This is a genomic window from Marinobacter sp. LQ44, from assembly GCF_001447155.2.
Taxonomy (GTDB): domain Bacteria; phylum Pseudomonadota; class Gammaproteobacteria; order Pseudomonadales; family Oleiphilaceae; genus Marinobacter.
The window spans coordinates 173015-227677 of the sequence record NZ_CP014754.1; the positions used below are offsets into that span (position 1 = coordinate 173015).

The 54663-nt window shown below is 56.6% G+C and carries 58 protein-coding genes, 1 tRNA gene and 1 pseudogene (2 of these 60 only partly in view); 20 read left to right on the forward strand and 40 right to left on the reverse strand.

The annotated features are described in order from the left end of the window. From ASQ50_RS00755 to gloB, 4 genes are all read right to left on the reverse strand, one after another. Nucleotides 1-363, reverse strand: partial view of a microcin C ABC transporter permease YejB gene (locus ASQ50_RS00755; RefSeq protein WP_058089732.1) — the 5' portion only. The gene continues 723 nt to the left of window position 1, outside the view; the window shows 363 of its 1086 coding nt (coding positions 1-363); it begins with the start codon at nucleotides 361-363; the stop codon falls past the left edge of the window. A 46-nt stretch (nucleotides 364-409) separates the two neighbouring features. Further along, nucleotides 410-2245, reverse strand: a complete 1836-nt coding sequence (locus tag ASQ50_RS00760) for an extracellular solute-binding protein (RefSeq protein WP_058089733.1) — start codon at nucleotides 2243-2245, stop codon at nucleotides 410-412. Nucleotides 2246-2257: 12 nt separating this feature from the next. Next, entirely contained in the window at nucleotides 2258-4000 is a 1743-nt protein-coding gene (locus ASQ50_RS00765; RefSeq protein WP_058089734.1) for a LysM peptidoglycan-binding domain-containing protein, read from the reverse strand. A gap of 163 nt (nucleotides 4001-4163) precedes the next feature. Then, a complete protein-coding gene (gene gloB / locus ASQ50_RS00770) occupies nucleotides 4164-4958 on the reverse strand; it encodes a hydroxyacylglutathione hydrolase (protein WP_058089735.1) in 795 nt (264 codons plus the stop codon). Between the two features lie 112 nt (nucleotides 4959-5070). On the opposite strand from gloB, the gene ASQ50_RS00775 reads away from it, so the two are divergent. From ASQ50_RS00775 to ASQ50_RS00790, 4 genes and pseudogenes are all read left to right on the forward strand, one after another. Beyond that, nucleotides 5071-5874, forward strand: a complete 804-nt coding sequence (locus tag ASQ50_RS00775; RefSeq protein WP_058089736.1) for a class I SAM-dependent methyltransferase — start codon at nucleotides 5071-5073, stop codon at nucleotides 5872-5874. A gap of 16 nt (nucleotides 5875-5890) precedes the next feature. After that, nucleotides 5891-6334: a ribonuclease HI gene (gene rnhA / locus ASQ50_RS00780; protein ID WP_058089737.1), complete on the forward strand. Its 444-nt coding sequence runs from the start codon at nucleotides 5891-5893 to the stop codon at nucleotides 6332-6334. A gap of 25 nt (nucleotides 6335-6359) precedes the next feature. Then, nucleotides 6360-7091 (forward strand): annotated as a pseudogene (dnaQ, locus tag ASQ50_RS00785) (DNA polymerase III subunit epsilon); the annotation flags it as partial. 211 nt (nucleotides 7092-7302) lie between these two features. Continuing rightward, nucleotides 7303-9009, forward strand: coding sequence for a hypothetical protein (locus tag ASQ50_RS00790; RefSeq protein WP_058089739.1), 1707 nt, complete (start codon nucleotides 7303-7305; stop codon nucleotides 9007-9009). Nucleotides 9010-9085: 76 nt separating this feature from the next. On the opposite strand, the gene ASQ50_RS00795 is transcribed toward ASQ50_RS00790, so the two are convergent. Further along, a complete protein-coding gene (locus ASQ50_RS00795; protein ID WP_058089740.1) occupies nucleotides 9086-9400 on the reverse strand; it encodes an SCP2 sterol-binding domain-containing protein in 315 nt (104 codons plus the stop codon). Nucleotides 9401-9629: 229 nt separating this feature from the next. Between ASQ50_RS00795 and sohB the strand changes: the two genes are divergently transcribed. Then, nucleotides 9630-10691 (forward strand): protease SohB, encoded by a 1062-nt coding sequence (gene sohB / locus ASQ50_RS00800; protein ID WP_058089741.1) that lies wholly within the window; start codon nucleotides 9630-9632, stop codon nucleotides 10689-10691. 50 nt (nucleotides 10692-10741) lie between these two features. Here the strand turns inward: sohB and ASQ50_RS00805 are convergent, their stop codons facing one another. The 4 genes from ASQ50_RS00805 to metH form a co-directional block, all read right to left on the reverse strand. Continuing rightward, nucleotides 10742-11248 carry a DUF934 domain-containing protein gene (locus ASQ50_RS00805; RefSeq protein WP_058089742.1) on the reverse strand — a complete coding sequence of 169 codons (507 nt, stop codon included), beginning with the start codon at nucleotides 11246-11248 and terminating at the stop codon, nucleotides 10742-10744. Continuing rightward, on the reverse strand, nucleotides 11241-12893 hold the full coding sequence (locus tag ASQ50_RS00810; protein WP_058089743.1) for a nitrite/sulfite reductase: 1653 nt from the start codon (nucleotides 12891-12893) through the stop codon (nucleotides 11241-11243). The genes ASQ50_RS00805 and ASQ50_RS00810 overlap by 8 nt, the downstream gene beginning before the upstream one ends. A gap of 364 nt (nucleotides 12894-13257) precedes the next feature. Continuing rightward, nucleotides 13258-13494: a DUF2970 domain-containing protein gene (locus tag ASQ50_RS00815; protein WP_058089744.1), complete on the reverse strand. Its 237-nt coding sequence runs from the start codon at nucleotides 13492-13494 to the stop codon at nucleotides 13258-13260. 13 nt (nucleotides 13495-13507) lie between these two features. Beyond that, nucleotides 13508-17206, reverse strand: a complete 3699-nt coding sequence (metH, locus tag ASQ50_RS00820; protein ID WP_058089745.1) for a methionine synthase — start codon at nucleotides 17204-17206, stop codon at nucleotides 13508-13510. Between the two features lie 241 nt (nucleotides 17207-17447). Here metH and nfuA point away from each other — a divergent pair, with 241 nt between their 5' ends. From nfuA to ASQ50_RS00835, 3 genes are all read left to right on the forward strand, one after another. Beyond that, nucleotides 17448-18035, forward strand: coding sequence for a Fe-S biogenesis protein NfuA (gene nfuA / locus ASQ50_RS00825; RefSeq protein ID WP_058089746.1), 588 nt, complete (start codon nucleotides 17448-17450; stop codon nucleotides 18033-18035). A gap of 207 nt (nucleotides 18036-18242) precedes the next feature. Further along, on the forward strand, nucleotides 18243-19457 hold the full coding sequence (locus tag ASQ50_RS00830) for a DUF445 domain-containing protein (protein WP_197492712.1): 1215 nt from the start codon (nucleotides 18243-18245) through the stop codon (nucleotides 19455-19457). Between the two features lie 15 nt (nucleotides 19458-19472). Next, nucleotides 19473-19841 carry a hypothetical protein gene (locus ASQ50_RS00835; protein WP_058089747.1) on the forward strand — a complete coding sequence of 123 codons (369 nt, stop codon included), beginning with the start codon at nucleotides 19473-19475 and terminating at the stop codon, nucleotides 19839-19841. Here the strand turns inward: ASQ50_RS00835 and ASQ50_RS00840 are convergent, their stop codons facing one another. The 5 genes from ASQ50_RS00840 to ASQ50_RS00860 all read right to left on the reverse strand — a co-directional run bounded on the left by ASQ50_RS00840 (nucleotide 19842) and on the right by ASQ50_RS00860 (nucleotide 22033). Next, nucleotides 19842-20162 (reverse strand): TusE/DsrC/DsvC family sulfur relay protein, encoded by a 321-nt coding sequence (locus ASQ50_RS00840; RefSeq protein WP_058089748.1) that lies wholly within the window; start codon nucleotides 20160-20162, stop codon nucleotides 19842-19844. It abuts the gene before it with no gap. A 4-nt stretch (nucleotides 20163-20166) separates the two neighbouring features. Beyond that, on the reverse strand, nucleotides 20167-20457 hold the full coding sequence (tusB, locus tag ASQ50_RS00845; protein ID WP_068351318.1) for a sulfurtransferase complex subunit TusB: 291 nt from the start codon (nucleotides 20455-20457) through the stop codon (nucleotides 20167-20169). 10 nt (nucleotides 20458-20467) lie between these two features. Beyond that, nucleotides 20468-20818, reverse strand: coding sequence for a DsrE family protein (locus ASQ50_RS00850; protein WP_058089750.1), 351 nt, complete (start codon nucleotides 20816-20818; stop codon nucleotides 20468-20470). 1 nt (nucleotide 20819) lies between these two features. After that, entirely contained in the window at nucleotides 20820-21230 is a 411-nt protein-coding gene (gene tusD, locus ASQ50_RS00855) for a sulfurtransferase complex subunit TusD (RefSeq protein ID WP_058089751.1), read from the reverse strand. A gap of 101 nt (nucleotides 21231-21331) precedes the next feature. Beyond that, nucleotides 21332-22033 (reverse strand): Bax inhibitor-1/YccA family protein, encoded by a 702-nt coding sequence (locus ASQ50_RS00860; RefSeq protein ID WP_058089752.1) that lies wholly within the window; start codon nucleotides 22031-22033, stop codon nucleotides 21332-21334. 259 nt (nucleotides 22034-22292) lie between these two features. Between ASQ50_RS00860 and ASQ50_RS00865 the strand changes: the two genes are divergently transcribed. The 3 genes from ASQ50_RS00865 to ASQ50_RS20910 all read left to right on the forward strand — a co-directional run bounded on the left by ASQ50_RS00865 (nucleotide 22293) and on the right by ASQ50_RS20910 (nucleotide 23055). Continuing rightward, a tRNA-Ser gene (locus ASQ50_RS00865) sits at nucleotides 22293-22383 on the forward strand. Between the two features lie 129 nt (nucleotides 22384-22512). After that, nucleotides 22513-22710 carry a hypothetical protein gene (locus ASQ50_RS00870; protein ID WP_058089753.1) on the forward strand — a complete coding sequence of 66 codons (198 nt, stop codon included), beginning with the start codon at nucleotides 22513-22515 and terminating at the stop codon, nucleotides 22708-22710. Between the two features lie 123 nt (nucleotides 22711-22833). Continuing rightward, entirely contained in the window at nucleotides 22834-23055 is a 222-nt protein-coding gene (locus tag ASQ50_RS20910) for a hypothetical protein (RefSeq protein WP_156509966.1), read from the forward strand. Nucleotide 23056: 1 nt separating this feature from the next. Here ASQ50_RS20910 and ASQ50_RS00880 read toward each other — a convergent pair whose 3' ends face one another. From ASQ50_RS00880 to ASQ50_RS00945, 14 genes are all read right to left on the reverse strand, one after another. Continuing rightward, nucleotides 23057-23737, reverse strand: a complete 681-nt coding sequence (locus tag ASQ50_RS00880; protein WP_058089755.1) for a hypothetical protein — start codon at nucleotides 23735-23737, stop codon at nucleotides 23057-23059. A 12-nt stretch (nucleotides 23738-23749) separates the two neighbouring features. After that, complete coding sequence (locus ASQ50_RS00885) at nucleotides 23750-25189, reverse strand: phage terminase large subunit (RefSeq protein WP_058089756.1); 1440 nt, start codon at nucleotides 25187-25189, stop codon at nucleotides 23750-23752. Beyond that, a complete protein-coding gene (locus ASQ50_RS00890) occupies nucleotides 25176-25583 on the reverse strand; it encodes a hypothetical protein (RefSeq protein WP_058089757.1) in 408 nt (135 codons plus the stop codon). Before ASQ50_RS00890 ends, ASQ50_RS00885 begins: the two co-directional genes overlap by 14 nt. A 424-nt stretch (nucleotides 25584-26007) precedes the next feature. Continuing rightward, nucleotides 26008-28353: a DUF3987 domain-containing protein gene (locus ASQ50_RS20720; RefSeq protein WP_197492713.1), complete on the reverse strand. Its 2346-nt coding sequence runs from the start codon at nucleotides 28351-28353 to the stop codon at nucleotides 26008-26010. A gap of 95 nt (nucleotides 28354-28448) precedes the next feature. After that, a complete protein-coding gene (locus ASQ50_RS00900; RefSeq protein ID WP_058089759.1) occupies nucleotides 28449-28649 on the reverse strand; it encodes a hypothetical protein in 201 nt (66 codons plus the stop codon). Beyond that, a complete protein-coding gene (locus ASQ50_RS00905; protein ID WP_058089760.1) occupies nucleotides 28646-28831 on the reverse strand; it encodes a helix-turn-helix transcriptional regulator in 186 nt (61 codons plus the stop codon). The genes ASQ50_RS00900 and ASQ50_RS00905 overlap by 4 nt, the downstream gene beginning before the upstream one ends. Before the next feature lie 262 nt (nucleotides 28832-29093). Further along, entirely contained in the window at nucleotides 29094-30392 is a 1299-nt protein-coding gene (locus tag ASQ50_RS00910; protein WP_058089761.1) for a tyrosine-type recombinase/integrase, read from the reverse strand. Between the two features lie 543 nt (nucleotides 30393-30935). Further along, nucleotides 30936-31889, reverse strand: a complete 954-nt coding sequence (locus ASQ50_RS00915) for a biotin-dependent carboxyltransferase family protein (protein WP_058089762.1) — start codon at nucleotides 31887-31889, stop codon at nucleotides 30936-30938. Next, on the reverse strand, nucleotides 31886-32569 hold the full coding sequence (gene pxpB, locus ASQ50_RS00920; protein WP_058089763.1) for a 5-oxoprolinase subunit PxpB: 684 nt from the start codon (nucleotides 32567-32569) through the stop codon (nucleotides 31886-31888). The genes ASQ50_RS00915 and pxpB overlap by 4 nt, the downstream gene beginning before the upstream one ends. Continuing rightward, the gene (locus tag ASQ50_RS00925) at nucleotides 32566-33306 is read right to left on the reverse strand and encodes a 5-oxoprolinase subunit PxpA (protein ID WP_058089764.1); all 741 of its coding nucleotides are present in this window, start codon (nucleotides 33304-33306) and stop codon (nucleotides 32566-32568) included. The genes pxpB and ASQ50_RS00925 overlap by 4 nt, the downstream gene beginning before the upstream one ends. A 15-nt stretch (nucleotides 33307-33321) precedes the next feature. Next, the gene (gene hemH / locus ASQ50_RS00930) at nucleotides 33322-34434 is read right to left on the reverse strand and encodes a ferrochelatase (protein WP_058089765.1); all 1113 of its coding nucleotides are present in this window, start codon (nucleotides 34432-34434) and stop codon (nucleotides 33322-33324) included. Nucleotides 34435-34457: 23 nt separating this feature from the next. Further along, entirely contained in the window at nucleotides 34458-34886 is a 429-nt protein-coding gene (locus ASQ50_RS00935) for a TIGR01244 family sulfur transferase (protein ID WP_058089766.1), read from the reverse strand. Between the two features lie 90 nt (nucleotides 34887-34976). Next, nucleotides 34977-35414 (reverse strand): YeeE/YedE family protein, encoded by a 438-nt coding sequence (locus tag ASQ50_RS00940; RefSeq protein WP_058089767.1) that lies wholly within the window; start codon nucleotides 35412-35414, stop codon nucleotides 34977-34979. Between the two features lie 4 nt (nucleotides 35415-35418). Further along, nucleotides 35419-35856: a YeeE/YedE family protein gene (locus ASQ50_RS00945; protein ID WP_058089768.1), complete on the reverse strand. Its 438-nt coding sequence runs from the start codon at nucleotides 35854-35856 to the stop codon at nucleotides 35419-35421. A 353-nt stretch (nucleotides 35857-36209) separates the two neighbouring features. Between ASQ50_RS00945 and ASQ50_RS00950 the strand changes: the two genes are divergently transcribed. Further along, nucleotides 36210-36629 carry a phasin family protein gene (locus ASQ50_RS00950; protein ID WP_058089769.1) on the forward strand — a complete coding sequence of 140 codons (420 nt, stop codon included), beginning with the start codon at nucleotides 36210-36212 and terminating at the stop codon, nucleotides 36627-36629. A gap of 3 nt (nucleotides 36630-36632) precedes the next feature. Here ASQ50_RS00950 and ASQ50_RS00955 read toward each other — a convergent pair whose 3' ends face one another. The 10 genes from ASQ50_RS00955 to ASQ50_RS01000 all read right to left on the reverse strand — a co-directional run bounded on the left by ASQ50_RS00955 (nucleotide 36633) and on the right by ASQ50_RS01000 (nucleotide 45077). Next, nucleotides 36633-37262: a TetR/AcrR family transcriptional regulator gene (locus ASQ50_RS00955; RefSeq protein ID WP_058089770.1), complete on the reverse strand. Its 630-nt coding sequence runs from the start codon at nucleotides 37260-37262 to the stop codon at nucleotides 36633-36635. 18 nt (nucleotides 37263-37280) lie between these two features. After that, nucleotides 37281-38093, reverse strand: a complete 813-nt coding sequence (gene xthA, locus ASQ50_RS00960; RefSeq protein ID WP_058089771.1) for an exodeoxyribonuclease III — start codon at nucleotides 38091-38093, stop codon at nucleotides 37281-37283. A gap of 79 nt (nucleotides 38094-38172) precedes the next feature. Then, on the reverse strand, nucleotides 38173-38910 hold the full coding sequence (locus ASQ50_RS00965; protein WP_058089772.1) for a hypothetical protein: 738 nt from the start codon (nucleotides 38908-38910) through the stop codon (nucleotides 38173-38175). Beyond that, nucleotides 38907-39431, reverse strand: coding sequence for a DUF2878 domain-containing protein (locus ASQ50_RS00970; protein ID WP_058089773.1), 525 nt, complete (start codon nucleotides 39429-39431; stop codon nucleotides 38907-38909). The genes ASQ50_RS00965 and ASQ50_RS00970 overlap by 4 nt, the downstream gene beginning before the upstream one ends. Further along, on the reverse strand, nucleotides 39428-40696 hold the full coding sequence (locus tag ASQ50_RS00975; RefSeq protein ID WP_058089774.1) for an SAM-dependent methyltransferase: 1269 nt from the start codon (nucleotides 40694-40696) through the stop codon (nucleotides 39428-39430). The genes ASQ50_RS00970 and ASQ50_RS00975 overlap by 4 nt, the downstream gene beginning before the upstream one ends. After that, complete coding sequence (locus ASQ50_RS00980) at nucleotides 40684-41583, reverse strand: DUF1365 domain-containing protein (RefSeq protein ID WP_058089775.1); 900 nt, start codon at nucleotides 41581-41583, stop codon at nucleotides 40684-40686. Before ASQ50_RS00980 ends, ASQ50_RS00975 begins: the two co-directional genes overlap by 13 nt. Nucleotides 41584-41585: 2 nt before the next feature. Next, nucleotides 41586-42851, reverse strand: a complete 1266-nt coding sequence (locus ASQ50_RS00985; protein ID WP_058089776.1) for an NAD(P)/FAD-dependent oxidoreductase — start codon at nucleotides 42849-42851, stop codon at nucleotides 41586-41588. 26 nt (nucleotides 42852-42877) lie between these two features. Beyond that, the gene (locus ASQ50_RS00990) at nucleotides 42878-43660 is read right to left on the reverse strand and encodes an SDR family NAD(P)-dependent oxidoreductase (RefSeq protein ID WP_058089777.1); all 783 of its coding nucleotides are present in this window, start codon (nucleotides 43658-43660) and stop codon (nucleotides 42878-42880) included. After that, the gene (locus ASQ50_RS00995) at nucleotides 43657-44124 is read right to left on the reverse strand and encodes a nuclear transport factor 2 family protein (protein WP_058089778.1); all 468 of its coding nucleotides are present in this window, start codon (nucleotides 44122-44124) and stop codon (nucleotides 43657-43659) included. Before ASQ50_RS00995 ends, ASQ50_RS00990 begins: the two co-directional genes overlap by 4 nt. Beyond that, on the reverse strand, nucleotides 44121-45077 hold the full coding sequence (locus ASQ50_RS01000) for an acyl-CoA desaturase (protein ID WP_058089779.1): 957 nt from the start codon (nucleotides 45075-45077) through the stop codon (nucleotides 44121-44123). Before ASQ50_RS01000 ends, ASQ50_RS00995 begins: the two co-directional genes overlap by 4 nt. Before the next feature lie 8 nt (nucleotides 45078-45085). Between ASQ50_RS01000 and ASQ50_RS01005 the strand changes: the two genes are divergently transcribed. Continuing rightward, nucleotides 45086-46096, forward strand: a complete 1011-nt coding sequence (locus ASQ50_RS01005; protein ID WP_058089780.1) for an NAD(P)/FAD-dependent oxidoreductase — start codon at nucleotides 45086-45088, stop codon at nucleotides 46094-46096. A 13-nt stretch (nucleotides 46097-46109) separates the two neighbouring features. On the opposite strand, the gene ASQ50_RS01010 is transcribed toward ASQ50_RS01005, so the two are convergent. Continuing rightward, on the reverse strand, nucleotides 46110-47594 hold the full coding sequence (locus ASQ50_RS01010) for an HD domain-containing protein (protein ID WP_058089781.1): 1485 nt from the start codon (nucleotides 47592-47594) through the stop codon (nucleotides 46110-46112). Nucleotides 47595-47708: 114 nt separating this feature from the next. Here ASQ50_RS01010 and ASQ50_RS01015 point away from each other — a divergent pair, with 114 nt between their 5' ends. The 7 genes from ASQ50_RS01015 to ASQ50_RS01045 all read left to right on the forward strand — a co-directional run bounded on the left by ASQ50_RS01015 (nucleotide 47709) and on the right by ASQ50_RS01045 (nucleotide 53201). Beyond that, on the forward strand, nucleotides 47709-48917 hold the full coding sequence (locus tag ASQ50_RS01015; RefSeq protein ID WP_058089782.1) for a PP2C family protein-serine/threonine phosphatase: 1209 nt from the start codon (nucleotides 47709-47711) through the stop codon (nucleotides 48915-48917). A gap of 13 nt (nucleotides 48918-48930) precedes the next feature. Then, complete coding sequence (locus ASQ50_RS01020; protein ID WP_058089783.1) at nucleotides 48931-49422, forward strand: STAS domain-containing protein; 492 nt, start codon at nucleotides 48931-48933, stop codon at nucleotides 49420-49422. 55 nt (nucleotides 49423-49477) lie between these two features. Beyond that, nucleotides 49478-50539 (forward strand): NAD(P)H-dependent glycerol-3-phosphate dehydrogenase, encoded by a 1062-nt coding sequence (locus tag ASQ50_RS01025; RefSeq protein WP_058089784.1) that lies wholly within the window; start codon nucleotides 49478-49480, stop codon nucleotides 50537-50539. Between the two features lie 26 nt (nucleotides 50540-50565). Further along, a complete protein-coding gene (locus ASQ50_RS01030) occupies nucleotides 50566-51015 on the forward strand; it encodes a SixA phosphatase family protein (protein ID WP_058089785.1) in 450 nt (149 codons plus the stop codon). A gap of 42 nt (nucleotides 51016-51057) precedes the next feature. Beyond that, nucleotides 51058-51954: a radical SAM protein gene (locus tag ASQ50_RS01035; RefSeq protein ID WP_058089786.1), complete on the forward strand. Its 897-nt coding sequence runs from the start codon at nucleotides 51058-51060 to the stop codon at nucleotides 51952-51954. A gap of 17 nt (nucleotides 51955-51971) precedes the next feature. After that, a complete protein-coding gene (locus ASQ50_RS01040; RefSeq protein ID WP_058089787.1) occupies nucleotides 51972-52538 on the forward strand; it encodes a DUF1285 domain-containing protein in 567 nt (188 codons plus the stop codon). Nucleotides 52539-52739: 201 nt separating this feature from the next. Continuing rightward, entirely contained in the window at nucleotides 52740-53201 is a 462-nt protein-coding gene (locus ASQ50_RS01045; protein ID WP_058089788.1) for an FKBP-type peptidyl-prolyl cis-trans isomerase, read from the forward strand. Between the two features lie 117 nt (nucleotides 53202-53318). On the opposite strand, the gene ASQ50_RS01050 is transcribed toward ASQ50_RS01045, so the two are convergent. After that, a protein-coding gene (locus tag ASQ50_RS01050; protein WP_058089789.1) for an electron transfer flavoprotein-ubiquinone oxidoreductase crosses the window boundary here: on the reverse strand, nucleotides 53319-54663 show its 3' portion. 308 nt of this gene lie beyond the right edge of the window; only the last 1345 of its 1653 coding nucleotides appear in the window; the start codon falls outside the window, past its right edge; its stop codon occupies nucleotides 53319-53321.

Consider the following 54663-nt stretch of genomic DNA (forward strand, 5'->3'; position numbering starts at 1 on the left):
CTCAACGACGGTACGGTCCCGGAAAAAGGATTCGCCGAAATTGAACGTGGCGTAGTCCTTGAGCATCTTAAGGAAACGTTCATGGGCGGGCTTATCGAAACCGTACATCACCTCGATTTCTTTCAGCAGCTCCGGTGGCAGGCCCCGCGAACCCCGGCTGTCGCCGGAGCTGGTGACGACTTCACCGCCGGTATCTCCACCGCCCGCCCGTGCCAGGGCACTGCTGCCATGACCTTCCATCTGGGCAATAAGCTGCTCAACCGGACCGCCCGGTGCGGCCTGAACAATGATGAAATTGAGGAGCATAATCCCCACCAGCGTGGGGATGATCAGAGCAAGCCGCCGGAGAATGTAGATGCCCATTTAGGGGAGGAATCCTTTCATTACAGCGTTGGTGACAGTCGGTGGATCAGCGGTTGATCCACCAGTTGTTCAGGTCGATACCATATTTCGGTGTGACCTCAGGTCGCTGTAAATGGTTCCAGTAGGCTACCCGGTCTTTGGTCAGGTGCCAGTGCGGAATCACATAGTGACTGTGCAGCAGTACCCGGTCGAGGGCGCGCACACGGTGCATCAGTTGTTCCCGATCCGGTGCCTGGATCACCATGTCGACTAACTGGTCTACCACGGGGTCGTTAACACCCATGAAGTTTCGGGAGCCGGATACGTCCGCGGTGCTGGAGTGCCAGTATTCCCTCTGCTCGTTGCCCGGGGAGTCGGATTGCGGAAGCACCTGGGTGATCATGTCGAAGTCAAAGCTGCGTACTCGCTGGATGTACTGGTTGCTGTCAACAAGCCGCACGGTGACGTCTATGCCCAGACGTTCCAGGTTGCGGGTAAAGGGCAGTACCACGCGTTCAAAACTCTTCTGGAACAGCAGCACTTCAAAGCTCAGTTGCTTGCCGCTTTCCTCGTGCACCATTTTACCGCCACGGATGCTGTAGCCGGCCTCGTTCAGCAGTTCCATGGCTGCCCGCAGATTGTCGCGCATGGACCGGCTGTCGCTGGTGTCAGGCGGAGTGTATTCGCGGGTAAAGACCTCCGGGTTCAGCTGATCGCGGAAGCGTTCAAGGATGTCCAGTTCAGGGCCTTGAGGTAGACCGGATGAGGCCAGTTCACTGTTTTCGAAATAGCTGGTGGTGCGGGTGTACTGGTCAAAGAACAAGTTACGGTTAGCCCACTGGAAGTCAAAGCCGTAAGCCAGGGCCTGGCGGACTTTCGGATCGCTGAATACCGGCTTTCGGGTGTTGAAGATAAAACCCTGCATACCGCTGGGGCGTTGATGAGGGATGGCCTCGCGAACGATTCTGCCATCTTCGAAACGGCGGCCGGTGTAGGCGGTTGCCCAGTTCTTCGCAGAGGTTTCCTGGCGGAAGTCGAAATTGCCTGCTTTGAAGGCTTCCAGCGCTACCGTATCATCGTTGTAGTATTCATACTGAATGCGCTGGAAATTGAAACGTCCTACACGTACGGGCAGGTCTTTTGCCCAGTAGTCTTCAATCAGCTCATAGGTAACAGAGCGCCCAGCATCGAAAGAACCAATACGATAGGGTCCGCTGCCCACAGGAATGTCCAGACCGTTCCGTGCGAACTCCCTCTCTTCCCAGTAATGGGCCGGGAGGATGGGCATCTGCCCCAGGATAAGAGGCAGCTCACGGTTTTCGGTGTCACCGAAATCGAACCGGATACGATGGCTATCTTCAACCGTGACCTTGCTCACGTCCGCATAGTAGTTGCGGTAGAAGGGGTGCCCTTCAGTGGTCAGGATACGGTGCGAGAATTCGACGTCTTTGGCGGTGATCGGGGTGCCGTCCTGAAATCTCGCTTCTTCCCGCAAATTGAATATGACGTACCGGCGGTCTTCGGGAAACTCAACGCTCTCGGCAATCAACCCATACTCGGAGAATGGCTCGTCAGAAGACGATTCCATCAGTGTGTCATAGACGTAAGTGCTGACGCCGGCAGCTGCTACGCCGCGAATCACAAACGGGTTGAAGCTGTCGAACCCGTTGGATACCACGGACAGCTTCAGAGTGCCGCCTTTGGGCGCCTCGGGATTAACGTAATCGAAGTGGCTGAAGCCTTCCGGGTATTTCAACTCACCATGCATGGCGATCCCATGAACGGGCGCTGGCCCGTTTTCATGGTGATCGTCAGCAGCGGAAAAAAGTGGAGTGGCCATCAAGGCCAAGGACGTGATCAGTCCCGGCAGGGTCAGATGAGGTGCTTTCCGTGTTTTTGTCATGGTTCTCGCACGTTATGGGCTGTTTCTTATGTCCACGTAGAGTACCAGACTTTGGCCGGGTTGCAGATAACGGTTGGTATTAAGATCGTTCCATGATGCGATATCCCGCACATTCACCGAGAAGCGGCTTGCAATGGCAGACAGCGAGTCACCCTGGCGCACGCGATATCCCACCTTGCGAACCATGGCGCTGTCCCGCTGGCTACTGGCAACATTCTTGGTGGGTTGTGCGGTTTTAGACCAGATCACCAGTTGTTTGCCTGGGATCAGCGGGTCACCCGGCGCCATACCGTTCCAGGCCGCCACTTCCCGTACCGAAACCCGATGTTCCCGGGCGATGTCCCAGAAGGTATCGCCACGGCGGACCGTGTAGTTAACCTTGTTGCCATCCCGTTGCCGCTCCTGTGTGCGTTGAAGCCGCTGGTTCTGGCTCAAGGCGTAGGTTTCCGAACCCTTGGTGGCCGAGGGGATCAGTAGCTGCTGGCCGATGCGGATGAGATCGCTGTTCAGCTTGTTAACCTGCTGGATGACGGACGGTGTTGTCGAAAACTTCCGGGCAATGGTGTTCAGGCTATCGCCTTTCTGCACCCGGTAGTTTTGCCAGGACACCCGCTGTTCGTTTGGGAACCCGGCAAGTGCGGTCCGGAAGCCGTCGGCTTTCTCAACCGGAACCAGCAACCGATGAGGCCCATCCGGGTTGGTGGCCCAGCGATTGTAAGAGGGGTTCAGCAGATAGATTTCGTTGATTTCGATACCGGCAAGCTCGGCCGCCTGGGCGAGGTCGAGCTGAGAGCCGGTGTCGACGACCTCGAAAAATGGCTCGTTCTTCAGGGGCGGCAGTTCAATGCCATAGGCTTGAGGGTCGTCAAAGATCTTCGCCAGCGCGATCAGTTTGGGTACGTAGTGCCGGGTCTCGGTGGGCAGGCTGAGCGACCAGTAGTCGGTGGACTTACCGGCGTTGCGGTTACGGCGAATGGCGCTGGATACTGTGCCGCCACCTGCGTTGTAGGCAGCCAGGGCCAGGGTGTAGTCGCCATCAAACCGGTTGGCGAGGCGGTCAAGGTAGGTAAGGGCTGCATCGGTTGCCGCAATCACGTCCCGGCGGTCATCGTGCCACCAGCTTTGAGTCAACCCGAAATACTTGCCGGTTGACGGGATGAATTGCCACAAGCCCGCAGCCCGCCCGTGTGAATAGGCGAAGGGGTCAAAGGCACTTTCAACAATGGGTAGCAGTGCAAGTTCGTTGGGTAGACCCCGCTTTTCGGTTTCTTCAAGAATGTGGAAGAGGTATCGGGAGCCACGTTCAACCACCCGGTCAATGTAGCGGGGGTGGCGGGCATACCAGTCCAGCTGTGCCTGAACCCGGGCGTTGTCAACGGAATGGTCCATCTGGAATCCGGCTCGAAGCCGGTCCCATAAATCGGATTCCGAAGTGGCAACGTCCTGGCTGTTACGGGGGTTATCCAGTTTCTCCCGCGCTTCCCTGGCTTGCTTGCGCAGTTCGGGGGCGATGGCGTTGTCCAGCGGTGCGTCGCTGGCCTGATCACCGTTTCCGGACGCAACCGATTTCTTAAGGCCCTCGTCGCCCTGCGCAACCATGACTTCGTCAGAATCCAGGGGGTTGCTGTCTGCGGTGTTATTGTCTTCACCAAACCAGGCTGACGGTGTGTGCCAGTTTTCAAGAACCTGACTGGTGCTGCAGCCTGAGAGGAGGGTGCTGGCAATCAGCACATAAGACAATCGTTTCACCGACATAAACACAGCTTCCGGGTATTGGCCGGGTATGGACAGAAACCCGGCACATTAATGAGTTACGGTAACAAACAGGCTTGGATTCTATGGGAGCCCTTTTCCGGGGGTCAATACAGCTGATGTTACGGCTGTGAGAAGAAATGTTAAGAACTCAACCATTAACGGCTTAGAAATGGTCCTTGCCGTGTCGAATGGCCGCGAACACCGAATCCGCTGAATCGCATGGCAGACCCTGCCTTGCAGCATATTGACGGGCACTTTCGATCACTTCCGGCTGGTCCCAGCGCATAAACGGGTTGAGGGTTTTTTCTGTGCCAATACTGGAGGGTACGGTTGGCTCGCCACGGTCTCTCATGGCCTGACAGTCCTGCTCAAACTGCTCGAGGGCCTTGTCGTCTGGCAACCAGCTGCGGGCAAACCGGAGATTGGCCAGGGTGTATTCGTGGGCACAGTAAACCCCGGTCTGATCGGGCAGGGCGCGCAACGACTCCAGGGACTGTCGCATCTGCTCGGGTTTGCCCTCGAACAGCCTCCCGCAGCCGCAAACGAACAACGTGTCGCCGCAGAACAGCACAGGGCGATCATCAATCTCAGTTTCCGAGTAGTAGGCAACATGGTCGAGAGTGTGGCCCGGTACCGCCATGACGTTGAAGGTCAGGCCTTGCCAGACCACTTCGTCACCGGGATGGATCGGGTTGGTGGTGCCCTTGAAGGGGGAATCCTCCGGACCCGTTATGCGTACATTCGGAAAGGTCTTTGCCAGGCCGGCGATGCCGCCCGTGTGGTCGGGGTGGTGGTGGGTGACCAGTATGGTATCCAGAACCAGCTGCTGACTTTCCAGGTAGTCTTCCACCGGCTGGGCCTGCCCCGGGTCTACCACCAGCGCTTTGCCGGATGACCGGTCGCAGAGGCACCAGATATAGTTATCGGAAAACGCAGGAATGGCCTGGATATCGAACATGCATGACCCCATGTGCTCTTTGGATGTGGCTGTTATGATAGTCCAACGTCGTTTCTATCCCAAGGGTCGTTCGTGAGCCGGGAACAAAAGGCGGTGCAGGGGGATCCGGTTAATGCAGAGATTCAGATTGGGCGCCTCAGGGGCGGTGGACTACTCACAAAGGCATGAGAGTTTCGAACGCTGGTTCCAGACTCCGCTTGGCAGATCGTTGCTGGCCAGCCAGCGCCGGGTACTTGATCATGCATTCGAAGACCTGGCCGGGGCCCGGCAACTGCAGGTGGGGCTAAGCCACAGGCTGCCGCTTGCCAGTGGCGCTGATTTCGTACAGAAAATCATAACCACGCCTGGCTGGCACCCGCAGATGCCGGATGGAGTAGCGGTTTGTGATGCTGACGAACTGCCGTTTCCTGGGGGCTCCATGGACCTGGTGATACTGCACCACACAGCGGATTTCTCCCCGGATCCCCACGAGGTATTGCGGGAATCGGCCCGGGTGCTGAGGGGCGAGGGACGTATTGCGCTGATTGGATTCAATCCAATGAGCCTTTGGGGTGTCAGGCGTCTGCTTTCAAGGCACCATCAAGGGCCCTGGGGAGGACGCTTCCTGATGCGATCACGGATGGAGGATTGGCTCCGGTTGCTCGGCTTTGAACTTGAGAGTTCCTGCACTCATTTTTGCACCCTGCCGGTTCAGAGAAAGGAAGGCTATTCCACCAGGAATCACCGTACCCTGAATGAGAACGGGCATTTCCTGCCGGTAGGTGCATATTACTGTATCCTTGCCCGCAAGCGTGTGTACGCCCCCATCCGCAGGCGGGCGCCCTGGCGCAAGAGCAAAGTGATCTCGATGCCCGGCACGGTGGGTGCCTCGCGGGGGTGTTCAAGCCAGAGCGCTGGCGCGACAGAGAATCAATGAATAATTGGGAGAGTAAATGGCTGGCAAGGTGGTGATGTACACCGATGGTGCCTGTAAAGGCAATCCTGGTCCCGGTGGGTGGGGTGTGGTTTTGCGATACGGAGATGCCTGCAAGACCCTGCATGGTGGTGAGCGCCAGACCACGAACAACCGTATGGAGCTTATGGCCGCTATTCGCGGTTTGAGGGCCCTGAACCGTGCATGTGAGGTTGAGCTGTATACAGACTCCCAGTATGTCCGTAAGGGCATCACGGAATGGATGGCAGGCTGGAAGCGAAACGGCTGGAAGAATTCGGCGAAGAAACCGGTGAAGAATGCCGACTTATGGCAAGAGTTGGACGCCGAAACGGCACGACACAAGGTGAACTGGCACTGGGTCAAGGGCCATTCCGGTAACCCCGACAACGAGCTTGCGGATGAACTGGCCAACCGTGGCGTTGACGAACTGACCAGCGCCTGACGCGGCCTGTGGCGCGGGCGACGACGGAAACAGAGAGCACAGAGACATGAGACAGATCGTACTGGATACTGAAACCACGGGTATCGACCCGAACGACGGACACCGCATTATCGAGATTGGCTGCGTTGAAGTTATTGAGCGTGAGCTGACGGGCCGCAATTACCACGTCTACATCAATCCAGAACGGGAAGTCGAGGCCGAAGCTATCACCGTTCACGGCATCACCAACGAGTTCCTGGCCGACAAGCCCAGGTTTGCTGAAATCGCCGACGAATTTTTCGAGTTTATCAAGGGTGCGGAGCTGGTTATCCATAACGCGGCTTTTGACGTTGGCTTCATGGATGCTGAGTTTGCGCGCCTCAAGCCGGTCCGGAAAACCGCTGACCACTGCGGCATCGTCGACTCGCTGGCCATCGCCCGGGCCAAGCATCCGGGTCAGAAGAACAACCTGGATGCCCTGTGCAAACGCTACGGGGTAGATAACAGTAACCGGGAACTGCACGGCGCGTTGCTGGATGCGGAGATTCTGGCGGACGTTTATCTGTTGATGACCGGCGGGCAAACAGCGTTATCCCTGGATGCCGGGGCTGGCGATGATGGATCTGCCGGTGGCATCCGCCGCCTGACTGGCAGCCGACCGGCTTTGACGGTGATCCGTGCTGATGACGCCGAGGCCTCGGCCCATGAAGAATTTCTGGCGATGATGGAGAAGCAGGCCGGCCACACCGTCTGGAGCAAATTACAGCAATCGGAATGAGAACCACGTCAGGGTGTACCATTTGTTACATTCCGCCTTTCTTGAGGTACTTGAGTTTTATGTTATAAGTAATGATAAGTTCGCCAGTTTTCTGCGAGCTGAATGTTGGCCGGCAGGGTGCATGGCCCAATAACAAACGCCGGCCCCCATGTCCCCGGCATTAGTTCACGAACAGGATGCGGTAGTCTCCGCAAAGTAACAGGAAGCGTTTATGGTTCAATCGTCTCTGGCGACGAAATCGCAGTCGTTTGATTTGGTCAAAAGCGAAATCGAACAGACCATCAAACAGGCAGAATCCAGCCTTGAGCGCTTTCAGGAAAATCGTGAGAGTGGGGAAGACCTGCAGAACTGTGTTGATTATCTCAATCAGTTGCGGGGCATCTTCATTCTGGTGGAATTGCGTGGTGGAACCCTGCTGTGTCAGGAGGCAGTAAACCTGGCCAACGATGTGCCCGTTGGCGCCAATGACGACAAGAACATTCTGCTGACGACCCTCAACAGCGCCCTGTTTATCTTGCGTCGCTACGTTGAATATTACCACCAGCAACGGGAAGATCATCCGGAACTGCTGCTGCCGGTGATCAATGATCTGCGCGAGGCGCGGCGCGAGAAACCCTATCCCGAATCCTGTTTCTTTGATGTGGATGTGAAAGAGCGTCCGGATTTCTGCTCCGGGCTCTCGCTTCAGCCGCTTGAAGGCGGCGATGCCGAATACGAAATTCTCGCCAGGCGTATGCGCCTGACCCTACAGGTCGCTCTGCTTGGCATTCTTCGTGAGCGTAATGAGGTAGTCAGCAAAAAGCTGGTGGCCAGAGCTTCCCGTGGCTTTGCCAGGCTTTGTCGGGGCGCGCCAATGGGACAGATGTGGTGTTTGCTGTCTGTGGTTGCAGACACCATGCTGGACCGGGCCATGGGCTTCAATAAAGCCCGCAAACGTCTGCTTATGCGAATAGAGAAGTATGCCCGCGAAGTGGTGTACGTTGGCAAAGTGGCCACCACCAAAGATGCCCCTGACTCGGTCATCAAAGACCTTGTCTACCTTTTGTACCGCAGCGGGTCCGCTAATCCCGAGGTGGCGAGCGTTCTTTCCGCCTACCGGCTGGCGCCCTCTGAGTTTCCCGATGCTATCCTTGAAGCCCACTCGCGCCGGCTGTACGGCCCGGGTTCGGATGTACTGAAATCCTTGTCGGAAGCGCTGCAGGAAGAGCTCAACCAACTGAAGGATAAGCTGGATATCATCGAACGGGGTATTGAGCCGGACCTGGCCGAGCTGGCGTCCATCGCTGACGCCCTCGAGCGCCTGGCGAACACCCTGGTGATGCTCGATCTCAATCGCCTGGCCGGTATTGCCCGTGAGGAAGCGACGAAACTCCGTCAGTGGGAGGAGGAGAAGCGCCTGCCGGCAGAGGAAGAACTCTATCGCCTGGCCGATTCGGTGCTGGGGGTGGAGGATGCCGTCATGCAGATCGTCATTCGAGGTATTACCTCGGAGACCGATGCGTTGGCAGGCAGTGAGCGCAAGCGGGATGAGTCGGTCTACCTGCAGGAAGCCATTTGGGTGGTAGCAGACGAGGCGCGTAGCGCCCTGACCCTGGCCAAGCGGGCCATTACCGCGTTTATCGAATCCGACTACGACAAGTTGCACCTGGCCAACTTGCCGGGCACTCTGCGCAGTATCTGGGGTGGTTTGCAGATGGTGAACGACCCCCATGCTGCCAGTGTCATTGCGCGCGTGGCGGCATCCATTCAGGTGCAGTTGCTGGATGCCAGGGAACCGCCGGCACCTCAGGTACTGGAGGCGCTGGCGGACGCGCTTACGTCGCTGGAGTACTACATTGAAAGCATTGGCCGCCGCGAAGAGAGCAACAGCGACCTGCTGAAGCTGGCGGAATCGTCGTTGGGTGACGTCGGGCTGTAATAACGGCTTCGGTGTCATTGTAGCGACCAAAAAAACCTGCGACTTGCGCAGGTTTTTTTGGTCTGTTAAGCGGGGCTTAGCCCATGTTGAACAGTTCACCCAGCTTGGTTGCCAGCATCATGTCGCCTTCGGCGCGCAGCTGACCAGCCATGAATGCCTGCATGCCGTCGGTCTCGCCGGAAACGATACCCTGCAGGGTGTCGGAGTTCATGATCAGGGTAACGGAAGGATCGTCGTTCGCGCCTTCGTGCAGCTTGCAAGTGCCGTCGTTGATCACCAGGTGGTAGGTTTTGTCATCTTCGATGTCGAACTGGAACACCAGATCCAGGCCTTGTGCCGCGTCTGCGTTGAAATTCTGTTCGAGTTTTTCAAATACCTGAGCTACAGACATTGTTTTACCCTTTTGAGTGGTTGTCTTGTCATGGTGACGGCTTGGATTCCCTGGCCTCAGAAGCCTGTGTGATAGCCCGGGTAGCGCCGACCTCGCCATCCGACTTTATGGTTAGAACACGGTTGTGTCAAGCTTGATCGAACGCTTGTTTTAATTTTCTTTTGGACTTATCACGCCCCCTGTGAGGGGTTACACTCATGGCTTTGCAACGACGTCTGGAGACTGCATTTTGGAATTTCTGACCGAATACGGACTTTTCCTCGCTAAAGTGGTGACCTTCGTGGTGGCCGCCATCATTCTGGCCTCGGTAATATTCTCCGCCACCCAGCGGGACCGGAGTGATCATGAAGCAGAGGGTGAGCTCAAAATTCGCAAACTGAACGACCAGTACCGGAAACTGAAAGAATCCATCCAGTCCCGGTTGATGTCAGACGCCGAACACAAGGCCTGGCAGAAACAAAAGAAAAAAGAAGAGAAAGCCGAAAAAAAATCGGCCAAACAGGATAAAACCGCTGAGGATGAAAAGGCCTCCAAACCACGCATCTATGTCATCGACTTCGATGGCGACATCAAGGCCAGCGATACCGACACGCTCAGGCGGTCGGTATCTGCGGTGCTCAGTGTAGCCAACCCGGAGACAGACGAGGTGGTTGTACGCCTGGAAAGCGGTGGAGGCCTCGTGCACGCCTATGGTCTGGCAGCCGCACAGCTTGACCGGATTCGCAGTAAAGGGGTTCCCCTGACGGCCTGCGTAGACAAGGTGGCGGCCAGCGGTGGTTACATGATGGCCTGCGTTGCCGACAAGATCATTGCATCCCCTTTTGCAGTTCTGGGTTCGATTGGTGTGGTCGCCCAGCTACCGAACTTCCATCGTTTCCTGCAGAAGAACGATGTGGATTTTGAAGTCCTGACCGCCGGTGAGCACAAGCGTACGCTGACCGTGTTCGGAGAGAACACCGAAAAGGGCCGGCAGAAATTTCTTGCGGACCTTGAAGATACCCACGGCCTGTTCAAGGAATACGTCAGTGAGCGGCGCCCTGCGCTGGATATCCAGGCGGTGGCCAATGGCGACATCTGGTTCGGCAAGCGTGCCCTTGAGGTCAAGCTCATTGACGATATCAAGACGTCGGATGAATACCTGATAGAGGCCTGCGATCGGGGTGACGTGGTCTCGGTGTCATTCCAGCGTAAGAGAACCCTGCCGGAACGGCTTGGCCTGGCCACCAGTGCGGCGCTTGAACATACCGTTTGGCGGGTACTCAGTGCTTTCCGTAATCAGAAGATTCAGTAGGTCAGGGCGGGGCGCAGAGAGTTTAAAGCTCTGCGCCCACCCGTGATTGCTCAGGACGCCCTGCGACGGAACAGGGGCTGGTCGGTATCGGTGGCGGCCTGGTAGGCCTGGCTGAAGAAGTTCAGGCAGCGAGCTGCCTTGTTGATGTCCTTGTCGGCCCGCAGCACGTAGGAATCGAAGCCGCACCGCTTCATGAACTGCAACTGGTCCAGAAGTACATCTCCGATGGCTCTCAGCTCTCCCTGGTAGCCAAACCTTTCCCGCAGCAGGCGGGCAATACTGTAACCTCGGCCATCCACAAAGCGTGGAAAGTTCACCGCAATCAACGGTAATTCCTTAACCTTTTCCCCGAGCATTTCGGGCTCGTCATGGCTGTCGAACCAGACTCCGATATCATCCCGACCTGTATAGTGCTCGTAGCCTGCAAGCCACAGATCCGCGGGAATCAGCGCAGGCTGGCCTGCGGCTACATTGAGGGATTCACCCTCGGCAGGGCGCTCTACGACCACCCAGCTGTCGTTACGGATGCTGCCGTCAGCAGCGATTACATCAGGCATAGACCCGCTCCTTGAATGGTTCAATACCAACACGGCGATAGGTATCCAGGAAGGTTTCTTCCTCGCTCCGTTTGTCGACATATACATCAATGATCTTGGCGATCACTTCGGGCATTTGGTCCCTTGCGAACGAGGGCCCCAGGATCTTGCCAATGGCGGCGTCATGATGGGAGTCGCCACCGAGACTGATCTGGTAGAACTCTTCGCCTTTCTTGTCAACGCCCAGCACGCCAATGTTTCCAACGTGGTGGTGGCCACAGGCATTCATGCAGCCGGAGATGTTGAGGTCGATGGGGCCGAGGTCGTACAGGTAGTCCAGATCATCAAAGCGACGCTGGATAGCCTCTGCAACGGGAATCGACTTGGCGTTGGCCAGGGCGCAGAAATCGCCGCCCGGGCAGCAGATGACGTCGGTCAGCGTGTTCAGGTTGGCAGTGGCAAAGCCCAGGGGTACGAGGCGATGCCAGAGCTCGAGCAGCTGATCCTGGCGAACATCGGCCAGAACCACATTCTGCTCGTGTGTCGCGCGGGCCTCACCAAAGCTGAACTGATCTGCCAGGTCAGCAATCTGCTCAAGCTGATAATCGGTCACGTCACCCGGCGGGGTCCCGGTTTTTTTCAGGGTCAGGGTGACACTGGCGTAGCCGGGCTTCTTGTGCTCGCTGACGTTGTGAGTCAGCCACTTATCGAACTCGCGGTTCTCAAACCGTTGCTCACTCAGCAGGGCAGTGGCGTTTTCCAGTGTCTCGTAGTCAGGCTCGGTGAAATAGCCCTGGAATTTGCGGATCGCTTCCGGGGTCAGGCGAGTCGGGGAGTCTTTGATGTGTGCCCATTCAGCTTCGACTTTCTCGGCGAAACCTTTCGGGGTAAGTGCCTTTACCAGAATCTTGATGCGTGCCTTGAACTTGTTGTCGCGCCGGCCGTAACGGTTATAGACCCGCAGGACCGCCTCCAGGTAAGTCAGCAGGTCGAGTTCCGGCAGGAATTCCCGAATAACTGGCCCCACCATGGGCGTGCGGCCCAGGCCGCCACCGACGTGTACGCGGAAGCCCAGCTCACCCTGATCATTCCGGACCAGTTGCAGGCCGATGTCGTGCACCTGAATGGCCGCCCGGTCTGTCTTCTCGGAGGCATTTACCGCCACCTTGAATTTGCGGGGCAGGAAAGCAAACTCCGGGTGGAAGGTAGACCATTGCCGGATAATCTCGCAGTAAGGGCGAGGGTCGGCGATTTCATCGGCCTGAACACCGGAGAACTGGTCTGTGGTGGTGTTACGGATGCAGTTACCGCTGGTCTGGTTGGCATGCATTTCCACTTCGGCCAGTTCGGCCAGGATATCCGGAACGTCTTCCAGGTTTGGCCAGTTCAGCTGGATGTTGGTACGGGTTGTAAAATGCGCATAACCCTTGTCGTAATCACGGGTGATGCGGGCCAGGCGGCGGATCTGGTCTGAACGCAGCATGCCATAGGGCACACAGATACGAAGCATGGGTGCAAGACGCTGAACGTAGAGACCGTTCTGCAGACGAAGTGGAAGAAACTCTTCTTCCGCCAGCTCGCCCGCCAGGGCCCGCTCGGTTTGGTCCCGAAACTGTGCGACACGTTCCGCGGCGATTTGCCGGTCGTGCTCATCATAAACGTACATAGGGTAACGTCCTGCCTGGTAACTTCTGAAATGCGGTTGGTGAATGGCGCCAAAATGATATTGGGCCTTATTCCTGAAGCGGAGGATAACACTGGGTTTTTATTCTTAAAATGATTATTTCAAAATATCATTATCGATTCAGGTGATAAGCAGCAAAATCAGCTGCGACGGGCAGGACTGGACGAATATCAATTTCCTGCTTTAATAAGAGCCGGGTACTGAAACAATAACAAGACTGAATAACCGAGGAGTAAGCTATGAAAAAGACAGCGGATTCAGATAGCCAGGCCGATGCCGTTGCAGCAGTGTTACTGGTGTTGCTGGCTGTTGCCTTTGCAGTAGTGTGGGTTGCCGGCCAGTAGCACTACTGGCCTGCCAGCACCACCTTTACCACCAGTATCAGCCCGCCCACAAACGCAGCGCCAAACAGCAGCCCGGCAATGATATAGGGCACCGGGCTGTGGCTGGCGAAATCCTCTTGTCGGCGTTTTTCAGACTGCACCCCCAAAGCGCCGGCAAGGATGCTTTGCATGATTTTAAGAACACCCGGCGAACCGGGCTTTTTCTTGCTGCTGTTATTGTTGTTAGCCATATCGTTCATTAAGTCACCTGATTTATTCGGCCGGATCGTAGGCAAGGCTGGGCATCAGCCAGCGCTCAGCTTCGGCTTTGGACAGCCCTTTGCGTTCAGCATAGTCTTCAACCTGGTCTACGCCAATTTTGCCTACGGCAAAGTACTTGGATTCCGGGTGGGCAAAGTACCAGCCAGAGACCGCTGCCGTTGGGTACATGGCAAAGTGTTCGGTCAGCTGGAGGCTGGTGTTGGCTGTTGCATCCAGCAGTTTGAACAGGGTGGCTTTCTCTGTGTGATCAGGGCAAGCGGGGTAGCCGGGGGCCGGGCGGATGCCCTGGTACCGTTCCTTGATCAGGTCATCGTTGGCCAGCTGTTCATCGGTTGCATAGCCCCAGAATTCTTTGCGAACCCGTTCGTGCATACGCTCGGCAAAGGCTTCTGCAAGCCGGTCTGCCAGAGCCTGGACCATAATGGCGCTGTAATCGTCGTGGGCATCCTTGAACTCTTTGGTCAGTTCGTCCACCCCAATACCGGTGGTTACGGCAAAGCCGCCGACATAGTCACCCACGTGGGAGTCTTCAGGGGCCACAAAATCAGACAGGGCCATCATGGGTTTGCCGGGCGCTTTTTCGTCCTGCTGGCGAAGGTGGTGCAGGGTAGTCAGCTCCTCGGTGCGGGACTCGTCTGTGTAAACGACAATGTCGTCTCCGCGACGATTGGCCGGCCAGAAGCCAATCACGCCTCTGGCGGTGATGCGTTTATCTTCGATCATCTTCTTGAGCAGTTTCTGGGCGTCGTCGAACAGGGTTCGTGCAGCTTCGCCCCGCTTCGGATCGTCGAAGATTGCCGGGTACTTGCCGGCAATGTCCCAGGAAATGAAAAACGGCGTCCAATCGATGTAGTCCACCAGTTCGTTCAGGTCGTAATCGTCGAACGCCCGCACCCCGGTGAAGACCGGTTTCGGTGGCTGGTAGTTCTCGAAATCGAGTTCCGGTGCCCGTGCCCGTGCCTCTGACATCGACACCAGCTTTGTACGGTCGCCACGGTTCTTGCGGCGCTCACGAATCTCGTCGTACTCGGTACGGGCGGCTTCCACGAACGTGGGCTTTGCGGTCTTGCTCAGTAGCTGAGAGGCCACGTTTACGCACCGGGAGGCATCAGATACATACAGGGCAATGTCGTTTTTGTACTGGGGCTCGATCTTTACCGCGGTGTGGGCTTTGGAGGTGGTGGCACCGCCAATCATCAGCGGGATATTGAAATCCAGCCGCTGCATTTCCCGGGCAACATGGACCATTTCATCCAGCGAGGGTGTGATCAGCCCGCTCAGGCCAATGATGTCGACATTCTCTTTCTTTGCGACGTCCAGAATCTTCTCGCAGGGCACCATCACGCCGAGGTCGATCACTTCGTAGTTATTGCACTGCAGGACCACGCCCACGATGTTCTTGCCAATGTCGTGTACGTCGCCCTTCACGGTGGCCATCAGAATCTTGCCCTTGGCCTGCTGGTCTTCTGTTTTCTCAGCCTCGATGAATGGTATCAAGTGGGCGACGGCCTGCTTCATTACCCGGGCGCTCTTGACCACCTGGGGCAGGAACATCTTACCATCACCGAACAGGTCGCCGACCACATTCATACCCGCCATCAACGGGCCTTCGATCACTTCGATGGGGTGATTGGCGTTCTGCCGGCAGGCTTCGGTGTCGTCAATAATGTAACTGGTGATGCCTTTCACCAGGGCATGCTCAAGACGCTTCTCGACGGGCCATTCACGCCAGGCAAGGTCTTCTTCTTTGGTCTGGCCGCCTTTGCCTTTGAACTTTTCGGCCGCCTCAAGCAGGCGGTCTGTTGAGTCGTCGCGGCGGTTCAGGACGACGTCTTCCACCAGTTCCTTCAGGTCTGGTTCGATCTCATCGTAGATCACCAACTGGCCAGGGTTCACTATGCCCATGTTCATGCCGGCCTTGATCGCGTGATACAGGAAAACGGAGTGAATGGCCTCACGCACCGCATCGTTACCGCGGAAAGAGAACGAGACGTTACTCACGCCACCGGAAATGGACGCGTGGGGCAGGTTTTCCCTGATCCAGCGGGTGGCATTGATGAAGTCCACCGCATAGTTGTTGTGCTCTTCGATGCCGGTGGCGATGGCGAAGATGTTCGGATCAAAAATAATGTCGGCCGGGTTAAAGCCGATGCCGGTCAGCACATCATAGGAGCGTTTGCAGATCTCGGTTTTGCGCTCGAAGGTGTCGGCCTGGCCATCTTCGTCAAAGGCCATGACCACAACGGCCGCACCGTAACGCATGCAGTCTTTTGCCCGCTTGATGAATTCGTCCTCGCCTTCCTTGAGGCTGATGGAGTTTACGACCGCCTTACCCTGAATGCACCGAAGACCGGCCTCGATCACGTCCCACTTGGAAGAATCGATCATGATCGGCACGCGGGAAATGTCAGGCTCGGATGCCACCAGTTTCAGGAAGGTCTCCATAACCTCCCTGGAATCCAGCATGCCCTCGTCCATGTTGATGTCGATGATCTGGGCGCCGTTTTCCACCTGATCCCGGGCCACGCTCAGGGCTTCCTCGTACTGTTCTTCCTTGATCAGTCTCAGAAAGCGCTTGGAGCCGGTCACGTTGGTGCGTTCGCCCACGTTAATGAACAGCGTGTTTTCGTCACCGGTAAAGGGCTCGAGGCCTGACAGGCGCAGTGCCTTGGGGCGGTCGGGAATCTTCCGGGGCGGATACTTGGATACCGCCTTGGCGATGGCTTCGATGTGATCCGGCCGTGAACCGCAACAACCCCCGATGATGTTCAGGAACCCGTCCTTGGCGAAGCCCTCAATGATGTCGGCCATTTCTTCGGGGGTCTGGTCGTATTCGCCAAATTCGTTGGGCAGCCCGGCGTTGGGGTGGGCCGACACATAGGTTTCTGCCTTGTTGGCCAGCTCTTCCACATAGGGGCGCAACGCATCCGCGCCCAGGGCGCAGTTAAGACCCACTGAGATGGGTTTTGCATGGGCAATGGAGTTGTAGAAGGCCTCGGTGGTCTGGCCAGACAGAGTTCTGCCGGAAGCATCGGTAATGGTGCCGGAGATCATGATCGGCAGTTCGAAACCGTTGTCCTCAAAGAACTGCTGGGTCGCGTAAATGGCGGCCTTGGCGTTCAGGGTGTCGAAAATGGTTTCGATAAGGATCAGATCGGAGCCGCCTTCCACCAGCCCGGAGACCGCTTCATAGTAGTTATCCACCAGGGTCTGGAAGTCCACGTTCCGGTAACCCGGGTTGTTGACGTCTGGTGAGATGGAGGCGGTGCGCGAGGTAGGGCCCACGGCGCCGGCAACAAACCGGGGTTTGTCCGGATTGCGGGCGGTGAACTCATCAGCGATTTCCCGGGCGATCCTGGCCGCTTCCACGTTCAGTTCACGGGCCAGATCTTCCATGCCGTAGTCCGCCTGGGAAAGGCGGGTGGAATTGAACGTGTTGGTTTCGATGATGTCTGCGCCGGCATCCAGGTAGTCTGCGTGGATGTTGCGGAGCAGGGCCGGCTGGGTCAGGTTGAGGAGATCGTTGTTGCCCTGAACGTCCCGGTCGAAATCCTTGAATCGGTCGCCCCGGAATGCGGCTTCGTCCAGCTTCTGGTTCTGGATCATGGTGCCCATGCCACCATCGAGGATGATGATGCGTTCCTTGAGGGCCTTATGAAGCTGTTCCAGGCGGGTAGTACGATCGGTCATAGGGAATTCTTCCGGGGTCATTAATAACGTCGTGTTTGTTCGGACGGCGCGGGATCATAGCAAAATTGTACGTATACGTCTTAATACAGATGATCATTATCAAGCACTGACCACAAAGTTCCTGGCGGGAGGTTATACGTGCAATTCATTATCCTGTTAAAGCCCGACTATTTTACTTGGTCTTTTAAGTTCCTGCGAACTCTCCTAAAATAGAGACTACATTTGAAAACAGGTAGGAAGCATGGCTTTGGTAACTGTCACTGATTCCGCAAGGGACTATCTTGCGCAACTGATTGAAAAGCAGGATGTCGAGGGTATGGGCGTTCGTATTTTCGTCACCCAGCCGGGTACCCGCAATGCCGAGACCTGTCTGGCCTATTGCCCGCCAAACGAAGTCGTCCCTACAGACGAGCAGGTTGATCTGCAGAAATTCACCCTGTTCCTGGACCATAACTCGGTACCTTTTCTGGAAGACGCCTACGTGGACTACTCCAAAGACCAGATGGGCGGCCAGTTGACCATCAAGGCGCCGAACGCCAAAGTGCCTCAGGTGTCTGATGATGCGCCCCTTCCTGAGCGGGTGAACTACGTGCTGGCGTCTGAGATCAACCCCAATCTGGCGGCCCACGGAGGTGATGTATCGCTGGTTGAGATCGTTGAGGAGTCGGTGGCAGTGCTGCGTTTCGGTGGCGGGTGCCAGGGCTGTTCCGCCGTCAGTCTGACCCTTAAGCAGGGTGTTGAGAAAACCCTCAAGGAGCGGGTTCCGGAGATCACTGCGGTTCGTGATGTGACCGACCACTCGAACACTGAAAACGCCTACTATCAGTAATTTCTGCATTACCTCTGCCAAGCCGCCGTTCACTTCGGCGGCTGCCGCAGACGCCTGTCTTTCGTGGCTACACGGCCAATGTCCTGATATCTGCAATACTCCATCATCCTGTTGACTAACAGAACCGTGCACGGTTGCTGTACCGTGCCATAAAGAACAGTGATATCAGCGGCTCCATCGCCGCCAGACTTGAAACCGGGGTAACACTTGCTCGACCTTGCTCTCTTATCCGTACCTGTGATGGCTGCTGTCGTCGGCTGGTTTACCAACTGGCTTGCGATACAGATGTCATTCCACCCGGTGCGCTTTATCGGCATTGGCGTTATTGGTTGGCAGGGTGTTATCCCCCGTAAAGCCGAGAAGATGGCGCACATCTGTATCGACCGGACGCTGCAGCAGTTTGGTGATCTGAATACCGTCTATCAGAAGCTGGAGCCCCAGCGCATTGTTCAGCAGGTGGTGGCCCAGGTTTCACCGCGGATGGATGAATACATCGACGAAGTTATGTACGAAGTGCAGCCGGTGTTGTGGGATAACCTGCCACTGTTTGTTCGCGCCAGAATCTACCAGTGGGCCAGGCAGCAGCTGCCGGACAGGATTGAAGAGCTGGTTGAGGATTTCGGTGACGACCTGAATGAGCTGGTGGATCTCAAAGCACTGCTCAGCCGTGAACTGCAGAATCATCCTGATCTGATGAATCGCATCTTCCGGGAAGCCGGTTCCGTTGAATTGCAATCGGTCATTAACCGTGGCGCCATCATTGGCGGTTTGCTGGGTGCTATCCTGGCGCCGCTGTGGCTGGCCTATCCGGAGCCATGGTTGCTGCCGGTCGGTGGTTTTGCCGTAGGCTTTATCACCAACTGGATCGCCATTAATCTGATTTTTGCACCGCTTCGCCCTCGCCGGGTTCTGTTTTGGCGGATTCAGGGGTTGTTTCTACGCCGTCAGGAGCAGATCAGTGATACCTGGGCACGTCTGGTGGCCGAGGAACTGATCACCGTTGAGAAGGTGGCAGACGCCATGATCAACGGCCAGCATGGAGCGAGAACCCGAGCCATTATCCAGAAACACCTGCGGCCGATGCTGGATAACTCCATGGTTATGAAGCTGGCGGCACAGGTGACGGTTGGTATGACCGGCTACACTGACCTCAAGCGGGTGATGAACCAGAAGGCGGTGATTGCCACCCGGGATGTGTTCAACGACCCCGCCTTTAACAGGGAGCGGGCGCCCATCGTGGCAGGTGTGCTGGCGGGCCAGATGAAATCGCTCCGTCCGGAGGAGTTCCAGGACATATTGCGGCCGGCGTTCAGAGAAGAGGAGCTCCAGCTTATGTTTGTTGGAGGTTTGTTCGGCGCAGTGGCGGGCCTGATTCAGTTTATCGCGATGAATCAGCTGCCGATGCCGCCACTGGGTGGCTAACAAGGGAGGCAGATAATGTCTGTGTGGGCTTTGATGATTGTTCAGGTGCTGTTGACCGCCGGTACGGTGGCAGCGGTTCTGTTTGCGTTCTGGTACCTCGTGGTTCGGCCCTGGCTGGCTGAACGCATGCGGGAGTTAGTGGAAGCCGCTGACCAGATCGAGCCCAAGGTGGCCAAGGGCGTCAATAAAGGCGTCGCCGATGCCGTCCGGCAGCTCCCGCAAAATGCATGGGAAGGCGCGACCAAGGAGTCGACCAAGCAATTCCTGAAGTTTGGCTCCAATCTGTTCGAGAACGGGCTCAGCAGCTTTCTGGGCTCGACTGCCGAAATGCAGAAATCCCAATCCAGCAGCGGTAGCCGGCCACCCGGGCAGGGCGATCGCTGATCAAAGGCAGTTGGTTGGCCTGGGTAGCCCGGCAATCCGGCAGGCGGTTTTGGCGGGTGTGCCTGGGAACAACTGCATCAGGTAGATACTGTTGCCCTTGTCGTCCCCGAACGCTTCTTTCACCGCCTTCACAAATAACCGGTTTGACGGTGGAGACATTTCATGTTGTTTGTAGAATTCCCTCAGGAAATCTATGATCTCCCAGTGATTTTCATTTAGCTGTATGCTGTCCTCCGCGGCAATTTCTTCCGCTACCTCAGGGGTCCAGCTATCCGCGTCTTCCAGAAAACCCTCGTTATTGCGCAACGGCAAAGTTGTCATTGTATTACCAGCTCACGGTGCGTGAATGTTCGGCGGTCAGGCGCACCAGCTCCCCGTAGCTGATGATTTGTACCTTGGGGGTGCCTGCCAGGCCTCTGGCCTCAAGGTCTGCGCCAATGGCAACACAGTTCCGGGGCAGGCTAGTGATGCTGTCTGTTACTGCCAGTACCGCATTTTCCGCCAGTGCCAGCGTGTCTCCCTCGTGAAGGGTTGCCAGACAGGTTACGAACCTTGGGTGACCGGGTGATTTGTTCAGGATATGAAGTGTCGGCTGCAACGTTTGTTCCTGTGTCATTTCGTGGTCCTCAGCCTGCAAAAACGATGTGTTCAAAGCGATCAAGGGCGTCTCTGACCGATGGAATCAGTACCACGCCACTCAGCCTGTCTTCCTCACCAAGCCGAAAACGCTCGCAGGCGGATTGTTCCGCGAGAATCTGTTCGACTCCAAACACCGGTGCGGCGGCAAGGTTCTTTTCGACCGTTTTCTGGCCGATGCCTCCGGCAGCCTGGGATTTGCGCAGCCAGTTAACACCGGTGCCGATAAAGAGCAATGTCGCCGGTTGATCGAAGGCTGCCAGGGAAAACGCCATATCCAGCGCTTCGCGACCGGTCCAGGAGCCATACGGAGCCTGATCAATCACTATCAATGTGGTCACGTTACTGGCTCCCATGGAAATAGATCACGCGGTCAGACTTCAGGTTGCCGTCCACCCATTCGCCCAAGCCCGCTATCTGGTACGGCTGGCGAAGGTTGTTGGCGCTGAGTTCATACCTTGCTTGTTCGCCCTGGTCGACGATTCCCCGGCGCAATGCCGAGGCAATGCAGGCGACGCCTGGCGTCTGGCTTTCGGCAAGGAAATCTGCCCACTGGCCGGGCCAGTCGGGTTCATCGGAGGGTGGTGTACTCAGGGCTGATGCAAGGTGCACGCCCTCGCCATAAAGAAACACCCGGTCTATGTGGTGGCCGGCTGCAATCAGCGCCTGTGCGAATGCCAGTGCTGTCTGTGGTGCCTGGCTGGACCAGGGAGCGCCGGTAATAACCAGGGTGTAGGAAAGGCCAGGAGACATGACAATAGGTCACCGGTCAGGAATGGATCGGGTTTCAGTTTACCGAAAGCAAGAACCCCGGCAAAGGCCGGGGTTCCTGTTTAACGCTTTGCTTTGGCGAATCAATCGTCGCCGCTGAATGCCGCCAGCAGGTGCAGCAGGCTGACAAACAGGTTGTAGATGGCCACGTACAGACCAACGGTTGCGATCACGTAGTTACGCTCACCACCTTTGATGATCCGGCTGGTTTCAAACAGGATCATGATGGAAGCGAAAATGGTGAAGCCAGCAGATACCGCCAGGTGCAGGGCAGAGCTCTGCATGAAGAAGGCCAGCAGCATGGCACCGATCAGCACGAACGCACCGGCCGTCAGGAAGCTGGACATGAAGCTGAAGTCTTTCTTGGTGATCAGCGCGGTGGCTGACAGGCCAACAAAGGCAACGGCGGTCAGGGTCAGTGCCTGGGCGACAATCTGAGAGGCACCCGCGGCCACGAACGCGCCGATGATCGGGCCCAGGGTGTACCCCATGAAGCCGGTCAGGGCGAAAGTGGTTACAATACCCCAGGGGCTGTTCTTGAGCTTATAGGTTGCGAACAGCAGGCCAATATAGCCAACGATGGTGATCAGGAAGCCCGGATGCGTGCCGTTCATGTTCAGGAACGCAGTCAGGGCCGAGAAGGCCAGGGTCATGCCCAGCAGCATGTAGGTGTTGCGCAGTACCTTCAGCGCATCTTCATCAATGCCCGCTGTTACGCCTGTGGCTTGACCGGACTGCGGGTAGGCAGCCTGGTTGTTCTGAACGCCGAAACGTCTGTCTTCCATTGTCATCTCCGTTTATTGCAACTGGATACTGAGTCCCATGATAATGTCGAATCCGCAACTTTCAATCATTTACGACAGAAAATGCCCTAATGGATTCCATTAAACTGGCGTAATGTTGCTCGCGCTGTGACCAGAACCAGTGGAATTTCCAACGTTTTTTCTTCAAGGCGTTGACAGTAATGGCAAATCCGGTATCATTCCACCCGCTGTCGCAACGGCAGCAACGAAAAGGCACCTTCCGGTGTTTTTTCGGTAAGACGGTGGGCTGGCAGAGTGGCTGAATGCAGCGGTCTTGAAAACCGCCGACGGTTAATAGCCGTCCCGGGGTTCGAATCCCTGGCCCACCGCCATTTTTCTATATAAATCAAGTGGTTACCTCCCAGAAAATATTTTACCCTACCTCCTACCTATCAACGCAGAAATGGTGAATATTTGCTCATTTCGGCTACAATTTGAGCAACCGAGGTAGTGAGGTGTATATGAGCCGTCTTGAAGAGTTGCAGGCAAAGGCCGATAAGTTGGAGCGGGATCTTTTTACTGCGAGGGGTGAAGCGGATGCGTGGAACTCTGGCAAGTACAAGGGCCACTCAAACGCCACGCTTTCAAAACGGCTTGTCGAAAGTATGGAAAAGCAACTAAGCGAAACTCTCGAGGAAATCCGCCAGCTCGAGCAATGAGCTGATCATCCCATCATCGGATGAATAGGGCGGCCATCCACCGGCAACTCGATAGCTCGTCGAATTATGCCACCGGCTTCAGGCCATAGACTCACACCACCGGATAAACCCCTCCGATAGCCAATGCGGATCAAGGCCACACATCCCGCAACACCGGCGCATCATTGGGCCAACCTTGCATACATCATCAAACGCCCGTTCCATCGTGACGCTGTTGGGGCCTGCTCCACGGTGAGCCTTCTGGAGCCAATACGCTTGCGCATCCTCAATCAGAGCGGCCACCACAGCGCCCCACAACTTGCGCTCGGGCTGGTTATCCAGCGCCCCCGAAAGGGCGCCATCTAACTCATGCGTCAAAGGCACGGTCGAAGCCTTGCGCGGCCTCGGCGTGACGCTGTTCAGCTTCGCGGATCTCTTTTAGCCTCGCTGGGTCAAAGCCCTTATCGACGGCGCTATTGACGGATCGCAAAGCGGCAACGGCTTCATCATAGCTTTCGTTGATTGCCTGGCGTTCCTCCACCAGATCCCCGGCTTTCTGTTTCTCCAGGGCTTCGGCTTGGCGAGCGGCCATGTCTTTCGGAATACCGGACAGCATAGACGGTGCCTCTGCGACCGCTGCAATCAATTCACCGTCGCCATCTTTTAGCGCCTGATTGAACGCTGCAAACCGTTCCTTTTCCGGAAGTAGGCGCATGGCGTGCCGAATCTCGGCGGCATATTCCGCACGGCAGACAAGCCCGGACTTTTCTTTAATCCGGTTGTTCAGCTCACCCAGTCGAGACAGAAGGGCATTCGATAGCCGATCATGGGCGCGGGTTGATTCGTTCTTCAGCCGGTCAGCAGAGCGGGCAATTCTCGCGGTGTGTGCCTCCTCCGTTACCATCGGGTCACGGTTAGCGGACAGGGTTTCCAGAGACTCCACGCCCCGGTGAATCCGCCGGATCTCATCCAGAAACGGGCTGGGCTTGTCGTTGGCTCGTTCGGTCAGGCGTTTAACGTGCTGTTCAATGATTTTGCTGTAGCGCATGGGGCTATCTCCTCAATGGCTGAAATGCACTGTGATTTGCGGGTATTCGTGTTCGGTTAGTGCGTAGCGGCATGAATCGGCGGCATGGTCAGCAGCAGAGCTGTCTACGTCCTCCGGATTTCTGGGGTCTCGCGGCAAGCTCGGGACGGTCTGCCACCAGATGGAACAATTGCGGGACACATACAGGCCAGGCATATCTGGCTTTCCAGCGTCCGCCAGTAGTCGGCGCATCTTCTGCCAGCCTGCAAGGCGACTGCCTTTCCCGGCACGGCGGAAATTTACCCCGGTTCTGCGAAATTCCTCTGCAATGCTTCCGCTCTCTGAGCCCGTACGGTTGAAAATGGCGTCATCCGCCACGCCGTCAGCAGGGACGCCCCACCGATGGCACATTGCCTTAATGCGGTCGGCCTGATCTGGGACGGTGAGCCCCATACCGGCATTCAAGTCGTCTGGGTGTGTGGTGGTTTCCTCGTCCACCAGGATGATCGAGCCACGCGGGTAGAAATATCCGTCCGGGCCTTCACCGCCAGGACTTTTAACGCACAGATACGTGACAGACGGCGCGGCTACCCCGAAATCGTGGGACAGGAAGACGCTCCACTTGTCGCGGATCTGGCCAGCGGTGCCCCGGTAGCCTTTCGCATTGCTCGGGATCTCTGATTGATCTCTGCCGGGGAGGTAGGCCCACGGCTCCACCATGACGCGGTGTTCTTCAATGACGTTGGAGAAGTACGCACCACGCAGGATTGACCAGTCACCATCAAGCCATGCCTTGCCCAACTCGGGGTCAGTGGCACATGACGCCATCAGGTTCTTGGCGTAGCGGTCGCGGTCGATGAACTCATTGTCCCGGTAGGTGCTTGCAATGGTCACGAAGTCAAAGCCGGTGGCCTCGTCGGTGTACGGCTTCCAGGGCGTTTTGAGGGCGTGTCTGCGCACTAGCCACGAATGGCCCGTGCCGCCGGGGTTGGCCAGCAGGATAAAGCGGACAGGGACGCCAGCAGGGGCACGCAGGGAGGAGCGGAGACGGTCAACCAGGATGGGACTGTTGTATTGGCCTGCCTCGTCGACGGCGATATGGGAGAAGGACTTGCCCTGATACTTCTGGAAGTCTGCTTCCCGCTCCATCTGGTCAAGCTGGATGGTCGCCCCGTTGGGGAACTTGAAGCGGTGCTTCTGGGCATCAAACCGCAAGCCATCGCCGTACACCCCAGTGAAGAAAGAGCGGAACTCGGCCTCCAGATCCTGCAAGCCAGGAAACGACTTGCGCACCACCAGACAGCGGGCCTGCTCTCCATGCTGTTCACAGTGACGCAGAAAGATTGCCGCCAGCAGGTGAGACTTACCGCCACCACGGCCACCACCTAAGAACAGATCAAAGGATTCCGGCACGCCCATCGCCTGGGATTGCCACTGACTGAGCTGGTCAGGTCGCTGGTTACTCGCTGCCATTCGTCAGCTTCTCCTGTTCGACTCTGACAGCCTTCATGTACTCGGCTGGATCAAGGGCGGCGGGTAGGTTGAATACCACACTGACACGCTCTGACGAGCCCCTGGGCTGCTTCTCGCTCATGCCGTGCCGGACTGCCAGCAGGGTCTGGTTTGCCTTTGTGTCACCCTCCATGGCGCGGGCATAAAGTGCGGACAGCAGTTGATCCCGTTCAACGGCGAGTGCGTTCTCCCAGATCTCTTTAGAAGGCTTGTGTTCGGTGATGACCTTGCGTAACTGGTCAAGCGGCATCCCGAGTGCCGTTGCGGCGGCGGATTCGGAGAGCAGGCCATTAGCAGCCATTGCCTCCAGGTGGTTCTTTGCTCCAGCCGGGAGCTTTTCAAACGGTCTGGCCATGGTTACGCCTCGATAAGTGGCTACTTATTGACCGTTATTGTCTCACAAACTGGCATGAGTTGGTAGGTATTTGGATAGGTAGAAAGAATGGTAACCGACCGATAACTGAAAATACTAAGGGGTTGGCGGTGTAGTTAACCGACAAGTCCAGAGCTGGATGGATTTTGCTTGCAGGCTTTGCAGAATTTCGGCCCTACAATCCACTGAAACATCATTCCGGGGTTTTTGAGGTTCAAAACTCCAGACATAGAAAACGACGAACCTATAAAAAAAGAAAGAAAGTACACTCTAAAATGCCTATAGGGATTAAACCCCAGAAACCCCAAAATATAGGGCGTTCTGTTTACCCTTCTCGATTTCTCCAATCTGCTACCCCAAAAACCACAAAACCCGACACAAGGCCGGGTCTGCGGGTTGGTTATGGTTAAAGGATTGCGGGGTTAACCTGATAGGCTTTGCTTGGCCTTCCTGGCCCTTGCGGCTTGTTTTCAACCGGCCTGATATATCCGCGTTCCGAAAGGATCTGTAACGGCTGCTCCAGTGCGTCGGCCCTATCAAAGCGGCTTTTGTGATTCTGGAAGGCATCGCGGGCGGTAAACTCCTGCAAGCCGTGGCGCTTGATCCACTTGATAAGAACCTTTGCGGCTTCCGTGTCCGGGTCTGCCGCCATCAGGCCATATACTGCAAGGGCATGGCTTGCGAGGGCTTCACCAGTGCGAACCGCTGCGCCCATATCATCGGCACTGACGGCGCTGGCCTTGTAGTCCTGACCATGCCGGGCGATATGGAACAGGGCGGCAATCCGTGCCACTGCTCCGGGCAACTTGCCTGCCCAGTCTCGGCAATGCTCAAACAAGCCGTTTTCGCCCATCTCCGCCTCTACGTCCTGCCAGCATTGTTGCCAGATCTCGCGAGCCTCGTCGGACAGCTTGATAATGTCCCGTTCCTCCTTGCCCTCACCAGCCGAAAGCAAGGCTTTCACCGTTTCGTAAAAGCTCTGTTCCGTAAACGCGTCCATACGCTCCCCCTGTCCGCTTCGTGTGCCCAGGTTGGACGGGGGGAGGGCATACAAGAACCGGCCCAGCAGGCCACGGCCTTTGAACCCCGGCTTTGTGCTTAGGCTATGCAGTACGTCAGGCTGTACCGCCAGCGCAATCGTTAACCGGGGATTGTCCAGGATGACGGCGGGCTTACTGCCTCTGTCGATCCTCACAGGGTCGCCAGCATGGCCGTTAAGGTACAGGTCGATATTCGGCACACCTTGGTTATACCGGCCCGCCATCGTCTCAAAAATGCCACCCTCGGCACTGAGTAAGCCCAGCTCCCCGTTGTTGTGTTCCATCATCGTGCCAAGGTGTTCGGTGGTCACGTCTGACGTATACACGCGAGGCAGCCGCGGCACCTCCGGTAATTCGGCCTCCATTTCTATTACCTTGTCCATCAGGCTGGCGGCTTTGTGCTCGTCCTTTTCCTTGGCGGCCATCTGGCGCTGTTGCTTGATCCGCTCCTTTTGCATGGACAGGCGGCTTTCTGCCTTTTTGATCTCCGGCTCCAGGCGTTTGCGATTCTCGCTTTCCCATTGCAGCAATGGTTTCACGGCCCGCTTGAACTCGGCGGATTTCCGAAGGGCGGGCGGCAAAGCCGTGGCGATCATCAAGTTAATGGGCTCAAAATAACCCGGCTTGATATTCACGTCTGCAAGCCGTTGGCCTGCCACTGCCAGGACACCTAACGCCAGCATGGCGGGCAGTTCCACCGGGGTTTCAGTCTCACGGCTCGCGGCTTGAGCGTAATTCCTGAGAATCGGCGGCCACTCGTTAACGGGCAAGGGCACGGGGGCTGCCGTGTCGAGATCCACCAGCGGTGGCCAGTCGATTGCCGGGGCGGCCTTCTCCTGTTGCTCCACGATGTAATGAAGGCTCCCGCCGGTTGCGGGCTTGCCGGTGTAATGGCCAAACGACTGATAGGCGGCGCGTGTCTTTTCCTTGTCGTACTTGTCAGAACGGCGGCTCCATAGGTCGAATACCGCAAACCCGTGCGGGCCTAGTTCGTACTCGATAGCGGCCCCGACTTTCTGCCAGGTGTCATAGTCCACGCCTTCGCCATCGTTGCGGATCTGAGTCACAAGGGACAGAACCCGCATGCTGTCCATCCTGTCGCCCTGTGTGGCGCTCTCTGGCGTGCTGTCCGGCGCTTTCTTGTCAGGGAAATACTCGCGCCCCAGTTCGGTTAAATCCCTGTCCTCGATAGCGAACGGGCTTTCCTCCAGGTGGTGCCCGGTGAAGGTTAGAAAGCGCTTGTCCTCGTAGAACTCCACTCCTTTGGCTTTACTGTTTCCGGTGTGCCCGCCAAAGGTGCCACGGGCAATAAATCGAAACCCAGAAAGGCCGGGGCTGAACTCCGTGTAGGTATCCGCTCTCTGGAGAATTTCGACAACGTGTGGCGCTACTTCGCCAGCCTCGTTTATGCAATCGTCGGTATCACCACCGGCAAGCCCGTATTCCCGATACAGGATGATGCCTACGCCTTGAAGCATGGGTTTTGATTCGGCGTAGTGAATAGCGCGTTCAGCGGTCGTACAGAACCCTTCCTGACTCCATCGTTCAGAACCGTCAACGGGTGAAACGGGCACCTTGTCCGGCTTCTTGCCGGGTTTCTGTTTCAACTTCCAGGCGCACCAGATGGGAAGCTCTGAGAGCTCCGGCGGGATTTCCTCCAGGCCGGGTATATGTCTGGCATAAGGGCGGCTGTTCGGTTTTTGAACAGTCATGCTATACTCGGTTTGAGCTTGCCCGCTCTGATTAGCGCCTTCGCCCCCGTTCAGTTGCCCGCTGTCGGGGGTTGTTCGTTTCTGTAGCTCCACCATTACGCGCCCCCCTTCACATACGCCACAAGATCCGCCAGCTTCACGCACTTGCAGCCGGAAACCTCATGCACTGCCAAGGTGCCGTTACTGATTGCGGTTGTGATCTCATGGACAGGGAGCCCCACCAGCCGTGCAGCGCGGTGAATGGTAAATAGCTCGTCTTTGGTGCCATGGTTGTAGAAGGTGCCGGGAATAGTCATGCGGACACCTCCTGCTTTGCTTCCCATGCCTCAATATCGGAGAGCCGCCAGCGGGTGCTGTTATTGATCTTGATAGGGGCAGGGAAGTTGCCGGATTGTACCCAGCGCCAAGGGGTGGCGCGGTGGACTGAATAGCGAGTGGCGAGGTCTTTGTCTGAAAGGTATTGCTTACCATTGGTCATGTCGGAATCTCCGGCAACCAATGACGCATAAAAAAATGGCGTGTCACTGGCTGCAAAATCAAGATTGATTTCCGCATCGCCAGTGGCCCCGCCACTTTTACGAGTTACCCAGGCTCTCTGTCGCTGACACCGGCCCCGCCGGACCTCCTACCGTTGGCCCCGCCAGTGGTAGAAAGTGGAGCTTATCTCACTCAAGCTGCAATTCTGTTTAGTAGCGAAAAACCGCTACTTATTGCAATGTAACGCATTGTTATTGAATGCGTCAACCTCCTTTTTGTCCTATCGCCACCACCTTGCCGCCTTCCTCCTTTTTGGCCTTGCCGTGGTAGCAATACTGCTCCCAATCCGCCATCAGTAACCGGCGCTTGTCGATCAATTCAGACCGGGCATAAGCGGCGCGGGTGGCATCGCTGTTAACGTGTGCAAGGGCAAGTTCTGACACCTCGTCAGCGTATGCCGTGTGTTCCCGTGCCCAATCCTTGAAGGTGGAGCGGAAACCGTGAGCCGTAACCGGCTGATCCATACGCTTGAGCAGCGCGGACAGGAAGTTATTAGACGGAATATCACCCTTTGGGCCTGGGAATATCAGGTCGTCCGGCTTGCCTTGCTCCATACCCTTGAGCAGATCCATGGCCGCATTAGTGAGCGGGACGCGGTGTTCCTTGCCTGATTTCATGCGGTCAGCGGGCACCGTCCAAACCTTCCGATTGAGGTCGATTTCCTGCCAGGTTACGCCAGCCTTTTTAATCCGTTTATCGCCTATTACCTCATTGGTACGGGCGGCGGTCAGAATAAGGAACTCCAGGGCACGGGCGGCGGTGCCGGTGCGTTTCTTCAATGCCTTCATAAAGTCGGGCATCTGATCCACGGGTAGCGCGGTGTAATGGCTCTTTTTCTTGATCTTCTCCGGGGAGGGGTAAACCTCGTCTAAGTAGCCTTGCCACTTGGCCGGGTTCTCATTGGAGCGGTAGCCGTGGACAGCGCACCAGCCTAGTATGTTTTCAATCCGTGCCCGGACACGGTTGGCGGTTTCTGTTTTTTCCTGCCAGATCGGATCAAGTACGGCCTTGATATGGGGCAGCGATATTTCCCGCACAGGGATAGTGCCAAGGTGGGGCACGGCGTAGGTATTGAGGCTGTTTTCCCATTGCTGACGCTGGCGCGGGTTCTTGAACTCCTGAGCCTTCATTTCTATGTATTCGTCCATGGCATCGGCAAAGGTAACTGTACTCAGTCTGGCGGCCTTGAGGGCTCGTCTAGCGGCCTGCTTTTCTTCTACCGGGTCGATACCTGCCGTGATCTTGTCCCGTGTCTCTCTGGCCTTCTCACGGGCTTGAGCAAGCGTTACATCAGGAAAGGCACCTAAGCCGATATTACGGCGCTTGCCTGCAATGCGTGTCCGGTAGATCCAGGACTTTGCACCACTGGGGGTTACTTGCAGCAGCAGGCCAGCCACACCGCCAACGGGGTGCAATCCGTTATAGGGTTTCCCGTCCTGGCTGACGGCATGGGTCAGTCGTCTGACTTCCGTGGCGCTCAATTCGCGGGCTTTCTTTGGCATGGCTCATCGTCTCCAGTGCGGGGGTAGAATCCCGGTTTCACCGCCATATTCAGCGGATCAATACCTGACTTCCTACCTATCCAAAATAACATCATTGGAGACTAAAACATGCGACAACATGTTACAAGGGGGAGGGGAGTTTATTTTAAGATCAGCGAGTTACGATAAAAAAGGTCAATTAAAACAGGTGCTTATAGGTGCTTTGTAAGGTCTGGCCCACCGCCATTCTTCTCCCTGACACCAGTCTTGATACTCCCCAATCGCTACGTTCCACTGCCTACGTAACTTCCTGCGTACTCATCTTCTTTCTGAATCCAGTACACTGGTTTTAAACCAAATGCCCGTTGTCAGCAGGTGCCTCTATGGATCAGAACCAGATTCCGGAAGCCAAGCAGGATCGTAAGAACCGGCGCTATGCCGTCTCTGCCAATCGTGGGAGCCCTAGCCATCGGGTGCGTTACGTGGAAACCGGCGGGGCTGCAGTGGATACTGAGGAGTGCACCTTTTGTCAAACGATTCCCGACCTGGGCCATGCCGGTGGCATCAGAGCCACTCAAGTGCCCGGCCGCTCCGACACCAGCGAGTGTTCTGGTAATGAAGCTCAAAAAGGCGACGCTGATTCTGCGCCGTAGCCAGGTCACACAATTCAAACCGGACCCTGGCACCCGGCAGTTGTTGGGCCAGAAGGCCGCAATCCATGGTGGGAACGACGCCGGGCTTCGGGTAGCCACCAATGGTCTGGCAATCGTTCAGCAAGACAATAGGTTGTCCATCACCGGGAATCTGGACGGCCCCCAGGGCGATGCCTTCGGAAATAATTCCGGGTGGCGGGGCGCTCAGGGGTGTTCCCGGGAGCCGAAAGCCCATGCGGTCGGATTGGTCACCAACAGTATAGCGGCTGGTTATTAGCCGGATGATATCCGCTCGCTGAAACTGAGGGTATTGATAGCCCGGAATCAGCCGGATAACCGCCTCTCCATCAAGGTCCGGGCGGTGTTGATCTGGTACTTTCCGCTCTGGCACTTGCCGCTCCGGCTGCAACGGTATCAATCGGTCTCCCGCCTTTACCGGAACCAGGCCCTCGAGCTTTTCCCGGACAACCACCGAACGGCTCCCGAATTGCTCCGGCGAATCCAGCCCACCCGCCATGGCCAGGTAGACAAGCCGATGGTGCTTTGAATGATCAATCGCCAGCTCTTCGCCGTCATTCAGGTTCAGGGTTTGCCATTGTTCAACGGGGTGTCCGTTTATCGTTACGCAGGTTGCGGCACCGGTGATGGCAATTTGAAGCGAGCCTCGGGCAATCCCATGGAAGCCTCCCATCACGATCTCCAGACAGGCCGCATTGCGAGGGTTGTCCAGCAGCTTGTTGGCCCAGGTATAGCTGATCAGGTCCAGCGCGCCGCCTGCCGCCAGCCCATGGTGGCGATAACCCCGGCGACCGCTGTCTTGAATGGTGCTTTGTACGCCGGGGCGGACGACTTCCAGAAAGCTCATGGGGTCAGCTCCCCGCCCGCGGCCAGAAACGCCTCCCGGCTTATGGCTTTGAATCTCACCCGGTCGCCGACCCTGAGCAGCGACAGGCTGTTTTGGTCGAACAAGGGAGTCGGGCACCGGCCAATCAATTGCCAGCCGCCAGGGGACGCCTGCGGGTATACGGCGGTCTGCCGGTTGGCTATGCCAACACTGCCAGCGGGCACCCGTTTTCGGGGACTGGCCTTTCGGGGCGCGGCGATGGTGGGGTCCACTTGCCCCATAAAGGCAAATCCGGGAGCAAACCCAAGGGCATGGACCCGGTACTCAACGGCGCTGTGTTTGCGGATGATGTCCTCGCACTCCAGGCCGCACTCTGAGGCCAGCCATTGCAGGTCAGGCCCGGTCTCGGTGCTGTAGTATACCGGCAGCTCAACCAGTCGGTTCTCCAAATCCGGTGCGGGCTGGAGGGTGCCTTCGAAGGTAACCAGAGGCCTTAGCTCAGACACAGCCTGCCGAAAGTCGATCTTCAATGGATCGTAGACCACCATCAGCGTTGTATATGAGGGAACTATATCGACTAACCAGGGGGAACCGGCACTGCGAATGTTGTCGGCGAGTCCGGCGATGCGGGCAGGCAGGCTTTCCTCGATGGCCTCGGCCAGGGTGATCAGGATGGTATCTTCCGAAACCGCTTCAATCATTGCCCGGGTTTGCCAAGAGCCTTGCGAATAGACTTGATCGCCTCAAGCGCGGCGTCGTTGTCGCCATGAACGCACAGGCTGTCTGCAGGAAGTTCAAGCCAGTTACCGGTGGCACTGAATACGCCACCTTTTTCGGCAAAGTACCGGGCCTGGCGCACAATGATTTCAGGGTCTTCATGCACCGCCCCAGCCTGGCGTCTGGACACCAGTTGGCCTTCGTCGTCGTAGGCTCGATCGGCAAAGGCTTCCAGCAGCAGGGGAACGCCGACATCGACGGCCATTTGTTGATGCTCCCGGTATTTCCGGGTGACCGGAATCATCAGGGGCAGATCCTGCCGGAAGGTTCGGGTGGCAACCATGACCGCGTGCAACAGGGTTGGGTCCCGCATCATGTCGTTGTTCAAGGCGCCGTGGGGCTTCACGTAACTCAGGCTTAAACCTTCTTTACGACACATGCCCTCCAGGGCGCCCAACTGATACAGCAAAAGGGCTTCGATTTCTTCCGGGGTGTGGCGGATAGACCGCCGGCCAAATCCGCTGAGGTCGTGGTACGAAGGGTGAGCGCCAATCTCCACATGGTAACGCGATGCCAGCGCCAGCGTGTTGCGGATGACCATGGGGTCTGCGGCGTGGAACCCGCAGGCCACATTAGCCATGTCGATCAGGGGCATGACCAGATCGTCCTGACCCATCTGCCAGGCGCCGTAACTCTCGCCGAGATCGCAATTCAGTTTCATAGCGTACCGGTCGTCTCAGATATCCGTCCGGCCGGGAAACGTCGCCTGTTTCCAGGCTTCTGCGCATTTCTGCCTGGCAGCCAGATTGTTCGGGCTGTTGTCAGGCACGGCCCACCCTTTCAGGTTGTCTTCCACCAGTTGCACCAATGCGTCGATATGGCCGGGTGTGGCGTTCAGGCAAGGGATGTAGCCAAAGCCTTCACCGCCGGACTCCATGAAGTATTCCCGGTTCTCTTCGTTGATCTCCTCGATGGTTTCGAGACAGTCCGAAGAGAACCCCGGGCAGAAGACATCTACAGATTTTACACCTTTTTCCGGTAGGGATTTAAGGGTTTCGTCGGTGTAGGGCTGCAGCCATTCTTCCCGCCCAAAGCGCGATTGGAAGGTCGTCAGGTAGTCGTCCTGGCCAAGGCCAAGCCGTTCGGCCAGCAAGCGCGAGGTTTTATGGCATTTACAGTGATAAGGATCGCCCTTGAGCAGGTATTTCAGGGGGACGCCATGGTACGACAGGATGAGTTTTTTATGCCGGCCATGATTGGCCCAGTGCGCCTCAATATGGCGTGCCATGGCCTCAATGTAGGGTGGGTAGTCGTGATAGTGAGACACAAACCGGAAATCCGGCAGCCAGCGGCGGCGGGTAAAGTCCGCGGAGATGGCATCAAAGGTAGACGCCGTGGTGGATGCCGAATACTGGGGGTACAGCGGCAGGACAAGCAGCTTGCGAACACCTTGTTGCTGCATGTCTTCCAATACCCGGGAAATTGACGGGTTGCCGTAGCGCATGGCAAAACCCACCACCACGTTGCTGCCATACTTTTTCTTCAGCGCTTCCCGAATGCCTTCCGCCTGTTTGGCCGTGTGTATCAGCAGGGGAGAGCCCTCTGGTTGCCAGACACTGGCATAGGCCTGGGCGCTCTTCCTTGGCCGTATTCTCAGGATGATGCCATGGAGGATCAACCACCAGATGGGGCGGGGTACTTCTACCACCCTTGGGTCCCACAGGAATTCGGCAAGATACTTTCTCAGTGCTGGTGTGGTGGGAGCGTCTGGTGTGCCAAGGTTGGTCACAAGTACCCCCAGGCGTTCAGGCTCGTTATGGCTGAACTGATCCGTCCCTTTATATGGCATTGATGCTATCCGATGGTGGTGGGTTAATGCTTGCCAGCCTGCTGTGCCAGTCGCGGTATAAGGCCCGTGATGTCATATCCGGCGCGATGAGCTTTGGACAGAATCTCCTCCGGCTGGGTTTCCCGTGCGGCACTGAGGGCCCACAGCACGGTACAGCGGGTTCCAGACCGACAGAAGGCCAGTACGGGTTTCTCGGCATTCCGGATCATCGGCGCAAACCGGTCAACGTCTTGATCGGTGATATTGCCAGACTCCACCGGAAGAAATACCCACTCCAGGCCATGTTCCTGCGCCGCCGCTTCGATGTCTGCCATGGCGGGTTGGCCGGGCTCTTCACGGTCAGGGCGATTTGCAACCAGGGTCCGGAAGCCGAGCCTGGCAATTTCGGCAACATCCTGAACCGAAATCTGGGGGGCTACCGATAGGGTTTCATCAATCTTTCTGATATCCACTTAGGGCTCCAATGGTTGATGGCCGGGAATTTAACGACGGGCCCCTGGGGGCCCGGCACAATGCTTTGATCGGGTCGTGTCGCTCAGGGGTTAGGCGTTATGACCGGATGATGCCCGTATACGCTCAGCAATTTCAAACAGAATCATACCTGTGACCATCGATGCAACAAAGACCACACCTTTGATTTCCCCAGCACCAAAGGCAACCAAAGCCGGCCCCGGGCAGAACCCGGCAATACCCCAGCCGACCCCAAACATCATACTACCGACGATCAGCCGTTTATCGATCTGGGTGTTGGTGGGGAGCTTTATGTTGAAGCCCAGGAATGACAATGTGCGTCTGCGGGCGATGGTGAAGGCTACCAGCCCAACAATAACCGCACCGCCCATGACAAAGGCCAGGGAGGGGTCCCAGGCGCCGGCGATATCCAGAAATCCGAGGACTTTTTCCGGGTTGGCCATACCGGAAACAATCAGACCAAGACCAAAAATCAGGCCGGCAAACAGGGAAGCAATATGATATTTCATAGCTTCAGGCTCCAATCAGGTGACGGATAACATAAACGGTCACGAACCCCATGCCCATAAAACTGAGGGTGGCCACCAGGGAACGAACAGACAGCCGGGACAAACCGCAAACCCCATGACCGCTGGTACAGCCGGACGCATAGCGTGTTCCAATGCCCACCAGCAGGCCGGCGACAATCAGGGCAGGGTAACCGGCGTTGATTTCGATAGGTGGTAACTGGCCTGCCAGTGTCCAAAGCGCTGGCGCCCCAATCAGCCCGGCAAGAAAGGCAATTCGCCACAGAATGTCGCTTCTGGTGGGGGTAAGCAAACCGCCGAGTATGCCGCTGATGCCGGCAATGCGGCCGTTCAGAAGCAGGAAGCTGGCGGCGGCCAGCCCAATCAGAATACCGCCAGTCAGTGCAGTGCCAGGGGTAAACTGGCTCCAGGCAATCTCAATCATTTACGTGCTCCAGGTTTTGCTTTGAGGAATAAGCTTATAAGTATGGGCGATAATACCAGAAAAAAAGCCCGGCAAGGAATGCCGGGCAGAGGCGTGCGAGTAGTATCCATGAAAGACTTCCAGACAAACCGACATCAACTGGGATGCCGGTAACGGGAAGTATTGACCATGATGTGAGCAGTTCAAGTGAGAGTGGCTTTCGTTTGAAAACATTTTTTCATATGCCTTGAGTGTTTATACTGCGCCCCTTTGTTATGCGGGTTTCAGGGAGGTGCCGATGACCACTGAAATCCCCGGATGGCTGTAATACAATGGGAACTTGACCGTTCCCGCTTTGTTGCCAAGAGGTATTCATGTCAGACCACGACGATAAAAACCCGGAAAATGATCCGCAGCTGGCGGACAAGATAAAGGATTCCGCCCGCCAGATCTGGCTCGCGGGCCTGGGTGCGTACACCAAGGCAGAGGAAGACGCGGGCAAGTTTTTCGAGCGCCTGGTTCAGGAAGGCGAACAACTGGAGACCAGAACCCGGGGTGTGGTGGAAAAGCAGATCAAGACGGTGGAAGGTCGCGTTGGCGAGGTCAAGGAAAAGGCGACCGGAACCTGGGATAAGCTTGAGCACATGTTTGACCAGCGCGTATCTGGTGCGTTGCGGCGCCTTGGTATCCACCGGCGGGAGGAAATCGAGGCCATGGAGCGCAGAATACAAGCCCTGGAAAGCGAATTGGCCAGATTGCGGGGCGATTCACCAGTCTCGGATGAAGAAGAATAACCCTCAAAGGTAGCTGTGGCTGGTCAGCTGAATCTCTTGCTGCTCCTGTTCCGCCAGGTACGGGAGAATCAGGTGCAGCATTTGATACACCCCCTTACCAGGATCTACCGATTCCCGGTCATCCAGATGGGACAGCGTGTCAAAGCTGCTCCAATAGCAGGCCGTCAGGGTGAGCTGTTCGCACAGTGAGAGCAGCTCGTCCTCACCGATGCTCATTACCCCCTGGCTTTGAAAGCTCTGGCACAGAACCCGAAAAGCATTTTTCTTCTTCGCCAGAATCCGTTTAAACCGCACTTGCAGCTGGCTGTAGCGGGACAGTACGTTTACCAGGTCCTGGTACAGAAAACGGTAGCGGGCAACAGCCTCGAACAGCAAATGCAGGAAAAAGCTGAACTGGTCGAGTGAAATATCGGCGTCGTCCGGCACTCCGAGCAAATCCACCATTTCCGCTTCAAAGCTCTGGAACAGCTCGTCGACAATGTCGCTTTTACTTTTGAAGTGGTAATAGAGGTTGCCCGGACTGATGTCCAGCTCATCGGAGATCAGCAGGGTAGTGACATTGGGCTCGCCCAGGCTGTTGAACAACGCCAGGCTGGTGCCGAGAATCCGGTCCCTGGTTTTGATTTTTTTCATAAGCGCCGAATCAATTCCTCAGAGGTCAAACCGCGCCCATACCGGACAGTGGTCTGAGGGCCGTTCCATACCTCGTACGTCATAAGATACACCGGCTTCTGTGGCTTTGGGCAGCAGGCTGTCGCTGGCCATAATCAGGTCAATGCGCAGGCCCCGTTTCGGTTCCCGTTCAAAGCCCTTGCTGCGGTAGTCAAACCAGCTGAAGGTATTGGCCTCGTCCGGGTGCAGGTGCCGGAAGACGTCGGTAAAGCCCCGGCTCTCAACCTGGGCAAGCCATTCGCGTTCCTCTGGCAAAAAGCTGCATTTCCCGGTGCGCAGCCAGCGCTTGGCGTTATCCGGTCCAATGCCGATGTCTTTGTCGGTGGGGGATATGTTCATGTCGCCCATGACAATCACATGGCCGGGTTGGCTTTTCAAGTGGTCCAGATAGGCCATCAAGTCTTGGTAAAACTTCTGCTTGGCGGGGAATTTTACCGGATGATCCCGGCTCTCGCCCTGGGGAAAATAGCCGTTGATCACTGTGAGCGGCTCTCCGTTCACGGTAAAACGACCGGTTATAAGGCGGCGCTGGGCATCGTCGTCATCGGTGCTGTATCCCTTCTGGACCGACTCGGGCTCGGCCCGGGAGAGCAAGGCGACACCATAATGGGTTTTCTGGCCATGGAAGTGAACGTGGTAGCCAAGCTCGCGGATGGCATCTACCGGGAATTCGTTGTCGGTGACCTTGGTTTCCTGAAGCCCGATGATATCCGGGTTAAGTTGCTCTATCACGGCTTCAAGCTGGTGCAGACGGGTGCGGATACTGTTGACGTTAAACGACACAAACATCATGGGGGTGGAGTCTCCGGTACGTTTTGCCCGTGAGTTTACCACACAGTGGCCGGTTATCTGTTTGGCGGCCGGGCCGGGTTCAGGGTGTCAGTTCACAATCCGGATACTGTTCCACCTCGTAGTGAATGTGCGCCGTGAAATTGGCATCTGCGTTTTCACGAATGTTGGTCAGGCCAAGATATTCGGACAGTGCGCCTTCGTTGTTGTAGCCGAGGACAATCGGGTCAACCAGGAACCGGAGCACCAGGCTGGTGGGGCGAATACGAAGAACAACATCGGAGTTAAGTTGGTTATTGCTGGTGGGTTCCAGTACAAAGCCATAATGCTCGCCCCGAGTAGGGCCCAGGAAGCGAAACTCCACCGACTCTCCCCGGGTAACTTTGCCCCAGTTGGCGCGGACCAGATGATCAAAACCGGCATCCACTACTAACCGGTCATCGAAGCTTACCCCGTACCTCTCAACCTCGCCGGCCGGGGTCTGCCATTGGATGGACAGGCGGTCTGGCTCTGGATAGGTGATTTTTAGCATCTCGTTGAAGTCGGGTTGCTGAAAATCCACGCTCGGGCGGAGCGCAGAGTCCTCATAGCGCATCTGTTTGGTTGCGAATGGGTCCTTGCCTGGTTGCTTTCGGTAGTTCACGGAGTGGCTTTGGGGTTCGAAGACGCCTTCCGCACAATGTCCATCAACCCGATGGGCTTCCTGGTACAACAGCGTGCCTCCGCTATTCTTGGCGGTGCCGGTGAACACAAACTGATTGGCGTTAACGGGCAGGGCCAACGTGGTCAGGGCGCTGAAGGCAATGAGTGAGCGGATCATGGCTGCAACTCCGAATACAGGGTCTTCCTAACATACAGCAGCAACGGGAATAACAGGAACCACCCCAACGCCATGGCGGCCAGAGAAACGCTGGGGTTTGGTAAGGTGACAACGCCAAGCTTGCTGGCGGACCAGTAGGCGAAGGGCCCGCCAACGGGTGCGAACACAAAGGGCAGCCATTTCCGCTGTGCGATCCAGCCCAGAGAATGGCAAAGGGTGGTCATAAAGATAGCCCAGATTGCGACAAGCCAGGGGGGGGCAACCAGCACATTGTCTGCACCGCTGATACCCAGCACTCCGGTTCGGAACCAGAGAGTGTCCATCAGGCTGCCAAGCACCACTCCGAACCCGATGAACTGGAGCTCGGTAAACCGCCTCTGGCTGACCAGCGCAAAATGCACTATCAGAAACAACAGCACCAGCCCGGCGGCGGCCAGGCCAGGAAACACAACGCACATCAGCCAGCCGGCCTGGAACAGAACGAAGTTCAGGATATTGCGGGTGGTGTCTGAGGCAATCATAAACTGAGTATGTTGGCGCGCTTGTTGGCGGGCTTGGCCAGCACCAGGTGGGCCACTCCAATGGCCCGCTCGCTGAAGCCAGCCTCGCAGTAGGCAAAGTAGAAGTGCCATAGACGCTGGAAGGCCTCGTCATAACCCCGTTCAAGCAGGATGTTCCGGTGTGCCATGAAACGGTCACACCAGTCGCGCAGGGTGCGGGCGTAATGGAAACCGAAGTCTTCTGAGTGGGTCAGCACCAGGTCGGACCCCCGGCGCATGGACGTGATAATGGCTCCGAATGAGGGGATGAAGCTGCCCGGGAAAATATACCGTTGAATGAAGTCGACGTTCTTCAGCGCCCTTTCGTAACGCTGCTCCGGCATATTGATGGCCTGCACCAGGGCAAGGCCGTCTGGCTTGAGCAACGCGCTGATCTGGGTCAGGTAGCTATCCAGGAACTGCGGCCCAACGGCCTCAATCATTTCGATCGACACCAGTTTGTCGAATTGCCCGGTCAGGTCACGGTAGTCATCAAACAGCAGGGTGATACGGTCTTCCAGGCCTTCGGCTTTCACCCGCTCTTTGGCCAGCTCCAGTTGCTCCCGGGAGATGGTGGTAGTGGTTACATGACAGCCATAGTGCTTGGCGGCGTGAATGGCAAAACCGCCCCAGCCGGTGCCAATTTCGATCACCCGGTCTTCTGGCTGAAGGTCCAGCTTCTTGCAGATGGTGTCCAGTTTGTAGACCGCAGCATCTTCGAGGGTCGAATCAGAGCTCGGATAGATGGCTGAGGAATACATCATGGTCGGGTCGAGGAAGAGCTGGAACAGGTCGTTGTCCAGATCGTAGTGGGCACTGATGTTCTTGCGCGAACCGGCTGGAGTGTTGCGATTCAGCCAATGAAGCGCTTTCAAAGTCGGTTTGCTTACCCAGCTGAACTTGTCTTCAAAGGCGTTCATGGTGTCGAGGTTCCTGCTGAAAAAACGCAGGAGGGCGGTCAAGTCCGGAGAGCTCCAGTCGCCTGCAACAAAGGACTCGGCGGCGCCAACGCTGCCACCAGTAACCAGATCACGCCAGGTAGTGTGATCATGGATGACCAGCTCCGCCACCGGATACTGAGGGTCGCCGTCGCCATAGACCAGATCCTCAACCCCTTGCTCTTTGACCACCAACTTGCCATGGCTGAGTCGAGACAGCTGTTGGCAGACAAGCTGTTTGGCAATCCGGCTCACCAGCGGCGTGAGGCCGGTGCGCTGGCTGTCAACCGATGTATTCAGATTCTCCATGAGCTTACCCTTCCTGCAATATCCGAATCCGAGTGCGTAGGTGCCGGCGTTAACGTGATCTGCGTACCTTTATCTTCCACACCTTTGCGATATTGGCTGTCCGTTTTGTCCAGCTTGTCCGGGTGGGTGTAGAAAGGCGCGCCCTTGAGCTTCAGCTTCAGGGCATTCCAGTAAATGCCGGCGGTGCCTTTGAGGGTTTCCACGGGAAAACGCCTCAGGCTTCTGTGCAATGTTTTACGATCAAACGGGCTGCGTTGGACTACCAGGGTGGCATCAAAATGTTTTTCCTGGCCCTGTTGCACGTTCATGTGAATACGTAGCTCCGGCCCCCTGAAACTGAACAGCCACTGGTACTGCTGATCCATGCCGTTGAACGGAGACACGTGGAAGCGCTTGCTGAAGGCGAAGCGTTCGGTGTGCCACGCATCTGCCGGGGCGGCTCCGGGTTTGCGGCATTCAAGGCAGTAAACGTGGTGCTGCTTCCAGGGTGTGTTGGTGATCTGCGCAAGAATCACCCGGGGAACGTCGCCGTTTTGGGAACTTTCGCCCCGGTTGTAGCAAAGGTAGAAGCTCACCGGGTTGAAGATGTAGCCCAGGTATCGGGGGTGAGTGATCAGCTCGATGGGGCCGTCGGGTGCCCAGCCAGTGGCGCTTTTCACCTGGTTGAACACTGCTTGGCGCAGGCTGGGCACTTCCGGGTTCAGGTAGTCCCGCCGGTAAAGAGACATCCAGTTAAACCGCTCCAGAGAAAAAAACGGACTCAATGTAGTGATGGTCGCCCAGTCGTCCAGGTCTAATGCCAGCATGCCAATCTTGTACTTAAACTCGTGTAAAACCGGAATCTTACGCCGATGTCTTATAGTGCCTTCTAGCCACTGGCTGGCCATAATCAGAGCTCCACGCCAAATGCCTGGGTAACGCGCAATGCGCTGCGTACGCCGTCTTCATGGAAGCCATTAAACCAGTAGGCACCACAGTAGTGGGTCCGGTTCCGGTTGCCGATCTCGTCGTAGCGCTCCTGGGCGGCCACAGCTTCAAGGGTGAAAACCGGATGGTCGTACTCAAAGCGCTTTATTACCTTGGCAGGGTCGATGTCATGGCTTCGATTAAGCGTAACGCAGAAGGTTTCAGGCGCATCGTCGAAGTTCTGCAGGGTATTCATGTTGTAGGTAACCGACACCGGCTGAGTGATGTGTTCGGGAATCATATAATTCCAGGCAGCCCAGGCCAGTCGAGTGGAAGGCAAAACACTGGCATCGGTATGCAGCACCACGTCGTTCTTCTGATAGCCGATGGCACCAAGGATGTCCCGCTCCTGGTCGGTCGGATCGTTCAGCATCGCCAACGCCTGATTGCTGTGGCAGGCCAGGACAACCTGGTCAAACCGGTGCTGCTGGCCGTTCACCACGATGGTAACGCCGTCCTCGTCCCGGGCGATGGCCGTTACCGGGCTGTTCAGGTGGGTGCGATCGCCCAGCCGCGCCATCATCTTGTCCACGTAGGTGGCGGATCCGCCGGAAATCACCCGCCAGGTTGGGCGGTCGTCTACCGACAGCATGCCGTGGTTATTGAAGAACTGCAGGAAGAACCGGATCGGGAACTGCTCTAGCACGATTTCAGGTGCCGACCAGATGGCAGCCCCCATGGGAACAATGTAGTTGTTACGGAAATAACGGCTGTAGCGGTTACGGTTCAGGTATTCGCCGAGGGTTTCACCGTCTGGAATCTGGCCGGCAGCGAGATCGGCGCGAGTTTCCTTGTTGAACCGGAGGATTTCCCGGATCATCTTCAGAAAGTTCAGGTTAAGAAGGTTCCTGCGCTGGGCAAACAGCGTGTTGAGGCTTGTGCCGTTGTACTGCAGGCCAGAAACGTGGCAGTCCACACTGAAACTCATGTTACTGACTTCTGACTGTACATCCAGGCGGTCCATCAGCTTGATAAAATTCGGGTAGGTCCAGTCATTGAACACAATGAACCCGGTGTTCACGGGCCAGACACGCCCGCCTGCTTCTACCTGTTCGGTGTTGGTGTGGCCACCCGCATAATCGCCAGCTTCAAACAGTTGAACATCGTGTTTCTCACTGAGCAGCCAGGCCGCCGTCAAGCCGGATACGCCGGCACCAATCACAGCAATACGCTGACCATTCGGGTTCATGCAATCTGTTCCTGTTAATAAAGAGTTCAAGAGTGGTTGTTACGGGCCATGGAGGCGGCCATGCGATCCACAAGGCCTTGAGGCAAGGCACCCAGCGCTTTCAGCATCCAGGTGAAACGTCGGGGGAAGGCGATTTCCGTCTTACCCTTTTCGAGGCCTTTAACAATGCGATCGGCGGCATCTTCCGAGCCGATGATGAAGGGCATGGGGAAGTCGTTACGGTCCGTCAAAGGCGTTTTCACAAAGCCAGGAGAGACCACCACCACGTCGATGCCCTCGGCTGCAAGGTCCGCACGCAGCGCGTGGGCAAAGTAGGTCAGGGCAGCCTTTGACGCGCCATAACCCTCTGCCCGGCCAAACGGAAACCACCAGGCTGAAGAGCTGACAATCACCAGCGTCGCCGGTTTACCTTTGGCCCGGGTGGCCCTGAGGGCCGGAAGCGCAATATCCAGGCTTCTGGCCGTGCCAACGACATTGGTCGTCATGTTGGCTTCAATCACGCGGCTGTCATATTCGGCGATCTCCAGGTATTCACAGGTACCGGCATTCAGTATCGCCATGTCCAGATCACCAAAGTGACCCAAAGAATCCTTGATGGCCTCGAGGTCAGCCTTACTGGTGGTGTCCGCGGGGGCGGCCAACATGTGCTGGGGATGCTGATTCACCAGAGCATCCAAGGCCTCCTTCCGGCGCCCGGTGACAATCAACCGGTGCCCATGGGTAGCAAGTTGCTTTGCCAGTGCCTCGCCAATCCCGGACGATGCGCCGGTCAGCCAGATGTTGCTGGTGGTTTCCAGGCGTCTGCTCATCCTGCCTGCTCCTTGACCCAACGTATCACTCCACCCACCACCGGCAGATTTTCGTAGAGCAACTGGCCGGCATCGAAATAATCCCGGTGGTACCGTACCCGGCCGTCCAGAATCTGGAGGTGGCTGATACCCTCAACCTCCACGGTTTTTCCACCTTTGATCCGCTTGTGCTGTAACTCCATTACCCACGGAATGGTGCACCAGGCGTCCTGGATCACTGGGCTGTTGAAGCGGAACTGGCATCGGATAACGTTGCCGTAGGCGCCTGCAAAGTAATTCGTTAGCGCGTCCAGGCCGTTCACCGTTCCAAATGGATCCTGAAACTCGATGTCTTCACCATAGACTTGCTGCAGTTTATGCAGGTTGCCCTTGTCGAGCTCATTGAACAGGGCGCAGAACTGGTCGAGCACAGCTGGCAGGGCGGGGTTGGGTGAGCCGACCTCAATGGCAGAAGCAGTTTTCATTTGCGCTTCCTCCTCTGTTCGTCCAATTCACGTGTTTCTTTCTGGATGTGTGCCGGGATTGGATTTAAATCCCACACTATCCCGAGCTTGGACAATGCCCAAAGCCCGTACCAGGTGATATCTATTTCATACCACCGGAATCCCTGGCGTACGGATTGTGGCCAACGGTGGTGGTTGTTGTGCCAGCCTTCGCCCAGCGTAATCAGCGCGAGCCAGAAATTGTTGCGGCTATCGTCGTCGGTTTCGAACCGGCGCTTTCCCCACACGTGAGACAGTGAGTTGATGGATACCGTCGCGTGGAACAAGCACACCGTTGAGATAAAGAAGCCCCAAACCAGCAGTTGCAAACCATTGGTGCCCAGCCCTGGGGCCCAAACTGCCAGGGCTTCTCCCAGCAGATAGATCAGCAAGGCGGCGGCCGCCGGAATCAGTGAATCGAACCGGTTGATAAATTTGAGTTCTGGAAATTTCAACCAGTCTCGCACCCGGCGTTCATCCATGGTGAAGCCGGCATCACAGGTAAACCAGCCGGCGTGAGACCACCAGAACCCGCCGTGGTGAGGTGAGTGCAGGTCTTCTGCATTATCGGAATGTTGGTGATGATGCCGATGATGAGCTGCCCACCACAACGGGCCCCGCTGGGCCGAACTGGCTCCGAGCACGGCAAACACGAATTGCGCGGCGCGGCTGGTCTTAAACGTTTTGTGGGAAAAGTAACGATGATAGAAGCCTGTTATGGCAAACATCCGGATGACGAAGAAGGCGACGGCGAACACAACAGCGAAGGTGCTGACGCCGGTGAACAATGCGAGTAGGCAGGCAAGATGTAATGCGATAAAAGGCAGCACTCTCACCCAGTTAAAGGATCTGGAACTGGAATCCAGGTGATCTGAACCTGCTTCGGAATCGAACCATCTCAGAATGTTTGTTAACCAGTAATTCAATCGGGCCATATACAACCATGCTTAAAGTGACATCAGACACCACATCAATACGCAACGTAGCGGTTATCGGTTCAGGTCTGGCAGGCCTCACAGCTGCAATTTTACTTAGCCAACTGGGCCATAGTGTCACGGTGTTTGAGAAAAGTCGCGGGCCGGGTGGTCGCATGGCCTCCAAGAGGGTTGGTAGTGGGTCTGCCGATGTCGGTGCCCAATACTTTACCGCCCGCAATCCTGAGTTCTTTTCGTTCCTGCAACGCTGGGCCGGGAGCGACGCTTTCCGCGAGTGGCCAGCCAGATTCCGTTATCAGGACGAAACCCTTCACTGGCAGCCGTTTCCGGAAGAAAAGCGTTATGTTGGCGTCCCGAGAATGACCGCTATCACCCGTGCATTGTCTGCCCACGTAGAAGTGACCGCTCAGGTGAGAATTGAACGGTTAGTGCCTTCCGGTAACCAGTGGCAATTAGTGTGCACAGAAGGGCGGAACCACGGTTCATTCGATCAGGTGATCATCACTGCTCCCCCGGCTCAGGCCCGGGAACTGTTACTGGCTAGCCAGCTTGACGGGCTGGCGGAAGAGCTTGAAAAGCCGGTTGATCAGATTCTCCCGTGTTGGGCAGTGGCGGCTCATTATTCCGAGCCACCGGAGGTGGACGCAGACGCCATGCGCCCGCACTCTACGGTGCTGTACTGGGTTGCCAACAATTCCTCCAAGCCGGGCCGGGATGATTCCGGCCAATGGTGGGTATTGCATGCCACCCCGGAGTGGACAATGGCCCATGTGGATGCGGAGCCGGGCCAGGTGTGTAACGCATTGGTGGGTGAATTCGCAGCGTTAACCGGGGCCGATGCCCGCCCCGATGAGACGGTGGCTCACCGCTGGCTCTACGCCAGGTCGGCCGGGGGTGATCAGCCCGGATATCGCTACGATGCCAGGAGTGGCATCGGGCTGGCGGGAGACTGGTTAGCTGGTGGCCGGGTAGAGGGCGCCTGGGAAAGCGCCACCGGTTTGGTTGCCGCGATGAAGTAGCGCGGGGGCCAGTCTATTCGAGCAGGTCGGGAGGCGCCATTCTGGTGACTTCCGGCCGGCTGTAGAAATGGGTGATGGTGCCGTCACCAAACTTCGAGAAAAACGCGCTGACCTCGGTAATTTTGCGCAATGAGCGCTCCCTGGAGATCGGATTCTTTACCAAGACCTTTATGCCGTTAAAGTTGTCCTGGATATTCGAGAACCGGGCGCGCATGGAGCAGGTGACCACGTTGCCCGGGTCCATGGCCAACTCTCCAGCCAGCCAGTGGCTGTGGTCAGCAATCTGCTGTTTGTCGAGATTCTCCCGGGTATCCAGGTGGTGCAGCTTCACCCGATTTACGATGCAGAATGAGTAACTTTTCGGATGCTTGCGGGCCACTTTCCGGAAGGCTTCCCAGAAAAAATTATCGGTCAGCTCCGCAAAAAACCTCATATCGCTCAGGCAAGTGTCGATCCAGTCAAAGCTCTCCGGGTCTTCCAGTACTTCGTTGATGGCTTCCCGCAGCAGCCAGTCAAACCCAAGGGCTGTTTTGTGGGCGTAGACTTTGCGGTACATCTGATATCGGCTGTACACGAAGTCTTCCAGGGCACCCAGGCCTTTCTGGGTAATCGCCAGGCCCATCCAGGGCTCGGACACATCCCAGCCAAACCGCAGGTTACTCAGCAGGTGGTCAAGATTGAACCCGCCGATGGTCACGGAACTGTGGAAACCATCCCGAAGCATGTAGTCTGCCCGGTCAGCATCGATTTCACCGGACACAATGGACGACAGTAAGCCCATGACCAGGGCCGGCACGTCCTGTTCACCGATGGTGCCGGCGACCGCGTCTGCACCGGCAATGAATTCCCAGAAAGTGCGGGCGTGGCGGCAGAAGGTGGCGCTTGGGGTAACGTCAGTCGTCTCCATGATGCCAATCACATCAACCGCGTCCAGCCCGGCGTTTTCGAGATCCACCGATGACAGCACGTCATGGGCAACCCGGACGGAATAATGTTCGTGCTCCAGTTCTTCTGGCTCCTCCGGGTGATAGCGGGTGAAGTCGACCCCGCGCCAGAGATCCCTGAAACGTTGGGGGCGCGACATCAGCTCCCGGATGCGGCGGGCCTGGGTGAACTGATGCGAAAAACTGGAGTGGCCGCTGTCGTGCAACAGGCAACCAAGGCGAATGGTTTTGGCCAGGTAATCGATGGCGTCGAGCTGGCTCAGGCTCAGGTCTGTACGTTCGCTGAGTTGCCGTTCCCGAAGGTAGGCGTCAATCATCGAACGGAACATACGGGTTCCCACATGCATTACGCCAATGCTGTGCAGAAAACGTGAGTGGGTTGCCCCAGGAAAAACCAGGCTCAAAATATCGTTCTGGCAGATGTTTCTCAGGCGCTGGAACAGGGGATGGTCAATCACCTGGATTTCATGCCGATACAGGGGGATGCCGCCGTGCACGGGGTCCATGATGAGCTTGTCGTAGGCTCCGAGCAGGTCGTTGACGGCACGTCGCATGGTTACAAATCTCCCAAATTAATGACACGGCCCTTGTTATATCACAGGGGCATGCCAGAATAGGCTTTATGAAGCCAATTTCTCTTTTATCGCTGGTAGTTTAAGGCCATCAACATGACCTCGCGCACCGAGCGCATTCTGATTATTGACGCCAACGAACAGGCGAGATCGGATTTGTCCCGCTACCTTGAAGCGAGAGGCTTCTATGTGACTGGATTTCCCGATGTCAGCGCCGCCCGAAGCCTTTTCGAAGATAACATTCCCGATGTCATCTTTGCAGATTTGCCCCCCGAAGCCATCCGAGAACTGTCAAGGCGGCTGGATGAAGCCGACAGCTTTACCCCCATCGTTGCCTGCACCTGCAGCGAATCCAGTTCAGAGATTGTCCAGGCCCTCAGGGCTGGTGCAGCGGATGTGGTTCTTAAACCCTGTAACGACGACAAGGGCGCCCTGGACGACGTTATCGGCAAACTGTTTGATCGGGTCAGGGTGAATCGCCTGAACCAACTGTACCGGCAGGAACTTGAGGAGGCCAATCGGGAACTCCGCACAGGTATCGCGGAACTGAGAGCTGACCAGAATGCCGGGCGCAAGGTCCAGCTAAAAATGTTGCCAGACCACGAGCTGAGCCTGTCCGGTTTGCAGGTGGACCACCTGATCAAGCCTTCACTGTACCTGAGTGGCGATTTCCTGGACTACTTCCGCATTACCGAAGACAAAGTGTTGGTCTACATTGCCGATGTGTCCGGGCATGGTGCCAGCTCGGCGTTCGTCACGGTGTTGCTCAAGAACCTGACCAATCGCCTCCAGCGCAATATGCGCCGACAATCCAGTGACGATATCCTGTACCCGGAACGGTTTCTGGAAAGGATCAACTCGGAGCTACTGGATACTGGTCTCGGTAAGCACGTAACCGTATTTGTTGGCATTATCTCGATTTCCACCCGTACATTAAGTTATGCGGTCGGTGCACACTTCCCGATGCCGATTTTGTCGTTCGAGGGCGGCGAAACCCGTTTTCTGGAGGGTAGTGGGCTCCCGGTAGGGTTGTTTGAGGCACCGGAGTGGGAGGTTTACGAGGTCAAGCTGGACAAGCCGTTCCGGCTGTTGCTGTTTTCAGACGGAATTCTGGAAGTGATTCCGGCAAAATCCCTGGATGAAAAGGAGAAGACACTACTTGAACTCGTATCAGGAGGTAGTCACACTATCGCATCGCTGAGCGACGCTCTGGGGCTTGGTAAGATCTCGGAGCTGCCGGACGATATCGCGATAGTATCGGTAACTGATACCATAGATGGTTCAGACAACACGTCGTCGACTTAGTGGCAGTGTGAAAATGGCTGGTTATAAAATCCTGCAAGCTGAGAAGCAGGGAATCTATGTCCTGAAGTTTATTGGGGAAATCCGGCTGAACCTGTGTTCGACGCTGGATAATCTGGTTGAGTCCATCACCCGCGATCCCCAGTTCAAAACGGTTGTGGTTGATCTCACCGAAACGGAAATCATCGACAGCACGACTCTGGGCCTGCTGGCCAAGATAGCCCTGGCGGCGCAAAAACAAAGTCAGTTCTTGCCAACTCTGATCTCGACCAATCCCGACATCACCCGCATTATCGCCTCTATGGGCTTCGACAAGATATTTATCATTGTCCGGGAGCCCGCCTCCAGAATTGAAGAGCTCGAAGAAATCCCCGTACTGAAGGCCAGTGAACAACAGGTCAGAGATAAGGTACTTGATGCCCACAAAGTATTGATGGGCATGAACAGCAAGAACAGGGAAGAATTCAAGAACCTGGTGCGCGCGCTGGAGTGCGAAGAACCGGGCTGAGCGTTCCGGTTATGCGTTCCCAGCGGTGCCCCTGAAGCAACAAAACGGAACAGATATGTCTGAAAATTCAACTACCCGCACCGCCGGCGCGGGCCCTCGTGACGTCGCCGTTCTGGGTGGCGGCAGTTTCGGCACGGCCATGGCCAAGGTACTTGGCGAAAATGGCCATACCGTCCACTTCTGGATGCGTGATGAGGAGCAGGCCGAGGATATTCGCCAGCACCGCACCAATAAGCGTTATATGCCGGGTATCACCCTGGAAGGTGATATTCAGCCCACGACCGATTTTGCAGACGCCGTTCGCAAGGCCGAGGTGGTGCTGGTTGCCATCCCGTCCAAGGCATTTCGTGCCGTGATCCGCGAAAACAGCCAGGTATTCCGGGATGGCCAGATTGTTGTCAGTCTGACCAAGGGTATCGAAGAGCACGGTTTCAAGCTTATGAGCGAGATTCTTCAGGAAGAGATTCCCCGTTGTCGCTCTGGTGTGCTCAGTGGCCCCAATCTGGCAGCCGAGATCGTTAACCGTGAGCTGACGGCGACCGTGATTGCCGCCAAAGACCCGGACGTTCGCCGGGCCATCCAGGAATTGCTGGGTTGTGAGTATTTCCGGGTCTATGCCAATGTCGACGTGTATGGGGTGGAGCTGGCCGGGGCGCTGAAGAACATTTACGCCATCGTAGCCGGCCTGGCCAATGCCTTGGAAATGGGCGAGAACGCCAAGGCAATGCTGATTACCCGTGGTCTGGCGGAAATGAGCCGTTTCGCGGTCAGCCTGGGTGCCAATCCGATGACCTTTATGGGGCTGGCTGGCGTGGGCGACCTGATTGCCACCTGCACCTCCAATAAAAGCCGGAACTTCCGGGTGGGTTATGCGGTCGGTAAAGGCAAGAAACTTGATGAAGCCGCGCAGGAACTGGGGCAGGTAGCGGAGGGGATCTATACCCTGAAGCTGGTCCGTGAAAAATCGGAGGCCATTGGCATTTACATGCCTTTGGTGAGGGGGCTTTATGAAATCCTGTACGAAGAAGCCTCCATCAACGCCGTAATTAACAGCCTGATGATGGCCGTACAGAATTCCGACGTTGAGTTTATTCTGCCACGCACCATCAGTCATTAAGCCCGCGCCGGGCAGGGAGGATTACCTTGCATCTGATCATTATGCGCCATGGCGAGGCCGGCTGGCACACCCTGGATCAGGAACGGGAGCTGACAGAAGCTGGCCGGGCCGGCGTCGCCTCGGTGGCTGCACAGATCGCCAAATCTCCCTGGCGGCCGGAGAGCATCTGGTCCAGCCCATACACCCGAGCCCGGCAGACTGCGGCGATCGTGTCTGAAGTGCTCAATTGCCCGGTTGAAGAATGCCCGGTTATCACCCCGGATGACGACCCCGGAAAGTGCCTGGATCTGCTACTGGAGAACAAGGCCTCGCCGCTGATGCTGGTGTCTCACATGCCGTTCGTTGGCTGCCTGTCCACCCTGCTGGTGGATGGCCACCGCAAAGGCATACCGTTCATGACTGCGCAGGCAGTGTTGCTCGACATGCCAGTGGTGGGGCCCGGCTGCGCAGACTTGAAAGCCCAGTTTTTGCCCTGATCTTGCCCATATCCAACTTCCCTTGATTGTTGCTGAGACGCCATGTACAGCTTTCCGATTGAATACGTAGAGCCGGTTTTCCGGCCACCGAGTGAAGCCAAATCGCTGATACTGCCGGTCACCAACGGGTGCTCCTGGAACCAGTGCACGTTCTGTGAAATGTACACCCAACCCCAGAAAAAATTCCGGGCGCGCAAGCCCGACGATATTCGTCGGGATATTGCCCGGGCTGCTGAAGCCTTCGAATCCGTACCGAGGGTATTTCTCGCAGATGGCGACGCCATGGTGCTTCCAACGCGCCGGTTATTGGAGATTCTGGCAGACTTGAAGCAGGCTCTCCCCGGCCTGCGCAGGGTGTCGAGTTACTGTTTACCCCGCAACCTCGCTAAAAAATCCGTGGAAGAACTCGTCGAATTGCGGGAAGCCGGGTTGGGAATTCTGTACGTAGGCATGGAATCCGGCGACGATGAAGTGCTTCGCCGGATCAACAAGGGCGAAACCTGGGAGTCTACCCGGTCGGCTCTGGCGAAAATAAAGCAGGCGGGGCTGACCAGCTCTGTGATGGTGCTCAACGGTCTGGGGGGCGAGCTGCTCTCCCGGCAGCACGCCATCAACACAGCCACTCTCTGCAACGAGACTCAGCCCGATTACCTGTCCACCCTGGTGGTCAGCTTTCCCCAGGGAGAGGAGCGCTTCCGCGCCGGTTTCGGTGACGACTTCGTCCCCCTGAGCCAGCAAGGTCTGTTTGAAGAGATTCGGGTGTTTCTCGAGCACCTGGAACTGGAGAACACGATATTCCGTAGTGACCACGCATCCAATTATCTGGTACTCAAAGGCACCCTTGGGCGCGATAAGCAGCGACTTCTTGGCGAGGTTGACCTTGCCATTCGTGACCCCGGCGCTGCGCCGTTGCGTGCCGAATGGATGCGCGGTCTGTAACCTGGGAGTTTCCGCCAATGAATATGAAGCCTGATGATATCGAACAATCGGTACAGCAACACAGCAGCGCAAAGGGGCTTCCGCCACTGCACCAGTGGCATCCGGAGTTGTCTGGTGACATGGACCTGGTGATCACCCGCGACGGCCAGTGGCTTTACCAGGGCGCGCCGATCGCGCGTGAAGCCACGGTTAAACTGTTCTCAACCATTTTGCGCCGGGAAGAGGACGGGCACCATTACCTGGTCACGCCGGTCGAGAAATGGCGCATCCAGGTTGAAGATACCCCGTTGTTGGCGCATTCCCTGGAGCGTAAAGGAGAGGGCGCCGGGCAAGTGCTCTCGCTGACCACCAATGTGGGTGAAGTCCTTGAGATAGGGCCTGAGCATCCCCTGGCGGTGATGCAGTACCCGAACAGCGATGAACCCCGGCCCGTGGTGCATGTCCGCCACGGCATTGAGGCCCGATTGGTGACGGCGGCCTTCTACGAGCTGGCAGGCCTGATGGAAGAGCAGCAGGAGAGTGGCGTAACCCGGTACGGCGTGCTTAGTCACGGAAAATTCTGGAAAATCGGGCAGGGCGGTTGAAAACCGCGAACTCGCCTCTATGAATAGGGTAGAAAACGCAGTCTGTCACTTGTTAAACTGTGTTTTCATACTTGTTACCGAGCCTGGCTCTCTAACGAGGCCTGGTGGTCGTTAGTCCCTCTGTGCAGTATGGCTGTTCACGAACACTTTCGATTGCCTACAATCCAAATACACAGTCATTGCGACACGCAAGGAGATCACATGGCCCAACCTCGTGTTGTCACCATCCATTACACGCTCACTAACGACCAGGGAGAGCAACTCGATTCCTCCCGTGTAGAAGGCCGTGAGCCGCTGTCTTACCTGGAAGGTGCACAAAACATTATCGGTGGACTGGAAAGTGCGCTGAACGAAAAGAACGCAGGCGATCAGGTGAAAGTATCCGTTGCTCCCGCTGAAGGTTACGGCGAAGTTAACGAAGAACTGATCCAGCCGGTTCCGCGCTCTGCCTTTGAAGGCGTAGACACCATCGAGCCGGGCATGCAGTTCCAGGCTCAGACTCCGGGCGGTCCCCAGATCGTTCGTGTTGTGGAAGTCAGCGACGAAACCGTCACAATCGATGCCAACCACCCGCTGGCGGGGCAGACTCTGCACTTCGACGTAGAAGTGGTAGAAGCTCGCGAAGCAACTGACGAAGAGCAGGAGCACGGCCACGTGCACTGATCTCTTCCGAGAGGTTGATCAAAAAACGGCTCCTGCGGGAGCCGTTCTTTTTTGGTTTTTTTGTGGCAAAAAAAATACCGGAGGCGAGCTCCGGTACTTTCTGGCTAGTCTACTCGTTTACATGTTCGGGTAGTTCGGGCCGCCACCGCCTTCCGGCGTTACCCAGGTAATGTTCTGGGCAGGATCCTTGATGTCACAGGTCTTGCAGTGAACACAGTTCTGGGCGTTGATCTGGAACTTCTTGCCGCTGCCGTCGTCTTTCTCGACCACTTCGTATACGCCGGCCGGGCAGTAACGCTGCGCAGGCTCGTCGTACTTGGGCAGGTTGTCCTTCAGCGGAATGTCCGGATCGGTCAGCTTCAGGTGAACCGGCTGATCTTCCTCATGGTTGGTGTTGGAGATGAACACCGAGGACAGGCGGTCAAACGTCAGCTTGTTATCCGGCTTCGGATAGTCGATCTTCTTGCACTCAGACGCCGGCTTCAGGGTGGCGTAGTCCGGAGTCGTGTCGTGGAAGGTGATCGGCAGGCTGCCGCGCAGAATGTTCTGCTCGAAGAAGGCAATGGCACCGCCGACAATGTTGCCGAATTTGTGCATGGCCGGGCCGAAGTTACGCTCGGCGTAGAGCTCCTTGTACAGCCAGCTGTCTTCGAAACGCTTCTGGAAGCTGGTGATTTCCTCACCGGTTTTGCCTTCCTTGAGAGCTTCGAATACAGCTTCCGCGCCCAGCAGGCCAGATTTCATGGCGGTGTGGGAGCCTTTGATCTTGGAACTGTTCAGGGTGCCGGCATCACAACCCAGCAACAGACCGCCCGGGAAGCTCATCTTCGGCAGGGCGTTGTAGCCGCCTTTGGCAATCGCGCGGGCGCCGTAGGCAACACGCTTGCCGCCTTCCAGGTATTTCTTGATCTCCGGATGGTACTTGAGACGCTGGAACTCCTCGAACGGGCTCAGGTGCGGGTTGCTGTAAGACAGATCGGTGATCAGGCCGACATAAACCTGGCCGTTTTCCAGGTGATACAGGAAAGAGCCGCCGGTAGAGCCGGATTCATTCAGCGGCCAGCCGGTGGTGTGAACCACCAGGCCTGGCTCGTGTTTGGCCGGGTCGATGTCCCACAACTCTTTGATGCCGATACCGTAGTGCTGAGGGTCCTTGCCTTCGTCCAGCTTGTAATCCTTGATCAGCTGCTTGCCCAGATGACCACGACAGCCTTCAGTAAACAGGGTGTACTTGGCGCGCAGTTCCATACCCGGCATATAGCCGTCTTTCTTGGAACCGTCACGGGCAACGCCCATATCACCGGTGATAATACCTTTTACCTGACCATCTTCAACGATGGTTTCAGCTGCGGCAAAGCCCGGGTAAACCTCGACACCCAGCTGTTCGGCCTGCTCAGCCAGCCAGCGGCACAGGTTGCCCAGGCTGATGATGTAGTTGCCGTGGTTGTGCATGTTCTTGGGC

Excerpts from the sequence above, each read along its gene's own strand:
- ASQ50_RS00760 (WP_058089733.1), bottom strand. The coding sequence starts at position 2,245 with ATGACAAAAACACGGAAAGCACCTCATCTGACCCTGCCGGGACTGATC.
- ASQ50_RS00765 (WP_058089734.1), bottom strand. The coding sequence starts at position 4,000 with ATGTCGGTGAAACGATTGTCTTATGTGCTGATTGCCAGCACCCTCCTC.
- gloB (WP_058089735.1), bottom strand. The coding sequence starts at position 4,958 with ATGTTCGATATCCAGGCCATTCCTGCGTTTTCCGATAACTATATCTGG.
- ASQ50_RS00775 (WP_058089736.1), top strand. The coding sequence starts at position 5,071 with ATGCAGAGATTCAGATTGGGCGCCTCAGGGGCGGTGGACTACTCACAA.
- rnhA (WP_058089737.1), top strand. The coding sequence starts at position 5,891 with ATGGCTGGCAAGGTGGTGATGTACACCGATGGTGCCTGTAAAGGCAAT.
- ASQ50_RS00790 (WP_058089739.1), top strand. The coding sequence starts at position 7,303 with ATGGTTCAATCGTCTCTGGCGACGAAATCGCAGTCGTTTGATTTGGTC.
- ASQ50_RS00795 (WP_058089740.1), bottom strand. The coding sequence starts at position 9,400 with ATGTCTGTAGCTCAGGTATTTGAAAAACTCGAACAGAATTTCAACGCA.
- ASQ50_RS00805 (WP_058089742.1), bottom strand. The coding sequence starts at position 11,248 with ATGCCTGATGTAATCGCTGCTGACGGCAGCATCCGTAACGACAGCTGG.
- ASQ50_RS00810 (WP_058089743.1), bottom strand. The coding sequence starts at position 12,893 with ATGTACGTTTATGATGAGCACGACCGGCAAATCGCCGCGGAACGTGTC.
- ASQ50_RS00815 (WP_058089744.1), bottom strand. The coding sequence starts at position 13,494 with ATGAACGATATGGCTAACAACAATAACAGCAGCAAGAAAAAGCCCGGT.
- metH (WP_058089745.1), bottom strand. The coding sequence starts at position 17,206 with ATGACCGATCGTACTACCCGCCTGGAACAGCTTCATAAGGCCCTCAAG.
- nfuA (WP_058089746.1), top strand. The coding sequence starts at position 17,448 with ATGGCTTTGGTAACTGTCACTGATTCCGCAAGGGACTATCTTGCGCAA.
- ASQ50_RS00835 (WP_058089747.1), top strand. The coding sequence starts at position 19,473 with ATGTCTGTGTGGGCTTTGATGATTGTTCAGGTGCTGTTGACCGCCGGT.
- ASQ50_RS00840 (WP_058089748.1), bottom strand. The coding sequence starts at position 20,162 with ATGACAACTTTGCCGTTGCGCAATAACGAGGGTTTTCTGGAAGACGCG.
- tusB (WP_068351318.1), bottom strand. The coding sequence starts at position 20,457 with ATGACACAGGAACAAACGTTGCAGCCGACACTTCATATCCTGAACAAA.
- tusD (WP_058089751.1), bottom strand. The coding sequence starts at position 21,230 with ATGTCTCCTGGCCTTTCCTACACCCTGGTTATTACCGGCGCTCCCTGG.
- ASQ50_RS00860 (WP_058089752.1), bottom strand. The coding sequence starts at position 22,033 with ATGGAAGACAGACGTTTCGGCGTTCAGAACAACCAGGCTGCCTACCCG.
- ASQ50_RS00870 (WP_058089753.1), top strand. The coding sequence starts at position 22,513 with ATGAGCCGTCTTGAAGAGTTGCAGGCAAAGGCCGATAAGTTGGAGCGG.
- ASQ50_RS20910 (WP_156509966.1), top strand. The coding sequence starts at position 22,834 with ATGCGGATCAAGGCCACACATCCCGCAACACCGGCGCATCATTGGGCC.
- ASQ50_RS00880 (WP_058089755.1), bottom strand. The coding sequence starts at position 23,737 with ATGCGCTACAGCAAAATCATTGAACAGCACGTTAAACGCCTGACCGAA.
- ASQ50_RS00885 (WP_058089756.1), bottom strand. The coding sequence starts at position 25,189 with ATGGCAGCGAGTAACCAGCGACCTGACCAGCTCAGTCAGTGGCAATCC.
- ASQ50_RS00890 (WP_058089757.1), bottom strand. The coding sequence starts at position 25,583 with ATGGCCAGACCGTTTGAAAAGCTCCCGGCTGGAGCAAAGAACCACCTG.
- ASQ50_RS20720 (WP_197492713.1), bottom strand. The coding sequence starts at position 28,353 with ATGACTGTTCAAAAACCGAACAGCCGCCCTTATGCCAGACATATACCC.
- ASQ50_RS00900 (WP_058089759.1), bottom strand. The coding sequence starts at position 28,649 with ATGACTATTCCCGGCACCTTCTACAACCATGGCACCAAAGACGAGCTA.
- ASQ50_RS00905 (WP_058089760.1), bottom strand. The coding sequence starts at position 28,831 with ATGACCAATGGTAAGCAATACCTTTCAGACAAAGACCTCGCCACTCGC.
- ASQ50_RS00910 (WP_058089761.1), bottom strand. The coding sequence starts at position 30,392 with ATGCCAAAGAAAGCCCGCGAATTGAGCGCCACGGAAGTCAGACGACTG.
- ASQ50_RS00915 (WP_058089762.1), bottom strand. The coding sequence starts at position 31,889 with ATGAGCTTTCTGGAAGTCGTCCGCCCCGGCGTACAAAGCACCATTCAA.
- pxpB (WP_058089763.1), bottom strand. The coding sequence starts at position 32,569 with ATGATTGAAGCGGTTTCGGAAGATACCATCCTGATCACCCTGGCCGAG.
- ASQ50_RS00925 (WP_058089764.1), bottom strand. The coding sequence starts at position 33,306 with ATGAAACTGAATTGCGATCTCGGCGAGAGTTACGGCGCCTGGCAGATG.
- hemH (WP_058089765.1), bottom strand. The coding sequence starts at position 34,434 with ATGCCATATAAAGGGACGGATCAGTTCAGCCATAACGAGCCTGAACGC.
- ASQ50_RS00940 (WP_058089767.1), bottom strand. The coding sequence starts at position 35,414 with ATGAAATATCATATTGCTTCCCTGTTTGCCGGCCTGATTTTTGGTCTT.
- ASQ50_RS00945 (WP_058089768.1), bottom strand. The coding sequence starts at position 35,856 with ATGATTGAGATTGCCTGGAGCCAGTTTACCCCTGGCACTGCACTGACT.
- ASQ50_RS00950 (WP_058089769.1), top strand. The coding sequence starts at position 36,210 with ATGTCAGACCACGACGATAAAAACCCGGAAAATGATCCGCAGCTGGCG.
- ASQ50_RS00955 (WP_058089770.1), bottom strand. The coding sequence starts at position 37,262 with ATGAAAAAAATCAAAACCAGGGACCGGATTCTCGGCACCAGCCTGGCG.
- xthA (WP_058089771.1), bottom strand. The coding sequence starts at position 38,093 with ATGATGTTTGTGTCGTTTAACGTCAACAGTATCCGCACCCGTCTGCAC.
- ASQ50_RS00965 (WP_058089772.1), bottom strand. The coding sequence starts at position 38,910 with ATGATCCGCTCACTCATTGCCTTCAGCGCCCTGACCACGTTGGCCCTG.
- ASQ50_RS00970 (WP_058089773.1), bottom strand. The coding sequence starts at position 39,431 with ATGATTGCCTCAGACACCACCCGCAATATCCTGAACTTCGTTCTGTTC.
- ASQ50_RS00975 (WP_058089774.1), bottom strand. The coding sequence starts at position 40,696 with ATGGAGAATCTGAATACATCGGTTGACAGCCAGCGCACCGGCCTCACG.
- ASQ50_RS00980 (WP_058089775.1), bottom strand. The coding sequence starts at position 41,583 with ATGGCCAGCCAGTGGCTAGAAGGCACTATAAGACATCGGCGTAAGATT.
- ASQ50_RS00985 (WP_058089776.1), bottom strand. The coding sequence starts at position 42,851 with ATGAACCCGAATGGTCAGCGTATTGCTGTGATTGGTGCCGGCGTATCC.
- ASQ50_RS00990 (WP_058089777.1), bottom strand. The coding sequence starts at position 43,660 with ATGAGCAGACGCCTGGAAACCACCAGCAACATCTGGCTGACCGGCGCA.
- ASQ50_RS00995 (WP_058089778.1), bottom strand. The coding sequence starts at position 44,124 with ATGAAAACTGCTTCTGCCATTGAGGTCGGCTCACCCAACCCCGCCCTG.
- ASQ50_RS01000 (WP_058089779.1), bottom strand. The coding sequence starts at position 45,077 with ATGGCCCGATTGAATTACTGGTTAACAAACATTCTGAGATGGTTCGAT.
- ASQ50_RS01005 (WP_058089780.1), top strand. The coding sequence starts at position 45,086 with ATGCTTAAAGTGACATCAGACACCACATCAATACGCAACGTAGCGGTT.
- ASQ50_RS01010 (WP_058089781.1), bottom strand. The coding sequence starts at position 47,594 with ATGCGACGTGCCGTCAACGACCTGCTCGGAGCCTACGACAAGCTCATC.
- ASQ50_RS01015 (WP_058089782.1), top strand. The coding sequence starts at position 47,709 with ATGACCTCGCGCACCGAGCGCATTCTGATTATTGACGCCAACGAACAG.
- ASQ50_RS01020 (WP_058089783.1), top strand. The coding sequence starts at position 48,931 with ATGGCTGGTTATAAAATCCTGCAAGCTGAGAAGCAGGGAATCTATGTC.
- ASQ50_RS01025 (WP_058089784.1), top strand. The coding sequence starts at position 49,478 with ATGTCTGAAAATTCAACTACCCGCACCGCCGGCGCGGGCCCTCGTGAC.
- ASQ50_RS01035 (WP_058089786.1), top strand. The coding sequence starts at position 51,058 with ATGTACAGCTTTCCGATTGAATACGTAGAGCCGGTTTTCCGGCCACCG.
- ASQ50_RS01040 (WP_058089787.1), top strand. The coding sequence starts at position 51,972 with ATGAATATGAAGCCTGATGATATCGAACAATCGGTACAGCAACACAGC.
- ASQ50_RS01045 (WP_058089788.1), top strand. The coding sequence starts at position 52,740 with ATGGCCCAACCTCGTGTTGTCACCATCCATTACACGCTCACTAACGAC.